Here is a 46,290-nt window from a genome sequence, read left to right as displayed (position 1 = left end):
CACCGGCTGCTCACGAACAGTGTGGTAAAAGGCGACTTTCTATACGGAAAAGAGGCGGGGATAGAGACTGCGGTTCACGTTTCCGTACCGGAAATTATTCCGGCACATCGCTTCGACATGGCGCAGAAAATTCTTCGCGGACGGAACCCAAAAAAGACACCACCCCGAGACACGACAAGCAATATTCTGCTCTCGAAGATAGCAGTTTGTGGTCATTGCGGTTCGGGCATGACGATCTCGACCGGCAAGGGTGGAAAATACCGATACTATAGTTGCTCTGGCGAGATGCGCCGCGGAAAATCCACATGCCCAGGTATGCGCGTTCCGATGGATGCTTTCGATCAGTTCATCATCGAGACGTTGAGCAACCACCTGTTCTCGAACCAACGTGTCCGGGAAATGCTCTTGGACCTGATGGAGCGCCAGGCAATCCGGCGCTACGAAAAAAATGGCCATCTGGACCAAATCCGTGCCGAACTTAACGAGGCGGAAAAAAGGTTGAGGCGCTTCTACGACGCCATGGAAACCGGCGCGATCGATCCTTCCGAACCTACGTTCAAGGAGCGCCTGGCTGCGCTCACTGAAAAACGGAACCTCGCAAAAGCGGCGGAAGAACGCGCTTTAGCCGAACTTCAGCCGATTGCCAAGCTGACAGAAAAAACGGTAAAAACGTTCGCCGCCTTCGTCAGAAAACAGCTCAGCGAGGGAACCCTCCAATTCAAACGTCAGTATCTGCGCGCCGTCCTCGATAAAATCATCATCAACGAAGATAGTGTGAAAATCCTTATAGATCAGAGAGATATAGAAAATGCTGCGCTCAATCACGCCTCAGGCAACAAGGGGCCTACAGTAGTGCCCATTTTTATTCGGGAATGGCGGAGAGGAAGGGATTCGAACCCTCGAGACGGTTCCCCGCCTACACACTTTCCAGGCGTGCGCCTTCGACCACTCGGCCACCTCTCCGCCGGCGTCTATAGTGGAGATCATGGGGGGGGTGCAACCCCCAGATTGCGAGAAAATGAATGTTTTTTGACGCTTTGTGAAATCACAGGTTCTGCACGGGGGCGAGCGCCCTTGAAAACAAGGGTTCGCCTCAATCCAGAAGGATCGAGACCCGTCGGTTGTCGCGGCCTTTTTTCTCGACCTTGCCGAGACGCAGGCGACCGATTTCCGATGTGCGCGCCACATGGGTGCCGCCACAGGGTTGCAGGTCGACCTGATCCCGCCCCTGCCCGATCCGTATCAGCCGCACAGGCCCCTGCCCCACAGGCGGCATAACCGACATGGTTTTGACGATCGACGGATTGGCCCGAAGCGCCTCCTCCGTGATCCAGTCTTCGGACACCACAAGATCACGTTCAATCAGCGCATTGAGCTGCTCTTCCACCACCAGCTTGTCGATGATCGGTTCCGGCATCCGGAAATCGAGCCGCCCGCGCTCCGCCCCGATTGAACCACCGGTCACGGGATAGGGCAGCACCACTGACAAGAGATGCAGCCCCGTATGGATCCGCATATGGCCATGCCGGCGCACCCAGTCGAGCCGCTGCGTCACAACCGTGCCCACAGGCGGCAAATGGGCCGCTTCGGCGGGCACGAGGATAATCGCACCATGATCGCCCTTGACGGTCGTCGCGATGGTCAGGCCACCGCCCTCCCAATCCAGCTGCCCGTTGTCGCCAGGCTGACCGCCGCCCGTGGGGTAAAAGACGGTGCGGTCCAGAACGATGCCGCCTTCAGGCGTATGGCGCAACACGGTGGCATCGGCCTCTTGTAGATAGGCATCCTCACGAAACAGCATCTCGGTCATGTGCTGTCTCCGTCGGCCTCGCCATCCGGGCCGAAATCACTGTCGGTCAGCATCTGCCGCTCGGCAACGGCACTGTCCGTGTGTGGCACCTCAGTGGCTTGTGTCTCAGGCTGCGCGGAGGGGGCGGAAGGCGCGACGGCGGGTGTTTGCCCCGTGAGAGCTTCCGGATTCCGCAGCCAGATATCGCGTTGTGCAAAGGGAATCTCGATACCTTCTTCGGTGAAGCGTTTCGCAATCGCGTGGTTGATGTCGTTCTTCACCGCCATGATGTAGCTCACGTCACGCAGGATGGCCCGAATTTCAAACTCCAGCGCATCCGCGCCGAAGCTGAGGAACAAAACCTGCGGCGGCGGGTTCACGGCCACCATCGGCTGCGCTTCGGCAATCTCGCGAAGGATCGTCTCGACCTTGCGCGTGTCGGTCCCGTAGGCGACCCCGACCGGCACAATCACCCGCCCGATCAGATTGCCTCGGGTGTAGTTGGTCACCTGATTGGAAATCAGATCGGCGTTGGGCACAATCAGGTCGGTCTTGTCAAACGTCTCGACCCGCGTGGAGCGCACGGAAATGTCGCGCACATAGCCCATCTGCCCGTTGCCCACATCAATCCAGTCACCTTCCGAAATCGGGCGTTCGATCAGCAGGATGATGCCGGAGACAAAGTTCTGCACAATGTTCTGGAGGCCAAAACCGATCCCGACAGAGAGTGCTCCTGCGACAATCGCCAAAGCCGACAGGTCAATTCCTGCGGCGGTCACGGCCACGAGCACCGAGAGGAAAATCCCGAGATAGCCCGCCCCCGCGACAAGTGCATTCTGGCCGCCTTTGTCGAGCTTGGTCTTGGGCAGGATCGCAGTGCGCAAGGCGGCTTTGAAAAGCCGCGTCAGGCCGAGACCGATCATAAAGACCACGATGAGCAATAGCAGATCGCCCACAGATATCTGCACACCGCCCAGAGAATAGCCCTCGCGCATCTGCGCCCAGATTTCCCACAGCGTCTCCTCACGCACGCCCCAGATCAGGGCGAAGACCGGCAAGGCCGCAATCATCAGCAGCAAAGACAAAAGCACGGGGACAAGAGGTTCGCCCTCGTCCTCTCGCTTGCGGGTCATCAAAGCATAGAGATCATGCACAAGGCGGGACAGGACCACCAGAATGCCCATCAGCGCCAGAGAGCGCACCATGGGAAACACGATCCCCAAAGCGGCGGACATATAGCCGACCGCGCCCAAAGCGAGCGCCAAGACACTGCCCATCAACACAACACGCGACACGGTGCGGATGATCAGCGACGCAAACCCCGGATCAAGGTCTATCTCCCCCGTCTCATCAACGAATTGCGGTTGGGCCGAGACCATGATCTGCGCCAGACGGAACAGCGAGGCCGCCGTCACGGCCATCAGGACAAATGAAAGAACGGCGATGGTGGCCTCGGAATAACCGTCAATCTCCGCCAGAACCGTCAGGCCGCTCCCGAGCGCCAGCATCACCCCCGCAAGGGTGGCCATGCCGGTGGCTTCAACGCGGCGCGCGGTGGGGAGTTCGAAAAGCGCACCGTTGGGGCCGGTCTGGTAGAGCAGACGACCGACCAGCCAGCGCGACACGAAATAGGCCAGCCCAATCCGCGGCAGCGTCATAAAGATCGCCTCTCCGCGCGCGCCCAGCAGACCGGAAACCATAGCCGCTTCGGTAATGGCCATAAGCCCCAGAAGCGGGACGACGATCTGGCTTAGAGAAGCAAGAAACCCCGTCACCCCCTGTCCGGCGGCCCCACGCACACGCTGGCGCACAAAGCCGGTCATTTTCTCGGACCAGTAGCGCCCGCGAAACACAAGAATAATGGCAATCACCAGATAGAACACCAGCGTCGCCGCATTGGATTTGAGCCGTGCCTGACCGGTCTCGGAAGCCGCATTGGCACTGATGCTTGCCCATGCCTCAACGCCGGTCTTGCTCAGAGATGAGAGGGCCGCAGGCCAGAGTTTAGGGTTGAGAGGCGTCGGCCCCAGGGTCATCAGGGCATCGGCCTGACGGGCGCTCAAAGTGCTGTCGATCTCGGAAATCAGACCATTCGCACGGCTATAGGCCTCTTCGGCGGTCTTGACCGGAGCTTCGAGGTTTTCAAGCTGTGTGGTCAGATCCTTGCGCCGCAGCGCGATCTCATCGCTTTCGCTTTCCCCCTCGGCGGGCGCAGGGCCGAGCGCGTCGATCTGGCCCTCAAGCGTATCAATCCGGCTGGCGTTGGTGTCTTGGGCAGACAGGAAACTCTCGCGCCAGATGACGAGCGTATCGCGCAGGTCTTCCAGATCGGCGCTGGTCGTGTCCTCGTCGGAGATTTGCGTCTCGGCCTCAGTGGCCGCGCTCTCCCATTCCGTATAGTCCGGCGTGGGCGTGTCCTGCCCCACCGCAGCAAGCGGAAGGACAAGACAGAGAATCAGGAAAATGCGGCTCAGAAGGCGTGTAATCATACACCTTCATATACGTCAGGCAGGTCGCGCGGTCCACGGGTCAGCCATTCCGGCACCGGCAGATTTTTCTCTGCCAGAAATTCGGGATTGAAGAGCTTTGACTGATAGCGCGTGCCGTAATCGCACAGCACTGTGACTATCGTATGCCCCGGCCCCATCTCACGCGCCATGCGCATGGCACCGGCCACATTGATGCCCGACGACCCGCCGACGCAAAGCCCCTCATGCTCCAGAAGGTCGAAGACAACGGGAAGCGCCTCTTCATCCGGAATCTGATAGGCGAAATCGGGTGTGAAGCCTTCGAGGTTGGCGGTGATCCGCCCCTGCCCGATCCCTTCAGTGATCGAGCCGCCCTCGGATTTCAGTTCGCCGGTCTTGTAATAGCTATACAGTGCTGCACCCATCGGGTCCGCGAGGCCGATCTTGACACCTTTCGGCTGCAAGGCCAGCCCGACACCTGCAAAAGTCCCGCCCGAGCCGACCGCACAGATAAATCCGTCCACCTTGCCGCCAGTCTGTTCCCATATCTCGGGCCCAGTGGTTTCGATATGCGCCTGACGGTTCGCCGTGTTGTCGAACTGGTTGGCCCAGATCACGCCGTTTGGTTCGGTTTGTGCAAGTTCCTTGGCCAGACGCTCGGAATAACGGACATAGTTGTTCGGATTCTTATAGGGCGCAGCAGGCACTTGAACCAGCTCCGCCCCCGCCAGACGGATCATGTCTTTCTTTTCCTGAGATTGCGTCTCGGGGATCACGATCACCGTGCGAAATCCCAGCGCCGATCCGACGAGTGCCAGACCGATGCCTGTGTTGCCTGCTGTGCCCTCGACAATCGTGCCGCCGGGTTTGAGCGTGCCCTTTTTCAAAGCGTCCTGAATGATGAACAGGGCCGCGCGGTCCTTGACCGACTGGCCGGGGTTCATAAATTCCGCCTTGCCATAAATATCACAGCCCGTCGCCACCGACGGCCCTTTGAGCCGGATAAGGGGCGTGTTGCCAATGCTGTCGATCATATCACGTTTCAGAGGGCTGGGCGCAGACATAATGGGAGTCCTTTTTATCTCGCAGTCTATGAATGTTTAGGACGCACATCCCGCAAGCTCAAGGCTGGGCCAGCAAGAGAGGGATATTGTCCCAACTTTTCACTCCACACCGGAACGTGCGTTTTGTTTGAGGGCTAGGATAATGAGTATTTCCGCCATCAGAAAACCGTGAAAACCGCTGTCTCAACCCTCTCGCGGCGTAAGGCGCAGCCATATCCCGTCCTTGGACCGCACGGTCAGATGCGCCACGGGCACCGGCGTTTTCTCTGCCACAGTCTCGATGCGGAAGGCCCGCAAGATCAGCGCAAGAAACAGCACGCCCTCAACCATAGCAAATCCCGCGCCTGTGCAGACACGCGGGCCGGAGGAAAACGGGATAAAGGCGTCGCGCAGGCATGTCCTGCCATTCTCGGTCTTGAACCGGTCGGGATCAAACGCGTCGGGCCGTTCCCAGAAAATCTCGTGCCGCCCAAGGTGCCACGGAGACAGCACGATCTGCGCGCCTTTGGGCACATCGCGCGCGCGGAACCGAACCGGACATTTGGCTTCGCGCACCATCATAGGCACGGGAGGATAGAGCCGGAGCGCCTCCCTGAACACGTCCTTGATAAAGCGAAGTTTCGAGATATCGGAGAAAGCCGGTTCTGACGGAAGTTCCAGCGCCTCTTGTGCGGCCCGCGCCTGCACCTCCGGATTGGCGGCCAGAAGCCAGAGCGCCCACCCCAGTGCCGTGGCAGAGGTTTCGTGGCCTGCTAGGAAAAAGATCGCCACCTGATCGACCATCTCCTGTGTGCTGAACCGCTCGCCGGTTTGTGGATCGGTGGTGGTCATGATCTTGGTCGCGAGATCGTCCGGCGCCCTGCCCGCCTCGATCTCGGTCATGCGTGTGGCGGTCAGATCAGTGATGAGCTTGCGAATTGCCTTGGCCCCGTCCCGCGTGCGTTTGCGGTGAAACCGCGGCAGCCATTTCGGCAGCGGGATAAAGGCGGCAATGTTGAGAATAGGCTGGGCGCGTTGATAACCTTGGAACTCCTCAAAGACTTTCGCTGCCGTGTCATGGGTGATCGGGATCGAGAAAAGCGTGCGGAAGATCACATCGGCCGCGCCTTCGGAGGCATAGGGTTCGATGTCGAAGGCACCGTCCTGTTCCGCAAGCCGCGCGACAAGCTGTTCTCCTGCGGCCCGCATCGCCGGAAAGGTATCTTTCAGCCGCCCGCCCTCAAAAGCCGGATCAATGATGCGGCGCTGTCTTTGCCAAGTCTCGCCATTGGTGAGAAACACGCTTTCGCCCAGCAAGGGCCGCAAGCCTTCGGCCACGCGGCCCGATTTGGGGAAATTCATCGGCTCTTCGTTGAGCACACGTTTCACAAGCGAGGGCTGGTTGACCAAAAAGCTGCGGAAAAACGGCGTCTTATATTCGGCCATCCACGCGCGATAGAGTTTCGCAGGTTGGGCTGAAAGGATGTCCTTGCGGAACAGCTTGACGTAGTTGCGCAGACTGGTTTTTTCGGGCCGCGGTGTCGGCTTCGGAGGGATCATAACGCCATATCCTTAAATTTATTGGCCGGAACATCGATCCGGCTCGGGCTGGGCATGTGCGTCTGATATCGGGAGGCCAGTGTTGCACCACCGGCTGTAATTTTGAAATAGTCATATTCTGCGGGTTGATCGAAGGCACAGAGATATTGGAAATGCAGCCGGAAGAACCGTCGTTTGAGCGTGGCCTGTTTTTTGGGGCTGAGCGTCTGCGTAAAGGCGGCGGAAATCACCAAGGGCCATTTCTGATCATTGGGTGCGACGCCAGACACCTTGACCGGATCGCACAATGCAAAGGAACACGGATCCCCCGGCGCGGTGACATCAAGCCAGAATAGCTCCTCTCGCGCCGACAGAAAGGCCAGATCACGGCGCAGGACTTTGGCCTCCGGCAGGAACGATACCATTGGCACGACCTGGCCAAGCGTCAAAAAAGACAAGGCCGGCCCTGTTTCCGGCACCTCCCCCGCACGGATCAAATCCGCAAGAATGGAAATGCCCAGATGCGCGCCGGAGCTGTGCCCAATGAGCAGAACCTCGTCCCAGTCCTCGCGCAGAGCCTCGGCCAATTCGGTGCGGAACTCCGCCATGCGTGTGTCGAGAACCGGAGGATTCGCCCCGCGCCAACGCGCCGAAAACCCGTAGTCATGCATCAGATAGTAGGCAAACACCTTGCCGTCTTGCGACTTGAACCAGCGCAAGAGCGCAGCGCCGGAAACAAGCCCGAGCGCCAAGCCGATCCAATGCCCCCACAATCCGAACAATCCGCCCAGAGCCGTCACAGCCCAAACCAGCAGGCAGGCAAGGAGCAATTGCAGCAGAAGCACGCCAATCGGGTAAAGCGCGGCAATCACAGGGCCGCGCCGGAGTTTCATCAAGCGAAACAGCGCACCTGTGGAGGTATAAATCCATGCGGTGCGCAAAAGGACGAGATAGGTGCGGAAAATCCCCGCCTCCATGCTCTCCTGCACAATGTCGGACCAGACCAGCACGTCAATCTCGCTATGGGTCTTGGTCCCGTCAATCTCCACCTCGACCGACCAGCCGAAATTGCGGCCCTTTTTCGGGGAAAGGCTCAGGGTGTAGCCGGATATGTCCGCCTGTGCCGCGCCTTCCTTGCGATAGAGCTCGCGGTAGCGGCGCGGCGGAATGGGATCATAGCCGGGGATGTAAAACACCCGACGCTTTTTGACCTGTCCAACACACTCGACCATGACGAAAACCTTCAACGTTTCCATCACCCTAACGCGGGTTTGAGGCAAATTTAAGCCCTAAAGCCTATGGCTCGGATGTTTCGGGAACAGATCGACTTACACACCCGATCAGCCTAGCTGGCTCAGCGCGGGGAAGGTTTCCAGCAGCCAGTAGGACAGGCGTGAAAACGCGCCTGTGACCATCAACAGGCCCACAAGCAAAAGAAGCCCGCCCATGACCTTCTCGATCAGCCCCATATGGCGTTTGAGGCGGTTCATCAGCCCCACCGCGCGGGTGATAAAGATCGCAGACAACAGGAACGGCAGGCCAAGCCCGATGGCATAGGTCGCCAAAAGCGTGGTTCCGCGCGACACGGAAGCTTCGGATGCGGCCATGGAGAGAATCGCGCCAAGCTGCGGCCCGATGCAGGGCGTCCAGCCAAAGGCAAAGGCCAGTCCGAGGACATAGGCACCCAAGGCAGTGCCCCCCTTGTCACCCGCATCAATCCGCGCCTCGCGATCAAGGATCGGAATGCGGAAGACCGACAGGAAATGCAGCCCCAGAATGATGATCACAACGCCGGAAATCCGCGAGAACAGGATCTGGTTTTTCAGAAAAAACATCCCGAAGGCCGAAGCGGTGAACCCCATAAAGAGAAACACGGTGGACAGGCCCAGCACAAACAGAAGCGCGGGCACAATGGCCTTGCGCGAAGCTTTGCCACCACCGGTCAGCTCGCCCATGGAAATCCCGGACATATAGGCCAGATAGGGCGGCACGATGGGCAGGACGCAAGGGCTAAGAAACGACACCATCCCCGCCGCAAGTGCGACAAGCATGGAGGGCAAAAGCGTGGCGTCAAAGAGATCAATTCCAAACATATTCATGCTCATGCCACAGGAAATCGTCCCTGCCTAGCGTCGAGACTGTCGCATCCCCTCACATTTGCGTTGGGCATCGTTTCAATCTCCCGCTGCCACGCCAAAACCGGCATGATGACCGGAACGAAAAACGGCCGGGGACAAACCCGGCCGCGTTTCAATCTCATGTCAAACTTATAACAAAGCGACTTAGCGGCTCCACCAGCCGCGACGTTTGGGCTTCGTAGGCGCGGGCTTTGCCTCGGCTTCCGGTTCGGATTTCACCACCGGATCATCCTCCCCGACCGATGCCGCAACCGTTTCCGCCGGAGCGGGCTCTGTTGAGGCGGCCTCTGTCGGAGCGACTTCTGTCGGAGCGGGCTCAGCCACAGGGGCAACTGCCGGTTCTGACACAGGCTCGGCGATCACCTCTGCTGGGGCTTCGGCTGGAGCCTCGGCAACCGCAGGCGCGGCCTCTTCAACCGCAGGCGCAGCCTCAGCGTTCGCCGTATCAGCCACTGCCGCTTTCTCCGCCTCAGCCGCCGCTTTATCCGCTTCGATCTGCGCCTTGGTCCGGCGTTTGCGGCGGGGCTTCGGTTTTTCGGCAGCCTCGTCCTCTTTCGGGGCTTCTTCCGTCACAGTCTCGGTTGCGCCCTCGGACGTTTCCGTGGCTTTCTTGCGACGGGTACGGGTCCGCTTGGGCTTTTCTGCCGTTTCTTCCGGCTTGGCCTCAACGACCTTCACTTCATCACTTGTCTCGGCATTTGCCTCGGTCGCGTCCGCAGCCTCGGCCTTCTTGCGGCGGGTGCGGGTGCGTTTCTTCGGCGTTTTGACTTCGCCCGTTTCAGCCGGAGCTTCTTCGGATGTCTCCGCCGACGCCTCTACAGCCGCGCCTTCAGAATCCTCGCTGCCGCTGCCTTGAGCCTCAGCATCAGCGGCCTCGGCCCCGTCCGTCTCTTTGGACTCGCCCGAAGTTTCACTGTTGGACTCGGAGCGGGATTCGCCGTTCTCGTCCCGCGACTTCCGCCGACGACGCCGACGACGGCGCTTTTTCGGCTTCTGTTCCTCTTCCGCCTCGTCCGCAACAACCGGAGCCTCGACGACCTCGGCCTGTGCTTCTTCCTCTTCTTCCGGTTCTTCGTAATCCGACATCATATCCGCAGAGGCGGAAATCACAGTCGCACTTACTTCCGGCACCACACGGGTGGCGGTTTTGAACCGTTCGATGGTGAAGTCCGGCGAGATCAGGAAGGGATCGGCCTCGACACGGATCGCCATGCCATAACGTGCTTCGATCTGGGCGATCTTTTCACGCTTCATGTTCATGAGGTAGTTCACAATGGCCACGGGCGCTTTCAAAAGCACCTCGCGGGACCGCTTGCGGGTGCCTTCTTCTTCAAGTTGGCGCAGGATCGTGAGCGCCATATTGTCGTCGGAGCGGATCAGCCCCGTGCCGTGACAATGCGGGCACGGCTGGGTCGTGGCTTCCAACATGCCCGGACGCAGACGCTGACGCGACATTTCCAGCAGACCGAAACCGGAGATGCGGCCCACCTGAATGCGCGCACGGTCGGTTTTGAGCTTGTCTTTCAGACGTTTCTCGACCGCCGTATTGTTACGACGCTCTTCCATGTCGATGAAGTCGATCACGATGAGACCGGCCAAGTCGCGCAGACGCGCCTGACGGGCCACCTCTTCGGCGGCTTCAAGGTTGGTCTTGAGCGCGGTTTCCTCGATCGAGCCTTCTTTCGTGGCGCGTCCCGAGTTCACGTCCACCGCGACGAGCGCCTCGGTCACGTCGATCACGATGTAACCGCCGGATTTAAGCTGCACAGTCGGGTTGAACATGCCGGCGAGGTAGCTTTCCACCTGATAGCGCGCGAAAAGCGGCAACTGGTCGGCGTAATGTTTCACGTTCTTGGCATGGGACGGCATGATCATTTTCATGAAGTCCTTGGCCTCGCGATACCCCGCTTCGCCTTCAACAAAGACCTCGTCGATGTCCTTGTTATACAGGTCACGGATCGAGCGTTTGATCAGATCGCCCTCTTCGTAGATCATCGCGGGGGCGACCGATTTCAGGGTCAGCTCGCGGATCTGTTCCCACATCCGTTTGAGATAGTCGTAATCGCGTTTGATCTCGGTCTTGGTGCGCTGCGCGCCCGCCGTGCGGACGATCAGGCCTGCGCCTTGCGGCACTTCAAGTTCGCCTGCGATCTCTTTGAGTTTTTTGCGGTCTGCGGCATTGGTGATCTTGCGCGAGATGCCGCCGCCACGGGCGGTATTCGGCATCAGCACACAGTAACGACCGGCCAGCGACAGGTAAGTGGTCAGAGCCGCGCCCTTGTTGCCGCGTTCTTCTTTCACAACCTGCACCAGCATGACCTGACGCACTTTCACGACTTCCTGAATCTTGTAACGACGCGGACGCGGTTTGCGTTTCGGGCGCACCTCTTCGTCCGTATCATCGTCCGCAACGCTTTCGATGCTGTCGTCGCGCTCTGACGCCGTCTCGGCATCGTCATCAGACCCTTGTTCGTCTTCATCGTCAGAAGACTCATCGGCGTCATCAGAGGAAGCATCCTCCGCGCTGTCATCAGCCTCTTCGGCAGGTGCAGCTTCAGAAACGGTTTCTTCAACCGGTGCCGCTTCGTTTGTCTCGTCTTCGGCGGGTTCTTCGACCGGTGTCTCGTGAACGGTGAAAGCGGGCGATGTGCCCTCTTCGACCTCACCTGTCGCATCACCATCAGCGATCAGCGCATCGGCGTCCGAGGCTTCCGGTTCGATCACATCCATACCGGAGACCGCGGAGGCATCGCCTTCGCCGTCCGTTTCCGGCAGAGCGACATCCTTGGTCTCCACAGCATCATCGCTCTTGACCTCTTCGGCCTTGGAGCGCGAACGCGAGCGGCGGCGACGGGAGCGTTTGGGTTTTTCTTCTTCCTCTTCCTGTGCTTTCGCATAGGCCATTTCTTCGGCCAGAAGCGCCTCGCGGTCCGCGACAGGAATCTGGTAATAATCCGGATGGATTTCGGAGAACGCAAGGAACCCGTGGCGGTTGCCGCCGTAATCAACAAAAGCCGCCTGCAGCGACGGTTCGACGCGGGTTACTTTTGCGAGATAGATGTTGCCAGCAAGCTGGCGTTTGTTTTCAGATTCAAAATCGAATTCCTCGACCTTGTTTCCGTCCACCACCACAACGCGGGTTTCCTCCGCGTGGGTGGCGTCGATGAGCATTTTCTTTGCCATTGAGTTTGTCTTTCGGCACCCGGCGTAGCCGCACCTCCCCTGAAGGGCGTGCGGGACTGGAACGGGTGATTATTGGGGCGAGCGGTCCGGCAGAGGCAACGGTCGCAAGAAAACGGTGAGCAAAAGCTCCCGTTATTGCGTTTCTTCGTGCCTGTGCGCGTTGCATCGCGTTTCTTCTCCGGCGCATCACACGGTTCTTTGCCGTATCTGCGCCCATTTAAATCCCACGAGCCTTTAGGGCATTCGGGGCGGTTCGTGCCGAGGTTTTGTCATACCATTCGGCGGTATCGGTCTGCCCTGCGGGTGGTGTCGATGCGGTTCGTCGATCATTCTCGCGATCCCCGGACGTCCAGCGCACGCATGCAGCGAATCTTTTCACGCGGTTTCCGAGGGGCGGGAATGCCGTCACACGGACCTGCGTCTTTCTATCAGTAGTGACCAAAACCCTTCAACACAACCTACTAAAGCGATTTTCGTGCAATCGGGCACAGGATTGCCCCTGTTTGCCGCAAAAATGCATGAATATCGCACAAGTGTGAAATCCTGCGTGACGCCCGTTTTTCAAGACGCCGCACCGAACCAATGGTCACTCCGGCCATAAATGCAGGCGCTTCGGGCCATATTCGACCCGAAGCCCCCGACCTTATCGGCATCATAGGCGCACAAAGGTTAAGGTTTGCTCACCACGCGCCACTCCCGACACTCAAAGATAGTCCGAGCGCTGCAAGCCGTATTTGGCCATTTTCTCGTTCAGCGTCCGGCGCGGCAGGCACAGCTCGTCCATGACATTGACGATCGAGCCTTTGTGACGCCGCATGGTGTTGTCGATCAGCATACGTTCAAAGGCTTCGACATATTCCTTCAACGGCTTGCCTTCGGTCGTCATGGTCTGCTGTTCCGGCGCATCGGATTCCGAGAGCAGAAGCGAGGTGATCGAGCCGGAGCCGCGGCGGCTTTGCAGCACGGAGCGTTCGGCCACATTGATCAACTGGCGGATATTGCCCGGCCAAGGGGCCTGCAACAGTTGCGCAGCCTCCTGTGCGGAGACTTCCGGCGCCTCACAGCCGTATTCTTCGGCGAATTGCTGGCTGAGTTGCGTGAAGAGCAAGAGGATGTCCTCGCCCCGCGCGCGCAGCGGCGGCGTGGTGATCTTCATCGCCGCAAGACGGAAGTAGAGATCGGGCCGCAGCGCGCTCTCGCAGGTCCGCCCCTGTTCTTGCAGGTTACAGATCGCGATGATGCGGGTTTCGGGCGGGGTGCCCTGTTCGTCGATCCACTTCAAGAGCCGCGCCTGCAAGGTCATCGGCATGGCCTCGATGTCTTCCAACACCAAGGTGCCGCCGCGCGCCTCTTCGATCAGCGGCTGGATTTGTCCGTCAGGATCCGGTCCGAACAGCCGCCGCGTCAGATCGGCCTCGTCACGCCCTGCGCAAGCGAAGGTGATGAATTTCTTCGATGCCCGCGTCCCCACCGCATGGAGCGCATGGGCGACAAGGGTCTTGCCCGTGCCGGTTTCTCCGTCAATCAGGACATGGCCATCGGCCTGCCCCAGATCGAGAATATCCTCCCGCAGCCGCTCCATCACAGGGCTCGCGCCGATCAGCTTGTTCATAATGCCCGTGCCATCGGACAGTTCACGACGCAAGGCACGGTTGTCGAGTGTCAGGCGTCGTGCATTGGTGGCTTTCTTCGCCAGTTCCGTCATCCGGTCGGGATTGAAGGGCTTTTCCAGAAAGTCGAAAGCACCGATCCGCATGGCCTCAACCGCCATAGGCACGTCGCCATGTCCGGTGATCATAATCACCGGCAGACCGCTGTCCGTGCTCATCAGCTTTTTGAGAAACTGCATCCCGTCCATGCCGGGCATCTTGATGTCCGTGATGACAACCCCCGGATAATCCGGCCCAAGCGATTTGACCGCCTCTTCCGCACTTGAAAAGGTTTCCGTGTCAAAGCCTGAAAGCGCCAGCCATTGACTGATCGATTGGCGCATATCCTGTTCGTCATCGACGATCGCGATTTTCATTGCCGTCGCCATGGTCATTTCCTCTTTCTCCGGCCTTATGGCCTGTATCTTACTCGTTTATGCTCGGTTTTGCACGTTCGGGACCCATGCCCCTCCGGCGGTCTCATTCCGCCGCGTGCTGTGCCTCACGCGACAATGGCAGCACCATCTCGAAAGCCGCACCGCCCGTAGGCCGGTTGCGCGCCATGAGACGCCCGCCCAATTCCGTCACAATCCCCGACGAGATCGCAAGCCCAAGCCCGACCCCGTCGCCCGGTGCCTTGGTGGTGTAGAAAGGCTCGAACAAAGTGTCGAGGTCTTCGATCCCCGTGCCGTTGTCACGCACGGTCACACTTGCTTGCGTGCCGCCCAGAACACCGCCGGTGACAAGAATTTCGATCTGCGGCTCTTCCGAAGACTTGCTCGCATCAAAGGCGTTGCGCAACAGATTCACCAGCACCTGCTCAAGGCGCACACGGTCGCCATCCACCATCACCGGCTCCGGCGGCAGGCTACGGATGATTTCCACCGAGCCTTGCCGGAATTGCGGCTCCATCATGGAGAGCGCCGAGGCCACGCAATCGCGCAGATCGATTTGCTGCAACTCGTCCGATCCTTTGCGGGCGTAGGATTTCAACTGTTTGGTGATCGCGCCCATGCGTTCGATCAGATCATCAATCCGCCCGAAAGACGCCAGCGCCTCCTCCGAGCGTTTCCGCTGGATCAAAAGCCGCGCGCCGGCGAGATAGGTCTTCATGGCGGCCAGCGGCTGGTTCAACTCATGGCTCACGGCGGCAGACATCTCCCCCAGAACCGCAAGTTTCGACGATTGCGCCAGCGTTTGCTCGGCGACCTCCAGGTTTTTCTCCACCCGTTGGCGCTCGGCAATCTCGCGCTGCAAGGCCGCGTTCAACTGACGCAGTTCCGCGCTCTCGCGCTGGAACAGGCCCGCGCGCGAGACCGCGCGGCGCGAGGTCATATAGAACGCGCCGGACAGGAGAATGGCAAAGCCCATAATCTCCAGCGCCAGAAACCCGTTCACCCGCTCACGCACAGAGGAATAGGTCGTGAAGGACGTCATGCGCCAGCCCCGAAACGGAATCCGGCTTTCCAGACGCATCACCGCCTCGCCTCCCAGATAGGTATCACCGGGATCCGGCGACCAGTCGGTCGTCAGTTGAAACGCGCGTTCGATAGCCGTGGGCGCATCGCGGGTGGCCAGGGCCTCGACCTCCGATTTCGAACGCCAGCGCGGCTCGGTCGAAAGGATGATATTGCCTTCGGAGTTCACAACGATCACCGCATCCGAAATACTGGCCCAGCTTTTCTCGAACTTGGCGAGATCGACCTTGACCACGATCACCCCCGCCAGCGCACTATTGACGTCGATCCGGCGTGAGTAGCTGAATTCATAGGCCCCGTTGTCAAGCTGAAGCGCCTTGAAAATCGTGTCGTTGGAGCGCAGTGCATCAACGAAATTCGGAGACTGGCGGTTGTTCGCCCCCAAAAGTGCGCGATCCGTGGCCGCAACCACCCGCCCTGTTTCATCCAGAAGCGTAATGCCCGCCGCGCCGATCTCGTCAACATAGGAAATCAGATGCTGCGAGGTTTGTTGGAAATCATTCGAGGTGAGCGCACCGACCAGAACCGGATCCCGCGACAACAGCGTCGGCACGATGGAATTTCGCTGCAATTCGCTCATCAGGTTGCCCGCGTAAAGCGCCTGACGCACTTCGGCGCGGTTGCGGGTCTGTGTGGTGTAGCGTTCGGTCAGAAGCAGATTGGAGACCCAGACGACGCCGAAGGCCACGAGGACAAAGCCGACAAGGGCCATACGCCCGGTCCAGCCCATGGTGCGGGATTGGCCCAATTCTTTATTGCCCCCGATAGTATCGCGATCACTCATGACAGGAGCTTATGCTTTGCCCGACACAGGCTGCAAGGGGAAGCCACGCCGACCAGACCCCATAGGGGCCTTGGCAACGGGATGTTTGAGCAAATTCTTGCCGGAAACAGGTTGTTTAGGCGGAAACCACCGCATCAAGCAGCGAGGTGAAGAAGAGCTTGCCATCTTCATTGCCATGCTGCGGTTCGGCGGCGCGTTCCGGATGCGGCATCATACCAAGCACACGGCGGTTCTTGGAAACGATGCCCGCAATGTCTCGCTTCGACCCGTTCGGATTGTCTAGATAACGAAATGCCACGCGACCTTCGCCTTCGAGCATATCGAGCGTGCTTTCATCGGCAGTATAATTGCCGTCATGGTGCGCAATCGGAATGCCGATATGCTGGCCCTGCGCATAGGCAGAGGTATAGGGGCTGTCCGTGGTCTCGACCGCCAGAGGGGTGGTTTTGCAGATGTATTTCAGACCCGCATTGCGCAAAAGCGCACCGGGCAAAAGCCGCGCTTCGGTCAGAACCTGAAACCCGTTGCAAATGCCAAAAGCATACCCGCCGCGCTCAACATGCGCCTTCAGTGCATTGGTGATCGGAGAGTTGGCCGCAATCGCACCGCAGCGCAGGTAATCCCCATAGGAAAACCCGCCGGGCACACCGACCACATCAACCCCTTGCGGCAGTTCGGCATCCTTGTGCCAGACCATGCTCACATCCGCGCCCGCATTTTTCAGCGCCATATACATATCGCGGTCGCAGTTGGAACCGGGGAATTGCAGAACGGCGGCTTTCATCGGCTGGCCTCCTTGGGAGATAGGGGTAAATGCAAGTTGCCAGCCTGATAGGCTGCAAGGCACGTTCACGCAAGCCCATTAAAGACATTCTCAAAGAAGTTGAAACACAAGTTGATTGCCATAGTGCCCTCCCTTCAACGCCTTACCCCGCGCCCCACAGCGATCTGTATTTGGAAGACACCCTCGGAAATTCCGCACCTTTCCCGCTAAAATTGCAAGGCTCACGCAGATTGCGACCTCCCCATTAATAGCGAGTTAACCACTTGTAAGCTTATGATAGGTTCAACTCAGAAGGGTGTCATTAATCACCCCGACACCAAAGAGCTGTATGGAGACACGATTTGACGGTCCAAACGCGCATTATTGATCACGGGCGCCTTATATTCCTTCGCTTTACCGGCGTGCAAACCGCCGCATCCGTGGAAACAGATATTCAGAACGTCAGAAACCTTATCGGATTTCGCCCGGACATCCCCGAACTGGTCGACCTCTCGGACATCATCGAAGACAATATCGACTACAACGGCATGCGTCGTCTTGCCCGTATCGTAAACGACCAAACCCTCGATAGCGATTTCAAAAAACGCATCGCGCTCTACGCCCCGCATGAAAGCACTTTCGGCTCGGCGCGCATGTTCTCGACCCTCACGGAACTCGAAGCGGGTAATACAGTCAGCCAAGCCTTCCACACCCCCGAAGAGGCGCTCGCTTGGCTCGGACGGTCAGAAACCCGTTTTGAAGACCTGCCGGACTACGATCTGATTGCCGCCGAATAAGCGACCGGCCTCTCAAACCGGTCCCATGAAAAAAGCCGCCCCCAAAGGAGCGGCTTCCTATCTTGTCGCAATCCGGACCGGATCAGAGAATTTCGATCCGGTAGCTTTCGATCACCGTATTGGCCAGAAGTTTTTCGCACATTTCCTTGATGGTCTCTTCCGAAGTGCCATCGGCCAGATCCAGCATGATCACCTTGCCCTGACGGACCTCGTTGACGCCCTCGAACCCGAGCGCACCGAGTGCGTGTTGCACGGCGGCGCCTTGGGGGTCCAGAACACCGGTTTTCAGCATGACGTCGATGCGGGCTTTCATGGGGCTATCCTCTCAGGGTCATCAAAAGGGAGTCGTCAATGGGTCAGTTGATCAGCGTCGGCTTGTCGCCGATGGGACCGTTGGTAGGCAGAACGCCAAGGCGGCGTGCCACTTCCGTATAGGCGTCGGTCAGAGAACCGAGATCGCGGCGGAAAACGTCTTTGTCGAGCTTCTGCCCGCTTTCGATGTCCCAGAGGCGACAGCTGTCGGGGCTGATTTCGTCGGCCACGATCAACCGCATGAAATCACCGTCCCAGACACGGCCAATCTCGATTTTGAAGTCGATGAGCTTGATCCCGACGCCATACATCACACCGGACATATAGTCGTTCACCCGCAGCGCCAGCGCCACGATGTCGTCGAGATCCTGCTGGGAAGCCCAGCCGAAAGCGATGATATATTCTTCGGGCACCAGCGGATCACCGAGCGCGTCATCCTTGTAGGAGAACTCGATGATCGGACGCGGCAGGCGCAGCCCTTCCTCAAGGCCCAGACGTTTCGCCATGGACCCTGCGGCGTAATTGCGCACGATCACTTCAAGCGGCACGATCTCGCACTGGCGGATCAACTGCTCGCGCATATTGAGGCGTTTGATGAAGTGGTTCGGAATGCCCAGCGAGGTCAGACCCGTCATGAAAAACTCGGAAAGGCGGTTGTTCAGAACACCCTTGCCTTCGATCACATCCCGTTTCTCGGCGTTGAACGCGGTGGCGTCATCTTTGAAATATTGCACCAACGTGCCCGGTTCGGGGCCCTCGTAAAGTGTCTTCGCCTTACCTTCGTAGATTTTCTTGCGGCGCGCCATGGGGCCTCCAAAAGCTAATGGGGCCGGGAATCAACACGACCGGCCACTTCAGACCCGCTCTTTAGGGCATGCGCGCCACGCCCGCAAGTTCAGAGCCTCCCTCATAGCGCCGCTTGTGCAACATACCTGTGAAATAGCCGCACAAAGCGCGGAATTTTGGCTGGAACATTGATTTACATCCTTGTCCCCCCCAAGTCTGGCGGGCATAATCCGCACAAAGGTTTTTAACTAGGAGGAGCCTGCCATGACCACCTTCGACGAACGTGAATCCGCGTTTGAAAACAAATACGCTCATGACGCTGAGGCTCAGTTCCGCATGGAAGCCCGCGCCAACAAGAAACTCGCCATCTGGGCCGCCGACAAACTCGGCAAGTCTGCGGACGAGTTGGACGGCTACATCAAAGACGTCATGCGGGCCGACATGAAAGAAGCCGGCTTTGAAGACGTACTTGCCAAAGTCTCCGACGATCTCGGCGATTCCGTGAGCCTTGCGCAACTGCGCGAGCTTTACACGGGCTTTCTGAGCGAAGCGAAAGCTGAACTGACCGAAGGCTAAAACGCTTTTCGTTCGGTCAGGCAATGGTTTGACCAAAGCCCTGCTCTGACGGATTGCTACACAGAACACATTCACAAGGCCCGCATATCATGTGCGGGCCTTCTTTTCAGGGCAGATGGCCAAATGCCGCCCCGCCCGCACAACGCTACAAGGAGCTAAGATGCGACCGAAGCGGAAGTGCTGAACACAGAGAGGACACAGATGAATATCCGCTCTCATGACAACATCCTGAGCGACTTGCTCGCCTCCCGTGAGTGGCTTTTGGCCGACGGGGCCACAGGAACAGAACTCTTCAAGATGGGGCTGAATCCCGGCACCGCGCCCGAACTCTGGAACACCGACCAGCCAGACAAAATCGCCAGGCTCTATCAAAACGCCATTGATGCCGGTTGCGATATTTTCCTCACCAACAGTTTCGGTGGCACATCCGTTCGGCTCAAACTCTGTGATGCCGCGGATCGCGTCTTCGAACTCAACCACGCCGCCGCCCGCATCGCACGTCAGGTCGCTGACGCCGCAGGGCGTCCGGTGGTGGTCGCTGGCGCAATGGGGCCTACCGGCGAAATCCTGCAACCGATCGGTCGGCTGTCCTATGACGACGCCTTCGGGATGTTTCTGGAACAGGCGCAAGGCCTCAAAGCGGGCGGTGTCGATCTCGTCTGGATCGAAACCATGTCCTCCTTCGAGGAATACACCGCCGCCGCAGACGCCGCAGTTCAGGCCGGTCTGCCTTGGGTCGGCACCATGAGTTTCGATTCGGCGGGACGCACGATGATGGGGATCACCCCGTCCCAACTGGCCCACAAGGTCGAGAGCATGGTCAACCCGCCGCTGGCCTATGGCGCGAATTGCGGTGTCGGAGCCGCCGAAATGGTTCGCAGTGTGCTCGACTTTGCCGCTCAGGGTCTGGATCGCCCCATCATTGCCAAGGCCAGCGCCGGTCTGCCGCGCGAGGTTGACGGGCAACTGCGCTACCTTCTCACCCCTGCCATGATGGCCGAATACGCCTGTCTTGCCCGTGATGCGGGGGCGCGGATTATCGGCGGGTGCTGCGGCACAACGCCTGCGCATCTCAAAGCCATGAAAAACGCGCTGGAAACCCGCCCGCGCGGCCCGCGCCCGACACTGGAACAGGTGGTCGCCGCCCTCGGCCCTTTCTCCCCCGAAGAAGAAGACTGAAACCTGAACCCCGCGCGGCTCAGAACAGGCTCAACTGGTCCCCCACCTTGGGCGGCACCGCAAACAGGTCGCAACGCAGCCGGGGCCCTGTGCGCGACAGCCCCGTGCGGTTCAGGGCAATATCGAACCGCTTGGCCATAAGCTCCGCCCATTCGCCCTCACCCTGCATCCGCGTGCCGAAATTGCTGTCATTGGCCTTGCCGCCGCGCAGCTCGCGCACACGGTTCATCACACGCGCCGCACGCTCCGGCACATGGGTTTCAAGCCAGTCCTCGAACAGAGGCGCAACCTCCAGAGGCAGGCGCAGCATAATATAGGAAGCGGTTCTGGCCCCGTGGCTGGCCGCAGCCGAAAGGATCGCCTCAAGCTCGTGGTCTGTGAGCGCGGGAATCACCGGCGCGACCATGACACGCACAGGAATCCCCGCATCACTGAGCGCCCGCATGGTTTTGAGCCGCCGCGCGGGCACAGGTGCGCGAGGCTCCAACTGACGCGAAAGCCGCGAGCCGAGCGTGGTGACGGAAACGCCCACCTGCACCAAGCCCTTGGCCGCCATCGGCCGCAAAATGTCGATGTCGCGTTCGATCAGCGTGCCCTTGGTCACGATGGTCACCGGATGGTTATGGGCAGCGAGCACCTCCAGAATGCTGCGCATGATCCGGTCGCGCGCCTCGATCGGCTGGTAGGGATCGGTGTTGGTGCCCAGTGCAATCGGCGCGACCTCGTAGCTTCGGGCCGCAAGTTCACGGCCCAAAACCTCCTCCGCGCCCAGTTTGCGGGTCAGACGGGTCTCGAAATCCAGCCCCGGAGACAGGCCGAGATAGGCATGGGTCGGGCGGGCGAAACAATAGGAACACCCGTGTTCGCAGCCTCGATAGGGGTTGATGGAGCGGTCGAACGGCACATCGGGGCTGTCATTGCGGGTGATGATCTTGCGCGGGCGTTCGTCCACTGTGGTGGTGCCAGCGACACGCTGCTCCACCTCACTGTCCCAACCGTCGATAAAGGTTTCGCGCGCCAGACGCTCGAACCGGCCCGCGGCATTGGACGTGCTCCCCCGCGCTTTGGGCAGGAGGCCAAGCGGCAGGGTTTCGGAAAAGAAAGTGGATTCGCGGCTCATGCCGCAAAACTAGAACAAAATGAGAACATTTGCCAAGGGCCTATCTGCTCACAGACAGATCAACCGATGGAAACGCCCTCTTACGCCGCCTTTTGTGCGGTCTCGCGGATGCGTTCTACCATAGCGCGCAAGCCGTTGGACCGCTGCGAGGACAAATGTTCATCAAGCCCGAGCCGTGCGAGTTCCGCAGGCGCATCCACAGCCAGAACCTCCTGCACGGTCAACCCTGCATATAGCTCGTGCAAAATGGCGATCAACCCCTGCACGATCATCGCATCCGAGGCGCCTTGAAATTCGAAACGCCCCGCCTCGATCGTCGGCACCAGCCAAACCTGAGAGGCACAGCCTTCAACCTTGGTGGCGGGCACTTTGAACGCCTCGTCCAGCGGCGGGAAGGCCTTGCCCAACTCGATCACATGGCGGTAGCGATCCTCCCAATCGTCCAGAAACTCAAAGGTTTCGACAATCTCTTCGAAATTCTCAGTCGCCATGATCCATTCCTTGGCCTGTGGGGCATTTGACGATTTCTTACGCCCTCCCCCGTCAAAGGTCCAGATGCCCGCGAGACAGCCGCCGTTTTGCGCGCCCACTTTTCACGGCTGGGCTTTTCAAGGCGGGGCTTTTCGGGTAGCCCTTGCACCACGAAAGTTTCAGGGCCGAGAACAAAGGGGTGTCCGATGCGGCGTCAGGTGATCATTTCAGGGCTGGTTTTGTCGCTTGTGGCTGGCTGTGCCTCTGTGCGCGAGTCGCGGTTCAACCCGATGAACTGGTTTGGCTCCTCCGAACCGGTTGCGGCGGCACAGGCCGGACAGCCTCAACAGGTGCGTAAAACCCTCGCCCCGCGCAAGGGCTATGCGGTTTTCGTCGACACCCGTGCCCTTGCCCCGACGATCAGCGAGATGCAGATGGTCAAATCCGCATCTGGTGCCATTGTGACCGCCACGGCGTCCCTGCCCTCCACCGGATATTATGACGCCGAACTGGTCGCGGTCCCCTCTGGCAGCGCCGACACGCTCGTGTTCGAATTCCGCCTGCGCGCGCCCACAAAGGCCTCCCCCGCAGGCACACCGGCGCAACGCAAAATCACAGCGGCGAAATCCCTCTCGAATGCCGAGATTTCAGGCATTCGCACCGTCATCGTCAAAGGCGCGGACGGCGCACGGCAAGTCCGGCGCTGAACCGCTTTACATCCGTGCCCTTCAGGACCATCTTGTGCGTCTGAAGATTGTTGAAAGGCACGCACATGTCGGATTTCCCACGCAAAATCATCATCGATACGGATCCGGGGCAAGATGACGCCATGGCCATTCTTCTGGCGCTTGGCTCACCCGAAGAGGTCGACGTTTTGGGCATCACCGCCGTGGCGGGCAATGTGCCGATCGAGCGCACGGCAGAGAACGCCCGCAAGGTTTGCGAAGTGGCCAAACGCCCCGATGTAAAGGTCTTTGCCGGCTGTGACCGCCCGATGGCCCACACGCTTGTGACTGCCGAACATATCCACGGAAAAACAGGACTCGACGGCATCGAACTGCCCGCGCCGACCATGCCCTTGCAGGAGCAACACGGGGTCGACTTCATCATCGATACGCTGAAACGCGAGCCTGCCGGCACGGTGACACTGTGCCCGATGGGACCTTTGACCAATATCGCCACGGCCTTTGAAAAAGCACCGGAAATTATCGAACGCGTGCAGGAGATCGTCCTTATGGGCGGGGCCTATTTCGAGGTCGGCAACATCACCCCCGCCGCAGAGTTCAACATCTACGTCGATCCCGAGGCCGCTGATATTGTCTTCAAATCCGGCGTGAAACTGACCGTGATGCCACTTGATGTGACGCATAAGGTGCTTGTCACCGCGCCGCGCCTTCAGGCCTTCCACGACTTGGGCAACCATCTGGGCGAGGTGGTCGCGGGCTGGCTCGATTTCTTCGAACGGTTTGATATCGAGAAATACGGCTCCCTTGGCGGCCCGCTGCACGACCCGACCGTGATCGCCTATCTCATCAAGCCGGAGCTGTTCTCCGGCCGTTTCATCAATGTGGAGATCGAGACCCAATCGAAACTCACCCGCGGCATGACGGTTGCCGATTGGTGGGGTGTGACGGATCGTGCAAAGAACGCGACCTTTATGGGGGATGTGGATGCGGACGGGTTCTTCGAGCTTTTGACCGAACGCGTCCGGCGTCTGGCCTAGGGGCATGCTGTCGATTGAGTATTTGGACAGCAAGGAAAACGGCCCTACATTCCTGTCATGACACATTTTGATAACAGCTACGCCCGCCTGCCCAAGCGGTTTCACACCAAAATCGCGCCGGAGATGTCTCCCGCGCCCGAAATGGTTTTATGGAACGAAGGGCTGGCCGAGGCTCTGGGCGTTGCCGATTGGGATGCCGAAGTCTGCGCAGGCAATGTGATCCCCGACGGGGCCGACCCTCTTGCGCAGGTCTATGCGGGGCATCAGTTTGGCGGCTGGTCACCGCAACTGGGCGACGGGCGGGCGGTTCTTCTGGGCGAAGTTGTCACGGATCAGGGCCGGTTCGACATCCATCTCAAAGGCGCGGGGCGCACGCCTTATTCGCGCAACGGCGACGGACGGGCGTGGATCGGACCGGTTCTGCGCGAATTTATCGTCAGCGAGTTCATGCATGCCGCAGGTATTCCCACCACACGCGCGCTGGCTGCGGTGTGCACCGGCGGACGGGTGCAGCGCGAGCGGTCCTATCCCGGCGCCATTCTGACCCGCGTCGCCGCCTCGCACATTCGGGTGGGCACATTCCAATATTTCACCGCTCAAGGCGATGAAGAAGCGGTTAGATTGCTGACAGAGCATGTTCGCGCAAGGCATTTTCCGCAAGCGGACAGCACGCTTGAGCTTTATGCGGAGATCGTCAAGGCGCAGGCGCGTCTGATCGCCGGATGGATGGGGCTTGGCTTTGTCCACGGGGTGATGAACACGGACAATATGGCGGTCTCCGGCGAAACCATCGACTACGGCCCTTGTGCCTTTATCGACGGGTATTCTCCGAAGGCGGTTTACAGCTCCATCGACCGTGCGGGGCGCTATGCCTATGAGCAACAGCCCTCCATGGCGCATTGGAACCTGGCGCAGCTCGGCTCCTGCTTCGTGCCGCAAATGGAGGCGGAACTGGGTGGACAGCAACAGGCGATTGAGGCGCTCACCGAGATTTTGAACAGTTTCCCCGATCTGTATCAGGCCCAGTGGCGCGCGGTCTTTGGCGCAAAGCTCGGCATTGCCGACCCGCAGGACGCGGATGTGGCGTTGATACAGGAGCTTCTCGGCTTGATGGCCAAGGACGGGGCCGATTTCACCAACACGTTCCGAGGCTTGCTGGATGGCACCGCGCGGGACTGGGTGCTGGATCGTGCGGGGTTTGATCTTTGGGCGGAGCGCTGGCAGGACCGTCGCGCGTCGAACTGGCAGGAGATCATCGCCAAGGCCAGCCCCGCCGTAATCCCGCGCACGCACCGGATTGAAGAGGCGATCCAAGCCTCTCTGGCAGGGGATGACAGCAAGGCAAAGCGTTTGGCGCGGGTGTTGACGCGGCCGTTTGATCTGGCCGAGGAGGATCGGGATTTGACGCATCCGCCGCGTGAAGACGAAGTGGTGCATCAGACCTTCTGCGGGACATAGATGTCGCTCACGCCAGCCCCTAACGGGGCGGCTCCGCGTGGGCGGGTACAGCCCCGGGCGACAATCGTCGCCTTCTCCGCTTCACCGCGTGGAGAGCTGTGACAGAACAACACCTCACTTCGAGCGATATTTCCCGAACAGGCGGCTATTGCGGGTGATAAAATCGCGCAAGAGCCCCGCAAAAGGCGCACGCCCCCAGCGCACATAGATCGCGCCAGAGATCGCGCCCACAAGCCCGCCGCCGGCATCGACAATCAAATCCCACATCGTGTCCTGAAGGCCGGATTTCTGCATATTCGTGCCAAAGATCTGGTCCATGGAATATTCGAATATCTCCCAAATCGCGCCGATCGACATGGCAAAGGCAAAGGCGAACAACCCCATAGCCCAAGGGGGGGCGGCATAGCGGTCGCCTTGGAACAGCATGAAAATCGCAACAAACCCCACGAGGCCGAAGCCCACAGCCGAGCCGCCATGCAGCACCACGTCCCACCACCAGTAACGATTGTAGAAATCCCCCACCTCGCCCAGAAACAGCGTGGCGAAGATGAACAGGACGATACCCGCCATGAAAGATCGCGGGATATAGATGTGAAACCGCCGCGCGAACAGAATCGGCATCAAGGTCAGGCCGAAGGTGCCCAGCGCGATGAAGGACGAGGTATAGCGCGCCGTCACAAGACCCGCGACGAACTCCCCCAAAAGTGCCACCCAGACAAGCTTCATCACCAAAGGTTGCTTGCGGGCTTTGGCAAGCCAATATTGCAAGGTATCTTTCAGCGGCATGGGTGAAATCCTGTCATTGCGACCTTATGTTAATCGTATGTTACCGAAAGTGGAAAGAGACGCCTTGCGTCTGGCCTCATATAATCTGCGCAAATGTAAAGGCACCGACGGGCAACGCGCGCCCGGACGTGTCATTGACGTGATCAACAGCCTTGAGGCCGATGTCGTCGCATTGCAAGAAGCCGATCTGCGACTGGGGCCACGACCTGCCGCGCTGCCCGGACGGATGATCGAGGCACATACGGATTTCATCGCTCTGCCCGTCAACACCTCTCCCGTCTCTGTCGGCTGGCACGGCAATGCAATCCTTGTGCGCAAAAGCGCAACCGTCGAGGCGAACTATCGTTTCGACCTGCCGGGACTGGAGCCACGCGGGGCGGTGGCGGTGGATCTGCCCCACCTGCGCGTGGTCGGCGTGCATCTGGGTCTGTTGCGCGCCTCACGGCAAAAACAGCTTCACGCCATACGCCAGCACCTCGCAGGTCTCGACGACCGGCCCACCGTGATCCTCGGAGATTTCAACGAATGGTCCCGCAGGCAAGGGCTTGATCCGCTCAAAGACGCCTTCGACATTCACGCGCCGGGCCGGTCTTTTCACGCCTCGCGCCCGATTGCCGCGCTGGACCGGATTGCCTTTACCCAAACCCTTGCCCTGCGCGATGCGGGCGTGGTTGAGACGGAACTTTCACGGCGGGCTTCCGACCATTTGCCGATCTGGGCCGACCTGTTGCTTGCAAAACAGTCTAACTGACGAAATTTCCACTAGGATACGCCTCCGAGCCTGAGTAAACCCGTGGCAAGACCACATGTAAGGGCTCCCGATGACACTTCTACAGATCACCTCGCTTCTGATCGTTCTGGCCGGCGCGTTCGGAGCAATCAATTACCTGTTTCTCCGCCTGCCCTCCTCCATCGGCATTCTTGTTGTCGCGCTCATAGCCTCGCTCTCCGTGATCGGGCTGGATGCCATCTACCCCGCCTCTCTGGTCGAAGAGACAATCCGCGCCGAAGTCCTCGCCATTGATTTCTCCGATGCGCTTCTGGAGGGCATGTTGGGATTGCTGCTCTTTGCGGGGGCATTGCATGTGAAGGTGTCCGATCTGAAGGCCGAATGGCGGCCTGTGTTTCTTATGGCCACCCTCGGCGTGGCGCTCTCCACCGCAGTTGTCGGCACGGGGTTCAGCTGGATGACGGGTATGCCCCTGATGATCGCGCTGACCTTCGGGGCGCTCATCTCCCCCACCGATCCGGTTGCCGTTCTGGGCGTGTTGCGGCAGGCCTCTTTGCCCAAGAGCCTCGAAACCAAGATCGCGGGAGAAAGCCTGTTCAATGACGGGGTCGGCTATGTGGTCTATCTCGTGCTCGTCGGACTGGCATTTTCCTCAAGCGGGCATGGCGATATGGCAGACGCCCATGACGCCACAAGCACCGTGGAAAGCGCGCTGATGCTCTTTGCGCAGGAGGCCTTGGGCGGCGCGGCGCTTGGCATTGTGCTCGGGTGGCTAACTTTCCGCGTGATGCGGCTGATTGACGACTATGCGCTCGAAGTGCTCATCACCTTGGGGTTGGCCTTCGGCGGCTATGAACTGGCCGTGGCGCTTCATGTCTCGGCCCCGATCATGGCTGTCTGCGCAGGGCTTCTGATCGGTGATGTCGGGTCGAAATACGGCATGTCCGAAGAAACCCGCCGCTATGTCGATGCCTTCTGGAAGATGATCGACGAGATTCTCAACGCCATTCTGTTCCTGATGATCGGGTTCGAGGTCTTTGCCGTCGCCTTCGACACCTCCTCCATCATCGCCGGTCTCATGGCCATCGTGCTTGCACTGATCGCGCGCCTGACCGCCGTGGCGATTCCTGTGTTGATGCTGCGCCCCTTCCGCAACTTCAGCAAAGGCACCATCCCGATCATGACATGGGGCGGCCTCAAGGGCGGGATTTCCGTGGCGCTGGCGCTCTCCCTACCCGATGGCGAATGGAAACCTCTGATCCTGACCGCGACCTATATCGTCGTGGTCTTCTCGATCATCGTACAAGGGCTCACGGTTGCCCCGCTGGCCAAACGTGTCGGGCGCGAACCGGGGCTTGATGTATGACGCATCCCTTCGCCTTTGACCTAAGGTCCCGACACAGACTTTTGCGAGTTGTTCGCAAAAGCGGGCTGGACCAATCCGGTGCGTTTTTCTACCTTGAAGCCGAACACGACGGCCCGGAGCCCTTATGACTGATACGATCCTATCGCGCTGCGAGGCCAAGGGCCTGCGCCTGACCGAACAACGGCGGATCATTGCCTCCGTTCTCGAAGAGGCTGTGGATCATCCTGACGCCGAAGAACTATATGCCCGCGCCTCGGCCAAGGATCCCAACATCTCTCTGGCAACGGTCTATCGCACGGTGAAGCTCTTTGAAGAGCGAGGCATTCTCGAAAAGCTGGAATTCGGCGACGGGCGGGCGCGCTACGAGGCAGCCGACAGGGAGCATCACGACCACTTGATCGACATGGACACGGGCCGTGTGATCGAATTTGTCGACCCCGAGATCGAAGCGCTTCAGGAAAAGATCGCGGACCGTCTGGGGTTTGATCTGAAAGGTCACCGGCTTGAACTTTACGGGGTGCGCAAGAAGAGCTGAGTGCTTTCGCGCTCCCCCGTCTGCGTCTTTGCTCTTGTCACAAGACTTGCCGGACCACGGCGGGCAAGGATAGGTCTGCTAAAAAACAGTGCGGACAATCCATGTACAATTTGCGCGCCATTTTCATGATCATCGGCTCCATGGCATTTTTCACCGTGGAGGATATGTTTGTCAAATATCTCTCCGGCTTCCTGCCGGTCACTCAGGTGCTTCTGGCGGTTTCCATCGGCGGCACGCTGACCTTTCTGACCTGGGCCCTTGTGCGGAGGGATGCAATCTTTGTGCCGCGCAACTGGCGGCCCGTGATCCTGTTGCGCGCCTCGACCGAAGCGGTCGCCTCGATCTCTTTTGTCACCGCGCTTTCACTGGTCGATATTTCCACGGTCGGCGCGGTGTTCCAGTCCATGCCCCTCGTCGTCACACTGGGGGCGGCCCTCTTTCTGGGTGAACGTGTCGGCTGGCGTCGCTGGAGCGCGATTGCCGTAGGATTTGTCGGCGTTCTAATGATCATCCGGCCCGGTCTCTCGGCATTTGATCCACAAGTGCTCTGGGTTCTGGTCACTGTAGCCGCCGTGGCCACCCGTGACCTGATGACGCGGGTCATGGATGCGGCGGTGCCCTCCTCTGTCGTCTCGTTTCAAGCCTTCCTGGCCATAGTCCCCGCCGCCACTCTGGCGCTTTGGCTCTCAGATAGCAGCCCCCTGCCCTTCACCCTGCCGCTACTCGCCATGACCGGCATGGCCATCGCCTCCGGTGTGCTGGGCTATACGCTCATCGTAGCCGGAATGCGTCTGGGGGATGCGTCAGCGGTCACCCCGTTCCGCTACACCCGCCTCGTCTTTACCATGATCGGCGGCATGCTGGTCTTTGGCGAACGGCCCGACCTGATGACCTATCTCGGCTCGGCCGTCATCATTGCCTCCGGCCTCTACACGTTTTTGCGCGAACGCAAGCTGGCGCGGCAATCGGTCCGGGGCTGAAACAACTGTTCTGCGCACTGTTAGCGTATGGGTTGTTGACCTGACCGCCCCGGCTGGTATCAAGCCTTTGACTGGCCCGCCAATCTAACTTTGCAAAGGGACGTAAAGCCATGAGCACCATCATCGACATCATCGGCCGTGAAATTCTCGACAGCCGCGGCAATCCGACCGTGGAAGTGGACGTCATTCTGGAAGACGGCACCATGGGCCGCGCGGCCGTGCCCTCCGGCGCATCCACCGGCGCACATGAAGCCGTCGAAAAGCGTGACGGGGACAAATCCCGCTACATGGGCAAAGGCGTGCTCGAAGCCGTCGCCGCCGTGAACGGTGAAATCTGTGAAGCCCTCGTCGGCATGGACGCCACCGAACAGGAAGCCCTCGACGCCGTGATGATCGAACTCGACGGCACCCCTAACAAAGGCCGCCTCGGCGCCAACGCCATTCTCGGCGTTTCGCTGGCCGCAGCCAAAGCCGCTGCCGATTACTCCGCCCTGCCGCTTTACCGCTATGTCGGCGGCTCCAGCGCCCGCATTCTCCCCGTGCCGATGATGAATATCATCAACGGCGGCGAACATGCCGACAACCCGATCGACTTTCAGGAATTCATGATCATGCCCGTCTCGGCATCGAATGTGAAAGAAGCGATCCGTATGGGCTCCGAAGTGTTCCATACGCTGAAAAAAGAACTCTCCGCTGCAGGCTACAACACCGGCATCGGTGACGAAGGCGGCTTTGCCCCGAACATCTCGTCCACCCGCGAGGCGCTGGACTTCGTGCTGAAATCCATCGAGAAAGCCGGTTACAAACCGGGCGAAGACATCTTCCTCGCGCTCGACTGCGCCTCGACCGAATATTTCGAAGGCGGCAAATACGAGATGAAGGGCGAAGGCAAATCGCTCACCTCCGAGGAAAACGCCGACTACCTCGTCGCCCTGTGCAACGACTACCCGATCATCTCGATCGAAGACGGCATGGCCGAAGACGACTGGGCCGGTTGGAAACTCCTGACCGAGAAACTCGGCGACAAGGTGCAGCTTGTGGGCGACGACCTCTTCGTGACCAACCCCGAGCGTCTGGCCTCCGGCATCGAGCAAGGCGTGGCCAACTCCATGCTCGTCAAGGTGAACCAGATCGGCTCGCTCTCCGAGACCCTCAAAGCCGTCGATATGGCCCACCGCGCGCGCTACACCAACGTGATGTCGCACCGCTCCGGCGAAACCGAAGACGCCACGATTGCCGATCTCGCAGTCGCCACCAACTGCGGCCAGATCAAAACCGGCTCCATGTCGCGCTCTGACCGTATGGCAAAATACAACCAGCTGATCCGCATCGAGGAACAACTGGGCGCAACGGCGGAATATGCCGGAACGTCGATCCTGAAAAAGTAAGACAGGCGGCGGCTCTGCCCGCTTGACCGAAACTGGAAAGCCCTGCCATTTTGGCGGGGCTTTTTGTTAAACCCAATATTCTCCACCAAGAACAAGTTCTTTTCTTTCCCCGACCATTCTGACTAATCTCCCGACATGACCAACACCACGCCCCTCCCCGCGCCGCTTCCTGACGGCATCCATGAGTTGCCGGCGGGCAAGCTCGCCGCTGTTGTCACCTATCTCGAAATGTTCACCCGCCCCGCCCCGCGTCCTGCGCCGGAGCAGCCGGAGTTGACGCTGGTTCGTCACGAGGCCCCTGATCTCGACTGGTATCGGGCGCTCTATCGTCGTGTGGGCGAGGACTGGCTCTGGTTTTCACGGCTCTACATGGAGGAGGCCGCGCTTGCAGCGATCCTCACCCATCCGGATGTGGAGGTCTATTCGGTGCGCAAAGGCGGTGTTGATCTCGGGATTCTGGAACTGGATTTCCGCGATGCCGAGAACACGGAACTGGCGTTTTTCGGGCTGCATGAGAGCCTGATCGGCGGCGGCACCGGGCGGTGGTTGATGGAACAGGCGCTGGACAAGGCCTTTGCGCATGACATCAAACGCCTGTTCGTGCACACCTGCACGCTGGACAGCCCGCAGGCGCTGCCCTTCTATATCCGGTCGGGTTTCACCCCCTACGGGCGCGCCATCGAGGTGATGGATGATCCGCGCGTGGCCGGTGCCCTCCCCAAAAGCGCCGCGCCGCATATCCCGTTGATCGGGTAATCGCCCGCCCGCATGTCGCGCAAAAGAGGAGACCATAATGAGCCGGATCACCCCCGCAGAGCAGCGTGTCGGTCTTTTCACCGCCGCCTATGTCATCGGCTTTGCCCTGTGGTTCTTTGCCATCGGGAATTTCGAATTTATCTTCTATGTCGCAACCCTGCTCGTTCTGGTGGGGCTCATCGCCATCAGCCTGCGCAAAGCGGAGTACCCGCCGCGCCTGTTATGGGCGCTCTCGCTTTGGGGGCTGATGCATATGGCGGGTGGCGGCGTGCCTGTGAACGGGTCGGTGCTCTACACGTTGCAACTGGTCCCGATCCTCAGCGACGGGGAGATGAGCCTTCTGAAATACGACCAAGTGGTGCATTTCTACGGCTTCGGCGTCTCGGCATGGCTGTTGTGGCACATCATGACCCACAGCTTTCCCGTTCTGAAAGGCACGAAAACCGCTTTTGTCCTGCCGGTTCTGGGCGCGATGGGCTTGGGCGCGCTCAACGAGGTCATCGAATTCACCGCCGTGCTGATGCTCCCAGACACGAATGTCGGCGGCTATATCAACACCGGTCTTGATCTGGTGTTCAACGCGGCGGGGGCGCTTTGTGCCATGTGGCTTGTCACCTCGCGCGAAAAGGAGACCTCATGACCGATATGACCGCAGACGAAATCATCGCCCATCTGAACCTCGCGCCCCATCCAGAAGGCGGGCATTACCGCCAGACATGGGTGGCAGACGCCTCCGGCGACCAGCGTCCTGCGGGCACCTGCATCTACTTCCTGCTCAAAGCCGGAGAGCGCAGCCACTGGCATCGCGTTGATGCGACCGAAATCTGGCACTACTACGCTGGCGCGCCGCTGGTGCTTTCCATTGCCGAAACAGACAAGGGGCCTGCCCGCGCCGTGACCCTCGGACCCGATCTGCAAGCCGGAGAGAACCCGCAAGCGATTGCCCCCACAGGCCATTGGCAGGCGGCCCGCAGCACCGGAGACTGGACTTTGGTCGGCTGCACAGTGTCTCCGGGGTTCCGGTTCGAGGGATTCGAACTGGCTCCTGCAGGGTTCGAGATTCCGTCTGAGAGCTGACTTTCTGCCCCGAAAAGTGAAAAACTCGCTATTTCTGCGCATTTACGGGGAAAACTCTCGCGCCTTTCCCCGTAAAGCGGGGCCAATGGTAAGGTTTTCCGCACTAGCGCCAAACTGACGTTAGGTTAAGCTGGGGGTGTTAATCAGTATCGGGGGGGGAATGCTGTCAGCATATGTTCCCGTTTTACCGAGTGAGAAGAGACCGGGGGTCCTGCATCACGCACTCTCCCGGTTTCGGTTCCTCTCCCACTTTGCCAGTCGCCATTGATCTGCCATCCGCTTTGACGCCCGAACGTCCCTTGCGGATTGCCAGCAAATCTTCCGGACAAACCACTTACCACAAATGGCGAAAGGTCAGCTTCAGGCTGTCGGACGAGACACACGCCCGCCGCCAATGGCCGCACGCACACCGGTGGTGGACGGAGACGAGGTCGGCAGTCCCCGCAGGACACGCACAGCGAGATAGGCAAAGGCCTGCGCCTCCAGCATATCGCCATCCAGACCCACCTCTTCGACAGGCGCGACGGGGCAATCCACGCCTGCGGCAATCATGGCCATGAGCGTTGCATTATGTCGCCCGCCCCCTGTGACATAGAGCGCAACGGGTGCGGTGGGGCAATGTTCCATCGCACGCGCCACCGAGGCGGCAGCAAAAGCGGTCAGCGTCGCGGCAGCATCGGCGTCGGACAGGCCTGACACCGCGTCCAGAACATCATGAAAATCGTTTCTGTCCAGTGATTTGGGCGGCATTTTGTAGAAAAATGAATGATCCAGCCCCTTGGCGACAACCTCCATATCCGGCTGACCTGCGGCGGCCAGAGCGCCATCCCGATCATAGCTCTCCCCCCGCCGTGCGCGCATCAGGTCATTGACCGGCGCATTGGCAGGCCCCGTGTCGAAGGCCAGCAAGGCATCCGGCGCGGCAGGGTCTGCAACACGCGGGTCCACCCATGTGAGATTGCCCACGCCGCCAAGGTTGAGAAAGGCAACTGGCCCCGTAGCTCCGATATAGCGCGCAAGCGCATGGTGATAGAACGGCGCCAAGGGGGCACCCTGCCCGCCCATTTCCACATCCGTCGAGCGGAAATCCCAGACCACGGGCACAGATGTCACTTCGGCCAGAACCGACCCGTCGCCGGCCTGATAGGTCCGTCGTTCATGTGGCGCATGGGCCAGAGTCTGACCGTGAAAGCCGATCAACTCGAACCCGTCCAGTTCAGACAAGGCCTCGGCATGGGCGGTCTCGATAAGTTCCGTCAAAGGCTCGGAGGCCTGCCATGTCCCAAGCTCGGCGCGAAACATGGCCTGTTCAGCCTCGCTATAGGCCCGAAACGCCGTATCGCCAAAACCGCAGACACTCACGCCGTCGGTTTTCAACAGCGCCACATCCACCCCGTCCAGAGATGTTCCGGACATACATCCAGCGACCCAAATCGGCGCTGTCTTACTCTTACCGCTCATCACACTCTTTCCCTTTGGTGCTCGCCCCGATATATCAGGCTGCGCTGACCCTTTGAACGGAAAATGTGACAGATGACATACCATCCCAAATCGGACTTTCTCCGCGTGATCATCGAACGCGGTTTCCTTGCGGATTGCACCAATCTGCAAGAGCTCGACGAAGCCCTGAACAAAGGGATGGTCACCGCCTATATCGGCTATGATGCCACGGCAAAATCCCTGCATGTCGGGCATTTGCTCAACATCATGCTGCTGCGCTGGTTCCAGAAAACCGGCAACAAGCCGATTACCCTCATGGGCGGCGGCACCACGAAAGTGGGCGATCCGTCCTTCCGCTCCGACGAGCGCCCGCTTTTGTCGCCCGCGCAAATCGACGACAACATAGACGGGATGCAAAAGGTCTTTGCCCGCTATCTCGACTACAAGGACGACGCCAACGGCGCGTTGATGCGCAACAATGCCGAATGGCTCGACGAATTGAACTACCTCGATTTCCTGCGCGACATCGGGCGGTATTTCTCCGTCAACCGGATGCTGTCCTTTGAATCCGTGAAATCACGGCTGGATCGCGAGCAATCGCTCTCCTTCCTCGAATTCAACTACATGATTCTTCAGGCCTATGACTTTTTGGAACTGAACCGCCGCTACGGCTGTCTGTTGCAGATGGGCGGCTCAGATCAGTGGGGCAATATCGTCAACGGGATCGACCTGACGCGCCGCGTGCTGGACAATGAAATCTACGGGCTGACAACGCCGCTGCTGACCACATCGGACGGGCGCAAGATGGGCAAAAGTCAGGGCGGAGCCATCTGGCTCAATGCGGACATGCTTAGCCCTTACGAATTCTGGCAGTTCTGGCGCAACACCACGGATGCCGACACAGGCCGTTTCCTCAAGCTCTACACAGAGCTTCCGGTGGAGGAATGCGACCGTCTGGGCGCGCTGGAAGGCTCCGAGATCAACGAAGCAAAGATCATTCTCGCCAATGAAGTCACCACGCTGCTGCATGGGGCCGAAGCGGCCAAAGCCGCCGAAGCCACAGCGCGCGAGGTCTTCGAGAAAGGCGGCGTGGGCGATGACCTTCCGACCGTTGAACTCTCCGCCTCCGACATTGGTGACGGCATCTCTATCGTTCAGCTGTTCGTCAAATCCGGTCTCGCCGACAGCGGCAAGGCAGCAAAACGCCTCTTTGCCGATGGCGGGGCCAAGGTGAATGACGCGGACCACAAGGATGCGGGCCTGCTGGTCACGCCGGAGATGCTCAAAGAGCCGATGAAGCTCTCGGCGGGCAAAAAACGCCATGCCTTGGTGGTCTGTAAAGACTGATCCTGATCCGAGATGAAACAAAGTCGCGCATTAAAGCGTTTCTCAAAAACTTGAGGCACTCAATTTTTGAGAAGCGCAGCAACATCAATGCAGTGTGGAAACGCTTTTCGCTCAATCTGATTCGGATTAAACGAGAAACGCTTTAACTGCGCGGTTTTGTGATATTTGTGTCATGGATTTTTTCCCGACTTTTCTGCAAAATACGCTGATATGAAACGACTCGCCCTCCTCACACTCCTTTTGACAGGAACCGCCCCCGCCCTGCACGCCGAGCCATGGCTCACCGGCGACGGCTGGATTGCGCTTGGCACCTCGACGGTTGAGAGCGAAGACCTCTGGTTTGGTGGCGACGGCACATGGCGGACCAACTGGGACGGTTTGGGCCTCAGCTTCGGGGCTTTCGGCACCTTGGGGCGGGAGCATGAAACCTATGCCGCGCTAAGCTACAGCCTTGGCTCTACACGCTATGAAATCGGCAATCCCCGCCCCGCCTACGACCAGTTCGCGCGCCCGCTCCTGTCCGATGTGATGCTGACCGAAGCCTTACAGCGCACCGATACCGGTTACAGCCGCCTGACAGACGGGACCATCACACAGGACAACTACCTGCCCGCAGGTGCCAGCTATCAGCGCAGCGACATGGCCACCTCCCTCCATTACGTCGATGACTATGACACGGCGGTTCTGGGGCTTGGCGGCGGTTGGCACATGGGAGACTGGCGCGTGGAAGCCGCACTTGAATATGTCGATGGTGACAGTTCCGATGCCAATGCCAAGCTGCAAGGCCGTTACATGCTCGGGGCCGGCGAAATGTCCGGCACGCTGTCTTACAACGAGGCCAATGACGCCCCTGCCGCGATGGAACTGGCCTATCGCCATCCGCTCACGAACACGATTTCCATGACAGAGCTGGTCTCCGTGCCCTTCGAGGAACCGGAAGACGGGCTGGCCCTTGTGGGCGCGAATATCTATCTGCGCGGGGAGACCTCTCTGGATGTCTCCGGCGGATATGGCGCAGGGGACGGGCTGGCCTCCGCCGCGCTGCGCTTTGAATTCTAAAACGCACACAATGCGTTAGACGGACAGCAAAAAGGGCGCTCCAAAGCGCCCTTTCTTTATGAATAGCCTCAAGCCTCGTGCGAAGCTCAGTCCGTGACAGAAACTTTCGCCATCACATCCGGCTCACCGATCACAGCGCCATTGGGCCCCGTGCCGCGTTTGATCGCATTGACCACATCCATGCCCTCGGTGACCTTGCCGACGACCGTATACTGGCCGTTCAGATGCGGTGCGGGGGCAAACATGATGAAGAACTGGCTGTTGGCCGAATCCGGATTCTGGCTCCGCGCCATACCGACGACACCGGCATCAAAGGGCTGATCGGAAAACTCGGCTTTCAGATCCGGCTCGGAAGAGCCGCCGCGTCCGGCCATCTGCATGGAGAACTCCGCCGCGCCCATCTTGCCATATTGCACATCACCCGTCTGGGCCATGAACCCGTCAATCACACGGTGAAAGACGACATTGTCATAAGCGCCTTCACTTGCGAGTTTGGTGATCTGCTCAACATGGCCCGGGGCCACGTCCTCGAAAAGGTCGATATGCACGGTGCCATTGGCCTCGCCTTTGACCTCGATATCAAGCCCCGCGGCAAAGGCCGGAGCCGCCGCCAGCGCAGCAATCAGTGTCAGCGTTTTACGCAACATCGGCAGCCACCTTCATGGAGATCATCGCATCAGGATACATCGGCGGTTCACCGCGGGTGATCTTGTCCACATGCTCCATTCCGGAGATCACACGCCCGTAGACCGTATACTGGCGGTTCAGGAAATGGTTGTCGGAGAAGTTGATGAAGAACTGCGAATTGGCGGAATCGGGGTTTTGCGACCGCGCCGCGCCGATGGTGCCGCGATCATGCGGGATGCCCGAAAATTCCGCCGGAACATTCGGCAGGTCGGAGCCGCCCGTGCCTGCACGACGCAATTCGAAGTCCTTGTTCTGGTTGCCGAATTTCACATCACCGGTCTGCGCCATGAACCCGTCGATCACGCGGTGGAATACAACCCCGTCATAGGCACCTGCGCGGGCCAGTTCCTTCATCCGCTCGCAATGTTTCGGCGCGATGTCGGGCATGAGTTCGATCACAACTTCGCCGCTTTCCAGCGTGAGGATGATTGTGTTTTCGGGATCTTTGATGTCGGCCATGACTGCCTCCTCGGGGTCATAAAAAGGGTCGAAATTTTGCCCAGTTTAATGTGCCCCACCGGTAAGGGAAAGGGCGATCTCGCAGCATCCGCGCGGATTGGCCCTGATGCGTCCTCACGCCTGTTGACGAAGCGGTGAGGAGAGGTCAAACAAGGGTAAGATGCCAAACCCTCCCTGAAAGGACCGATTGCTATGGCTTGGAAAACCCTCGATGATATGGAGCTCTCCGGCAAAGTGGTGCTGACCCGTGTGGACATCAACGTGCCCGTGGCCGATGGCAAAGTGACCGACGCCACCCGGATCGAACGGATCAAGCCCACGATCGACGACATTCTTGCCAAAGGCGGCAAGCCGGTTCTTCTGGCGCATTTCGGGCGTCCCAAGGGACAGGTTGTGCCGGAGATGAGCCTCGGACTGATCAAGGACACCGTGGCCGAGGTTCTCGGCGTGCCGGTCAAATTTGCGACCGATTGTATCGGCAGCCCCGCGAAAGAGGCCGTGGCAGCTTTGCAACCGGGCGAGGTTCTGCTTTTGGAAAACACCCGTTTCCACAAGGGCGAGACCGACAATGACGGGCAATTCGCCGCCTCACTGGCCGCGCTTGGCGATGTCTATGTCAATGACGCCTTCTCCGCCGCGCACCGTGCCCACGGCTCGACCGAGGGCGTGGCCAAGCTCCTGCCCTCCTGCGCAGGGCGTTTGATGCAGGCCGAGCTTTCCGCGCTTGAAGCTGCGCTTTCCACCCCCACCCGTCCGGTCGTGGCCGTTGTGGGCGGTGCGAAAGTCTCGACCAAGCTTGATCTGCTGGGCAATCTCGTGCGCAAGGTCGATTACCTTGTCATCGGTGGCGGCATGGCCAACACATTCCTCGCCGCAGAGGGCGTGGATGTGGGCAAATCCCTGTGCGAACACGATCTGGCCGACACGGCACGCGAGATCATCAAGAAAGCCGACGAGGCCGGTTGCGAGATCGTTCTGCCCATCGATGTGGTCGTGGCGCGCGAATTCAAAGCCAATGCTGCCAATGAAGTCCTTCCGGTGATCGAATGTCCCGAAGACGCGATGATCTTTGATGCCGGCCCGAAATCCGTGGCGCGGATCAACGAGATTCTGGACGACGCCAAAACCGTCATCATGAACGGACCTTTGGGGGTCTTCGAACTGGAACCTTTCGGCGCGGGCACCTTTGCCATGCTCGAAAAAATTGCGGAACAGACCAATGCAGGCGCCTTGGTCTCCGTCGCGGGCGGTGGCGACACGGTCTCGGCGATCAATGCCTCCGGCCATGCCAAGGATTTCACCTATATCTCGACGGCGGGCGGAGCCTTCCTCGAATGGATGGAAGGCAAGGAATTGCCCGGCGTGGTCGCCCTCGGCTAACGCCTTTCGCACGCGCGGTTCAACGCACACACACAAACACTTACAGGAAAACACTCACAGGCCCGCTCCTCCGGCGGGCCTTTTCTTTGCCACCCTCACGCCCCCCCTGTCGCGTATACCGGATATGCGCGGCCCCCTTGCTCTGGATCAATCCTTTGCCTGCATAAGTCGCGTAATCTGAACTCATTGCAACCCGTGAGCGCTACCAAGATTGCGAGCACGCGCCGGGCAAGGTAACTCGGTTGTGAAATCCCCAAAGCCCTCGCTGCCGAGGGACGATTTGAGCCAAAAGAGGAATGAGATGTCTATTCAGGAAATGACCGCCAAAATGGGCGAAGGCCAAGGCTTTATCGCAGCACTAGACCAATCGGGCGGCTCGACGCCCAAGGCGCTCAAACTCTACGGCGTGGATGAGAGCGAATATTCGGGCGAGGCCGAAATGTTCGACATGGTCCACGCCATGCGCTCGCGCATCATGCAGTCGCCCGCTTTCACCGGCGACAAGGTCATTGGCGCAATCCTTTTCGAAATGACCATGGACCGCGAAGTGGGCGGCAAGCCGACCTCCCTGTTTTTGTGGGAAGAAAAAGGCATCGTGCCGTTCCTCAAAATCGACAAGGGTCTGGACGCCGAAGCCAATGGCGTTCAACTGATGAAACCGATCCCCGGTCTCGACGACCTTCTGGCCCGTGCCGCCAAGCTCAAGGTTTTCGGCACCAAGGAGCGCTCGGTCATCAATGCCGCCAATGCGCAAGGCATCAAAGCCATTGTGGACCAGCAATTCGAAATCGGTGAACAGGTGATCAAGGCCGGTCTCATGCCGATCCTTGAGCCGGAAGTGACCATCACCATCGCGGACAAGGCCGAGGCCGAAGCCATCCTGCGCGACGAGATCCTCAAACATCTCGATGCGATGGACGACAGCAAACAGGTGATGCTGAAGCTCTCCCTGCCGAGCGAGCCGAATTTCTACAAGCCGCTGGTCGATCACCCGCGTGTGTTGAAAGTCGTGGCGCTGTCCGGTGGCTACCGCCGCGATGAAGCCAATGCGCTTTTGTCGAAAAACACCGGCATCATCGCCTCTTTCTCCCGCGCACTGTCCGAAGGGCTGAACGCCAAACAGTCAGACGCGGAATTTGACGCCACCCTGCAAGCCGCCGTGGACAGCATCCACGCCGCCTCGATCGCAGGCTGATCCGATCCGGAACCAAAGCAACGGGGGCATCCTTTCGGGTGCCCCTTTGTCGTAGACGCCAAACAACCTCCCCCGCCGCTTCACCGCAACAGACCTCAGGTCGTCGCAACGATCCAGTCGGGTCGGATTCCACTTCGGGAAATATAGAGCGCCACGTCATGACCACGGAACAACCCGTGGTCGGTGATCAGAATCGTGCCAATCCCCGCACTTGCCCCGCCCAGAACATCCGTATGCAACGTATCGCCCACCATCGCGATACGGTGACGGGGCACGTCCTTGAGCCGCGCTAAAGCCGTGTCAAACGCATTGCCGAAGGGCTTGCCAAAAAACGCCGCCTTTTGACCGGTCCGCTCGGTGACATCATGGGCAACCAACCCCGGCTCGAAGGACAAGCCCTCCTCACGCGGGGCGACAAGATCGGGATTGGCCACAACCAACGGCCTTGGCCGCGCCAGAAGCGCCTGTGTCAAAGCCTCCGTATCCGATTGGGACCAGCGCGCACTGGACAGCAGGAGAAATCCCCCTGCGCTGTGCAAAAGCTCCGGATGCTCCGCCAGATGCTCGATCCGCGCCGCGTCATCCGCATCGTTGAAATCGTCACCTTCAGCGGCGGCGGCGGCCCAGACCTTTCCGCCCGCCAACTGCGGCAGAGCCGCGAAAGCCACGTCACGGCTCGACACCACCTCAGAGGCGGAAAAGTCAAAGCCCAGCCGATGATATTTCGCCAAGACCGCCTGACGAGTATAGCTGGCCGCGTTGGTGAGAACCACCAGTCGCTTGCCCGCCGCCCGTAGATCGGCCATGCGCTCGACCGCACCGGCTATGGCAGTTTCGCCGCGATTGAGCACCCCGAAAGCATCCAGAATATAGGCGTCGAAATCCTCGACCGTATCGGCCAGACTGTGCCCCGCACGCGATTGCTGTGCAAACTCCGCCTCCGGCAAGACCGCCCGAACGCTTTCATACCGGTGAAATGCCCAATCCGTATCAATCATCCGCGCTCGCCCCGCTCAACTCGCCTGCTCATTTGGTTTCGCCCCCGCCGTACTCACAAGATCGCAGACGGCAGGCGCACGAGGGCCGACATATGCGGCCATCCCCTGTGTTCAAAGGGATTTCTTGTGCAAGCGTTAAGAAATCGCCTCTCCAACTGCCGCAAACTCGGGCATTCTCTGCCACGAGGTCACGGGTTTTCTGCCGGTTCACAGACAATTATGCCACCCAACTCTTGCCCCCGAACACAGGCGCGTTAAACCCGTCTCATGATTACAATTCGCGCATTCGACTTCCCGCTCTCGCAAGCCCTCACCCATGCCACAAGCGCCGCCCAATCAGACAGGCCCGCCTGTGTGCTGGCCATGATCGGGGGGGCCGCCGGACCGTCCTTCCGTCCGGTCGGGGCGAGCATGTTTGTCATGGAGGACGGCACCTGTTTCGGCGGGCTGTCGTCCGGCTGTATCGACGGGGATGTCGCGCATCATGCGGCGCAGGTGCTCAAGGACCGCAAGCCGCGCAAACTGCGTTACGGTCAGGGATCACCCTTTATGGATATTCAACTGCCCTGCGGCGGGTCGTTGGATATTTTCCTCCTGCCCATTGACGACATCACCCGCTTACGCGCCGTGTCCCGAAGCATCTCAGAGCGGCAACCCGTCACACTGTCCCTCGATATGGAGCACGGCGGGATCGAAACCGTAGAAAGCGAAGAAGATCAAAGTGTTGCGCTGCATGTCCTGCCGGACACCCGTTTCGTCGTTCTGGGCGCAGGCACGGAAGCCTCCGCCTTTGCCGCTATGGCAACCTCCGCCAGATATGATGCGGTTCTGGTCTCCCCCGACAGCGACACGCTGGACGCGGCGCGGCATGCCATTCCGAGCCTGCACACGCGACACATCACCCAAGCCACCCTGCCCCCTGACGTTGCAATTGATGCGCATACGGCGGTGACGCTGTTTTTTCACAACCATAGCTGGGAGCCGGATATTCTCTTGAATATCCTTGCCTCTCCGGCTTTCTACATCGGCGCACAAGGCAGTTTGCGCACCGCGAATGCACGGATTGAAACGCTGCGCGCGGCAGGTGTGGGTGAGGCCGAACTGGCGCGGATCAAAGGGCCCATCGGCCTGATCCGCTCGACCCGAGATCCGCGCACCTTGGCCGTGTCGGTGCTGGCCGAAGTTCTATCTTGTGAAACCCCACAAGGACAGAACTGATGCGAGTCGGGCTTGTTCTGGCCGCCGGACAGTCGCGGCGTTTCGGGGCCGAGGACAAGCTATTGGCCCCCCTGCATGGACGGCCCTTGTGTTCCTATGCCTTCGAGACCGTGGCCTCGCTTGATCTGGATCGGTGCTTTGCCTGTGTGCGCAGCGATGCTGTCGCGGAGATTGCTCAGGCGTCGGGGCTGGACGTGCTGCGCGTGGAGGGTCAACCGCAGCAGAGCGACAGCCTGCGCGGGGGGCTGAAGGCGGCACAGGACTGTGGTGCGACGCAGGTGCTTGTCACGCTCGCGGACATGCCCTTTGTGCCCGCGACACATATGGCCGACCTGTTCGACATGGCAGGACATGACGCGGCGGCGAGCAGCTTCGACACCCAAAGATTGCCCCCTGCGGTATTTCCCGCATCCCGTTTTGCAGAGCTTTTGGCCTTAACCGGCGATAAGGGCGCATGGCGTGTGATCCAAACCTTGCCCGAGCCGCAAATCCTGACTTTGCCCGCACAGGCCTTTTTGGACATAGACACGGTTGCTGATCTGGAGAGGTTTGATCGGGAAATGAAAGACCTAAAAACAACGCCCTAATAATGCGTTACATGGTATTATTAATGTAAAGCTTGATGCCGGAAATCCGGCAATATCAATACACGTTCTGATAACGTCAGTATACAACCCCAGTCAAATCCGGAGCATCCCGAAGAGACGCTGCACGCGCCCCTTCGGGAAAGTCATTTACGCCTTGAGGCCAGCCAGAACGGCCTCGGGCGTGATCGGCAGGTGACGCAGGCGCGCACCAACAGCGTTGTAGATCGCATTGCCGATGGCAGGCGCGACCACGGTCGTGGCAGGCTCCCCTAGCCCGACAGGCACTTCGCTGCTTTCGATGAACTCCACATCCATATCCGGCGTATCGATCATGCGCAGCGGCGTATAGGTGTCGAGGTTGCGGTCACGCACGTTTCCGGCCTCGATTTCGGTGCCCTCGTAGAGCGCCATAGAGAGGCCCCAAAGCGCGGCCCCCTGAGTTTGCGCCAAGGCACCGTCCGGATCGACGATGATGCCGGCATCCACCACGAGATGAAGCTTTTCGACCGTGACCTGTCCGGTTGCGCGATCCACTTTGACCCGCGCGGCACAGGCTCCCCATGTGGGCATGTCGCGCTCCTGACCGAAGCTGGTCGCAAGCCCGATGCCGGTGTTCTCCGGAAGATCGCTCCCCCAGCCCGCCAGTTCTGCGGCACGTTGCAGCACAGCGGCCTGACGCTTTGCGCCACCGACTGCGTTGGGGGCAGAGCCCGCATTGCGGCCTTCTGCGGTCAACAGGCTCAGACGGAAGTCCAGCGGATCACGGCCCAGCTTGTGCGCCGCTTCATCCATGAAGCTTTCCAGCGCCCAGTTCGTCCAGCCCGGTCCGACCGAGCGCAACCAACCGGGACGGAAGGTCGTGTTCGCCAGATCATTGGAAATCGCCCGCACCTTTTGCGCACCAACCGCATACCAGTGATCCGCACCGGCAATGGCGAAGGGATCATAGGGTTCACCATTGGTCCCCTTCGGCATGAAGGACGGCACCATGACCTCGGTCGGCCAACCCGCCGTGGCGTGATGCTCCATCCCGATCACGGTGTTATCCGCATCAAAAGCCATTTTCAAAGCCTGCACCGACGAAGACCGCGGGCTGTCAAACAGCACGTCTTCGGGGCGCATCATCACCATTTTGACGGGTTTGCCGCCCAGTGCTTTGGACGCAAGTGCCACAGGCACGGCGTAATCCCCGTTCAGACGCCGGCCGAAACCGCCGCCCAACATATAGGTGCGCATGACGATCTCGTCCGCAGACACACCAAGCGCCGCTTGCAAACTCGGCAGGATCAGGGATTGCCACTGGTTGCCCGTGTGGATTTCCCAGACCCCATCCTCGTTTTGAAACGCCGTGGCGTTAAGCGGCTCAAGCTGGAAGTGCAGCACGGTAGAGGTGGTGTATTCCGCCGAAATCTGGTCGACCGCCGCCTCGAAAACCGGCGCGGTGTCGCTGTTACCTGTGTCCAGAATCGAGCCTTTGCTCTCATCGGCAATCAAGGCACGCCCGTGGTCCTGAATTTGCGCCTCGTCCACATCAGCCGTCGGTCCGGCTTTCCATGTGACTTTGACCTTATCAGCGGCCCGTTGTGCCGCCATGAAGGTTTCGCCAATGACCATCACCCAGCCGGGCACCGTGCCGGACGGATCATCCAGCGTCAGCGTCTGGAGATAACCTTTCACGGATTTCGCCGCGCTGTCATCCACCGAAACCACCGTGGAGCCGATCCGCGTCGGCGGCAGAAGCGGTGCGGCATAGACCATGCCGTCGATCTTTGCATCAATGCCATATACGGTCTTGCCCGTGGTTTTGTTGGCAATATCGAGCGCGGTGACATCCTTGCCCACCAGACGCAATTCGGAGGCGGGCTTGAGCGGGAGCGCCTTGAGTTCGTCTTCGGTGAAGCTGCGGGTGATACCTTCGGAGACAAGCTCGGCATAGCTGACGGAGCGGTCGCCGGAGATCACGCGACTGTCCTGCGTCGTGCATTCGGAGGGGGACACACCCCATTTGGCCGCAGCCGCTTCGATCAGAGCCATGCGCCCCGCTGCGCCCGCCTGACGATAGACCGGCCAGCTTTGCCACACGGACCAGCTTCCGCCCGTGACCATCAGGCCCCATTTGGCGGCACTGTCGACATGGGTGATCGAGACATCTTCCCACGCCACATCCAGTTCGTCGGCCAGAATACGGGCAATAGCGGTCCCGACATGCTGCCCCATTTCGGCGCGGATGATGTTGACGTTCACCTTGCCCTCGGCATCAATCGCATACCAGAGCGAGGGTTCATAAACGGCACCAGCAGGAGACGCAGGCACGCCATCGGGCGCTGCCGGATCCATCGCGGCCAGACCGGCACGCGGAAAGCCGAAAGCGGCACCGGCTGCGGTCATGGACACAAGAAACCCGCGACGGGTCATCTCGGCTGTGGCTTCACCACGCGGCGGGAGTTTGAGCTTAGCCATTGGATGCGGCCTCCTTCATAGCGGTTGCCGCGTCACGGACAGCTTCGCGAATACGGGTATAGGTCATGCAGCGGCACAGGTTGCCGGTCATCACCGCGTCGATGTCATCATCCGTCGGCTCGGGAATATCCTGCAAAAGCGCTGCGGCCTGCATGATCTGCCCTGACTGGCAATAGCCACATTGCGGAACACGCAGCTCGCGCCATGCGGTTTGCACGGGATGCGCGCCTTCAGGATCAAGCCCTTCGATCGTAGTGATCTCGGCCCCTGCGACAGCGGAAACCGGCGTCACACAAGAGCGCGTCGCACGTCCCCCGACATGCACGGTGCAAGCCCCGCACATCCCGATGCCGCAGCCGAATTTCGTCCCTTGCAGGCCGATTTCATCGCGGATCACCCACAGAAGCGGCGTGTCGTCTTCGACATCCACCTCGATCACTTTGCCGTTTATTGTAAAACTTGTCATTCTATCTCTCCTGATCCCGTCAATGCGCCAGAGCGCCTTGGGCGCGGATCTCGGTTACTGTCTGTTCCAAATCCACCCACGGGGCTTTGTCCGTCCGGCTGTCACGCAGATAGGCGGCAA

The 46,290-nt window shown here is 59.7% G+C and carries 43 protein-coding genes, 1 tRNA gene and 1 pseudogene (1 of these 45 cut by a window edge); 21 read left to right on the top strand and 24 right to left on the bottom strand.

The window, feature by feature from the left end:
* Nucleotides 1-117: 117 nt before the first annotated feature.
* Nucleotides 118-351 (top strand): annotated as a pseudogene (locus KO492_RS18875) (zinc ribbon domain-containing protein); the annotation flags it as partial.
* Between the two features lie 270 nt (nucleotides 352-621).
* Here KO492_RS18875 and KO492_RS07295 read toward each other — a convergent pair.
* The 12 genes from KO492_RS07295 to purQ form a co-directional block, all read right to left on the bottom strand.
* A complete protein-coding gene (locus KO492_RS07295; protein WP_216044360.1) occupies nucleotides 622-825 on the bottom strand; it encodes a hypothetical protein in 204 nt (67 codons plus the stop codon).
* A gap of 48 nt (nucleotides 826-873) precedes the next feature.
* Nucleotides 874-963: transfer RNA gene (locus tag KO492_RS07290), tRNA-Ser, on the bottom strand.
* A 130-nt stretch (nucleotides 964-1,093) separates the two neighbouring features.
* The gene (locus KO492_RS07285) at nucleotides 1,094-1,810 is read right to left on the bottom strand and encodes an alanyl-tRNA editing protein (protein WP_216044326.1); all 717 of its coding nucleotides are present in this window, start codon (nucleotides 1,808-1,810) and stop codon (nucleotides 1,094-1,096) included.
* Nucleotides 1,807-4,278 (bottom strand): DUF3772 domain-containing protein, encoded by a 2,472-nt coding sequence (locus KO492_RS07280; RefSeq protein WP_216044325.1) that lies wholly within the window; start codon nucleotides 4,276-4,278, stop codon nucleotides 1,807-1,809. The genes KO492_RS07285 and KO492_RS07280 overlap by 4 nt, the downstream gene beginning before the upstream one ends.
* Nucleotides 4,275-5,321: a cysteine synthase A gene (locus tag KO492_RS07275; RefSeq protein WP_216044323.1), complete on the bottom strand. Its 1,047-nt coding sequence runs from the start codon at nucleotides 5,319-5,321 to the stop codon at nucleotides 4,275-4,277. Before KO492_RS07275 ends, KO492_RS07280 begins: the two co-directional genes overlap by 4 nt.
* Nucleotides 5,322-5,504: 183 nt before the next feature.
* Nucleotides 5,505-6,860, bottom strand: a complete 1,356-nt coding sequence (locus KO492_RS07270; RefSeq protein ID WP_216044322.1) for a cytochrome P450 — start codon at nucleotides 6,858-6,860, stop codon at nucleotides 5,505-5,507.
* Nucleotides 6,857-8,071: a hypothetical protein gene (locus tag KO492_RS07265; protein WP_216044321.1), complete on the bottom strand. Its 1,215-nt coding sequence runs from the start codon at nucleotides 8,069-8,071 to the stop codon at nucleotides 6,857-6,859. Before KO492_RS07265 ends, KO492_RS07270 begins: the two co-directional genes overlap by 4 nt.
* 108 nt (nucleotides 8,072-8,179) lie before the next feature.
* Entirely contained in the window at nucleotides 8,180-8,932 is a 753-nt protein-coding gene (locus KO492_RS07260) for a cytochrome c biogenesis CcdA family protein (RefSeq protein WP_066605029.1), read from the bottom strand.
* Between the two features lie 189 nt (nucleotides 8,933-9,121).
* Nucleotides 9,122-12,160 carry an Rne/Rng family ribonuclease gene (locus KO492_RS07255; protein ID WP_216044320.1) on the bottom strand — a complete coding sequence of 1,013 codons (3,039 nt, stop codon included), beginning with the start codon at nucleotides 12,158-12,160 and terminating at the stop codon, nucleotides 9,122-9,124.
* A gap of 703 nt (nucleotides 12,161-12,863) precedes the next feature.
* The gene (locus KO492_RS07250; protein WP_066604776.1) at nucleotides 12,864-14,198 is read right to left on the bottom strand and encodes a sigma-54-dependent transcriptional regulator; all 1,335 of its coding nucleotides are present in this window, start codon (nucleotides 14,196-14,198) and stop codon (nucleotides 12,864-12,866) included.
* A 91-nt stretch (nucleotides 14,199-14,289) separates the two neighbouring features.
* On the bottom strand, nucleotides 14,290-16,071 hold the full coding sequence (locus tag KO492_RS07245; protein WP_252735386.1) for a sensor histidine kinase: 1,782 nt from the start codon (nucleotides 16,069-16,071) through the stop codon (nucleotides 14,290-14,292).
* Between the two features lie 115 nt (nucleotides 16,072-16,186).
* Nucleotides 16,187-16,855 carry a phosphoribosylformylglycinamidine synthase subunit PurQ gene (purQ, locus tag KO492_RS07240; RefSeq protein ID WP_216044319.1) on the bottom strand — a complete coding sequence of 223 codons (669 nt, stop codon included), beginning with the start codon at nucleotides 16,853-16,855 and terminating at the stop codon, nucleotides 16,187-16,189.
* 341 nt (nucleotides 16,856-17,196) lie between these two features.
* On the opposite strand from purQ, the gene KO492_RS07235 reads away from it, so the two are divergent.
* Complete coding sequence (locus KO492_RS07235) at nucleotides 17,197-17,631, top strand: hypothetical protein (RefSeq protein WP_216044318.1); 435 nt, start codon at nucleotides 17,197-17,199, stop codon at nucleotides 17,629-17,631.
* Nucleotides 17,632-17,713: 82 nt separating this feature from the next.
* On the opposite strand, the gene purS is transcribed toward KO492_RS07235, so the two are convergent.
* Both purS and purC read right to left on the bottom strand, forming a co-directional pair.
* Nucleotides 17,714-17,944, bottom strand: a complete 231-nt coding sequence (gene purS / locus KO492_RS07230; RefSeq protein ID WP_216044317.1) for a phosphoribosylformylglycinamidine synthase subunit PurS — start codon at nucleotides 17,942-17,944, stop codon at nucleotides 17,714-17,716.
* A 43-nt stretch (nucleotides 17,945-17,987) separates the two neighbouring features.
* A complete protein-coding gene (gene purC / locus KO492_RS07225; protein WP_066604788.1) occupies nucleotides 17,988-18,749 on the bottom strand; it encodes a phosphoribosylaminoimidazolesuccinocarboxamide synthase in 762 nt (253 codons plus the stop codon).
* A 244-nt stretch (nucleotides 18,750-18,993) separates the two neighbouring features.
* Here purC and KO492_RS07220 point away from each other — a divergent pair, with 244 nt between their 5' ends.
* Together KO492_RS07220 and bmt are read left to right on the top strand one after the other, a co-directional pair.
* The gene (locus KO492_RS07220; RefSeq protein ID WP_216044316.1) at nucleotides 18,994-19,305 is read left to right on the top strand and encodes a DUF1476 domain-containing protein; all 312 of its coding nucleotides are present in this window, start codon (nucleotides 18,994-18,996) and stop codon (nucleotides 19,303-19,305) included.
* 201 nt (nucleotides 19,306-19,506) lie between these two features.
* On the top strand, nucleotides 19,507-20,484 hold the full coding sequence (gene bmt / locus KO492_RS07215) for a betaine--homocysteine S-methyltransferase (protein ID WP_216044314.1): 978 nt from the start codon (nucleotides 19,507-19,509) through the stop codon (nucleotides 20,482-20,484).
* Between the two features lie 19 nt (nucleotides 20,485-20,503).
* On the opposite strand, the gene KO492_RS07210 is transcribed toward bmt, so the two are convergent.
* Complete coding sequence (locus KO492_RS07210; RefSeq protein WP_216044313.1) at nucleotides 20,504-21,604, bottom strand: PA0069 family radical SAM protein; 1,101 nt, start codon at nucleotides 21,602-21,604, stop codon at nucleotides 20,504-20,506.
* Nucleotides 21,605-21,684: 80 nt separating this feature from the next.
* Nucleotides 21,685-22,095, bottom strand: a complete 411-nt coding sequence (locus tag KO492_RS07205; RefSeq protein ID WP_066604798.1) for a SufE family protein — start codon at nucleotides 22,093-22,095, stop codon at nucleotides 21,685-21,687.
* A 186-nt stretch (nucleotides 22,096-22,281) separates the two neighbouring features.
* On the opposite strand from KO492_RS07205, the gene KO492_RS07200 reads away from it, so the two are divergent.
* The 3 genes from KO492_RS07200 (at nucleotide 22,282) to KO492_RS07190 (ending at nucleotide 25,256) form a co-directional block, all read left to right on the top strand.
* Complete coding sequence (locus tag KO492_RS07200; protein WP_216044312.1) at nucleotides 22,282-22,782, top strand: hypothetical protein; 501 nt, start codon at nucleotides 22,282-22,284, stop codon at nucleotides 22,780-22,782.
* 65 nt (nucleotides 22,783-22,847) lie between these two features.
* Nucleotides 22,848-23,798, top strand: a complete 951-nt coding sequence (locus KO492_RS07195; protein ID WP_216044311.1) for a nucleoside hydrolase — start codon at nucleotides 22,848-22,850, stop codon at nucleotides 23,796-23,798.
* A 57-nt stretch (nucleotides 23,799-23,855) separates the two neighbouring features.
* Complete coding sequence (locus KO492_RS07190) at nucleotides 23,856-25,256, top strand: protein adenylyltransferase SelO (protein ID WP_216044310.1); 1,401 nt, start codon at nucleotides 23,856-23,858, stop codon at nucleotides 25,254-25,256.
* 114 nt (nucleotides 25,257-25,370) lie between these two features.
* On the opposite strand, the gene KO492_RS07185 is transcribed toward KO492_RS07190, so the two are convergent.
* Nucleotides 25,371-26,042 (bottom strand): hypothetical protein, encoded by a 672-nt coding sequence (locus KO492_RS07185; protein WP_216044309.1) that lies wholly within the window; start codon nucleotides 26,040-26,042, stop codon nucleotides 25,371-25,373.
* A 64-nt stretch (nucleotides 26,043-26,106) separates the two neighbouring features.
* Between KO492_RS07185 and KO492_RS07180 the strand changes: the two genes are divergently transcribed.
* The 8 genes from KO492_RS07180 to KO492_RS07145 all read left to right on the top strand — a co-directional run bounded on the left by KO492_RS07180 (nucleotide 26,107) and on the right by KO492_RS07145 (nucleotide 32,874).
* A complete protein-coding gene (locus tag KO492_RS07180) occupies nucleotides 26,107-26,793 on the top strand; it encodes an endonuclease/exonuclease/phosphatase family protein (protein WP_252735369.1) in 687 nt (228 codons plus the stop codon).
* Nucleotides 26,794-26,863: 70 nt separating this feature from the next.
* On the top strand, nucleotides 26,864-28,138 hold the full coding sequence (locus tag KO492_RS07175) for a cation:proton antiporter (protein WP_216044306.1): 1,275 nt from the start codon (nucleotides 26,864-26,866) through the stop codon (nucleotides 28,136-28,138).
* A 124-nt stretch (nucleotides 28,139-28,262) separates the two neighbouring features.
* Nucleotides 28,263-28,673 carry a Fur family transcriptional regulator gene (locus KO492_RS07170; protein WP_216044305.1) on the top strand — a complete coding sequence of 137 codons (411 nt, stop codon included), beginning with the start codon at nucleotides 28,263-28,265 and terminating at the stop codon, nucleotides 28,671-28,673.
* A 101-nt stretch (nucleotides 28,674-28,774) separates the two neighbouring features.
* Entirely contained in the window at nucleotides 28,775-29,653 is an 879-nt protein-coding gene (locus KO492_RS07165) for a DMT family transporter (RefSeq protein WP_216044304.1), read from the top strand.
* A 110-nt stretch (nucleotides 29,654-29,763) separates the two neighbouring features.
* The gene (eno, locus tag KO492_RS07160) at nucleotides 29,764-31,041 is read left to right on the top strand and encodes a phosphopyruvate hydratase (protein ID WP_066604821.1); all 1,278 of its coding nucleotides are present in this window, start codon (nucleotides 29,764-29,766) and stop codon (nucleotides 31,039-31,041) included.
* A gap of 135 nt (nucleotides 31,042-31,176) precedes the next feature.
* The gene (locus tag KO492_RS07155; protein ID WP_216044303.1) at nucleotides 31,177-31,797 is read left to right on the top strand and encodes a GNAT family N-acetyltransferase; all 621 of its coding nucleotides are present in this window, start codon (nucleotides 31,177-31,179) and stop codon (nucleotides 31,795-31,797) included.
* 37 nt (nucleotides 31,798-31,834) lie between these two features.
* The gene (locus KO492_RS07150; protein ID WP_216044302.1) at nucleotides 31,835-32,437 is read left to right on the top strand and encodes a DUF2238 domain-containing protein; all 603 of its coding nucleotides are present in this window, start codon (nucleotides 31,835-31,837) and stop codon (nucleotides 32,435-32,437) included.
* Between the two features lie 5 nt (nucleotides 32,438-32,442).
* Complete coding sequence (locus KO492_RS07145; RefSeq protein WP_216044358.1) at nucleotides 32,443-32,874, top strand: cupin domain-containing protein; 432 nt, start codon at nucleotides 32,443-32,445, stop codon at nucleotides 32,872-32,874.
* A 360-nt stretch (nucleotides 32,875-33,234) separates the two neighbouring features.
* Here KO492_RS07145 and KO492_RS07140 read toward each other — a convergent pair whose 3' ends face one another.
* Nucleotides 33,235-34,335, bottom strand: a complete 1,101-nt coding sequence (locus KO492_RS07140) for an anhydro-N-acetylmuramic acid kinase (protein WP_252735363.1) — start codon at nucleotides 34,333-34,335, stop codon at nucleotides 33,235-33,237.
* Nucleotides 34,336-34,407: 72 nt separating this feature from the next.
* Here KO492_RS07140 and tyrS point away from each other — a divergent pair, with 72 nt between their 5' ends.
* Entirely contained in the window at nucleotides 34,408-35,661 is a 1,254-nt protein-coding gene (gene tyrS / locus KO492_RS07135; RefSeq protein WP_252735361.1) for a tyrosine--tRNA ligase, read from the top strand.
* 210 nt (nucleotides 35,662-35,871) lie between these two features.
* A complete protein-coding gene (locus KO492_RS07130) occupies nucleotides 35,872-36,720 on the top strand; it encodes a hypothetical protein (protein ID WP_216044300.1) in 849 nt (282 codons plus the stop codon).
* Between the two features lie 86 nt (nucleotides 36,721-36,806).
* Here the strand turns inward: KO492_RS07130 and KO492_RS07125 are convergent, their stop codons facing one another.
* Nucleotides 36,807-37,367, bottom strand: coding sequence for a peptidylprolyl isomerase (locus tag KO492_RS07125; RefSeq protein WP_216044299.1), 561 nt, complete (start codon nucleotides 37,365-37,367; stop codon nucleotides 36,807-36,809).
* Nucleotides 37,357-37,866, bottom strand: a complete 510-nt coding sequence (locus tag KO492_RS07120) for a peptidylprolyl isomerase (RefSeq protein WP_216044298.1) — start codon at nucleotides 37,864-37,866, stop codon at nucleotides 37,357-37,359. Before KO492_RS07120 ends, KO492_RS07125 begins: the two co-directional genes overlap by 11 nt.
* A 192-nt stretch (nucleotides 37,867-38,058) precedes the next feature.
* On the opposite strand from KO492_RS07120, the gene KO492_RS07115 reads away from it, so the two are divergent.
* Together KO492_RS07115 and KO492_RS07110 are read left to right on the top strand one after the other, a co-directional pair.
* Complete coding sequence (locus KO492_RS07115; protein WP_216044297.1) at nucleotides 38,059-39,246, top strand: phosphoglycerate kinase; 1,188 nt, start codon at nucleotides 38,059-38,061, stop codon at nucleotides 39,244-39,246.
* A gap of 301 nt (nucleotides 39,247-39,547) precedes the next feature.
* Nucleotides 39,548-40,441 (top strand): fructose bisphosphate aldolase, encoded by an 894-nt coding sequence (locus KO492_RS07110; protein WP_216044296.1) that lies wholly within the window; start codon nucleotides 39,548-39,550, stop codon nucleotides 40,439-40,441.
* A 95-nt stretch (nucleotides 40,442-40,536) separates the two neighbouring features.
* Here the strand turns inward: KO492_RS07110 and KO492_RS07105 are convergent, their stop codons facing one another.
* Complete coding sequence (locus KO492_RS07105) at nucleotides 40,537-41,439, bottom strand: TIGR01459 family HAD-type hydrolase (protein ID WP_216044295.1); 903 nt, start codon at nucleotides 41,437-41,439, stop codon at nucleotides 40,537-40,539.
* A 267-nt stretch (nucleotides 41,440-41,706) separates the two neighbouring features.
* On the opposite strand from KO492_RS07105, the gene KO492_RS07100 reads away from it, so the two are divergent.
* Both KO492_RS07100 and KO492_RS07095 read left to right on the top strand, forming a co-directional pair.
* Nucleotides 41,707-42,657: an XdhC family protein gene (locus KO492_RS07100; protein WP_216044294.1), complete on the top strand. Its 951-nt coding sequence runs from the start codon at nucleotides 41,707-41,709 to the stop codon at nucleotides 42,655-42,657.
* Entirely contained in the window at nucleotides 42,657-43,244 is a 588-nt protein-coding gene (locus KO492_RS07095; protein ID WP_216044293.1) for a nucleotidyltransferase family protein, read from the top strand. Before KO492_RS07100 ends, KO492_RS07095 begins: the two co-directional genes overlap by 1 nt.
* Nucleotides 43,245-43,391: 147 nt before the next feature.
* Here the strand turns inward: KO492_RS07095 and KO492_RS07090 are convergent, their stop codons facing one another.
* The 3 genes in view from KO492_RS07090 to KO492_RS07080 are tightly spaced (at most 19 nt apart) and all read right to left on the bottom strand, a layout consistent with a single transcriptional unit that may run on beyond the window.
* Nucleotides 43,392-45,704, bottom strand: coding sequence for a xanthine dehydrogenase family protein molybdopterin-binding subunit (locus KO492_RS07090; RefSeq protein ID WP_252735359.1), 2,313 nt, complete (start codon nucleotides 45,702-45,704; stop codon nucleotides 43,392-43,394).
* Nucleotides 45,697-46,170 carry a (2Fe-2S)-binding protein gene (locus tag KO492_RS07085; protein WP_066604851.1) on the bottom strand — a complete coding sequence of 158 codons (474 nt, stop codon included), beginning with the start codon at nucleotides 46,168-46,170 and terminating at the stop codon, nucleotides 45,697-45,699. The genes KO492_RS07090 and KO492_RS07085 overlap by 8 nt, the downstream gene beginning before the upstream one ends.
* Nucleotides 46,171-46,189: 19 nt before the next feature.
* A protein-coding gene (locus KO492_RS07080) for a cytochrome c (protein WP_216044292.1) crosses the window boundary here: on the bottom strand, nucleotides 46,190-46,290 show its end. The gene runs 1,201 nt beyond the window's last position; 101 of the gene's 1,302 nt are visible here — the last part of the coding sequence; its start codon lies off the right edge, out of view; it ends in the stop codon at nucleotides 46,190-46,192.

Origin of the sequence: Celeribacter halophilus (assembly GCF_018860305.1) — a bacterium.
GTDB lineage: Bacteria > Pseudomonadota > Alphaproteobacteria > Rhodobacterales > Rhodobacteraceae > Celeribacter > Celeribacter halophilus_A.
Note: the sequence above shows the minus strand (reverse complement) of the source record. Positions and strands in the feature narration are given on the sequence as shown.

Bases quoted from the DNA above. Each gene is read 5' to 3' on its own strand.
- KO492_RS07285 (WP_216044326.1), bottom strand. From the start codon at position 1,810: ATGACCGAGATGCTGTTTCGTGAGGATGCCTATCTACAAGAGGCCGAT.
- KO492_RS07280 (WP_216044325.1), bottom strand. From the start codon at position 4,278: ATGATTACACGCCTTCTGAGCCGCATTTTCCTGATTCTCTGTCTTGTC.
- KO492_RS07275 (WP_216044323.1), bottom strand. From the start codon at position 5,321: ATGTCTGCGCCCAGCCCTCTGAAACGTGATATGATCGACAGCATTGGC.
- KO492_RS07270 (WP_216044322.1), bottom strand. From the start codon at position 6,860: ATGATCCCTCCGAAGCCGACACCGCGGCCCGAAAAAACCAGTCTGCGC.
- KO492_RS07265 (WP_216044321.1), bottom strand. From the start codon at position 8,071: ATGGTCGAGTGTGTTGGACAGGTCAAAAAGCGTCGGGTGTTTTACATC.
- KO492_RS07260 (WP_066605029.1), bottom strand. From the start codon at position 8,932: ATGTTTGGAATTGATCTCTTTGACGCCACGCTTTTGCCCTCCATGCTT.
- KO492_RS07255 (WP_216044320.1), bottom strand. From the start codon at position 12,160: ATGGCAAAGAAAATGCTCATCGACGCCACCCACGCGGAGGAAACCCGC.
- KO492_RS07250 (WP_066604776.1), bottom strand. From the start codon at position 14,198: ATGGCGACGGCAATGAAAATCGCGATCGTCGATGACGAACAGGATATG.
- KO492_RS07245 (WP_252735386.1), bottom strand. From the start codon at position 16,071: ATGAGTGATCGCGATACTATCGGGGGCAATAAAGAATTGGGCCAATCC.
- purQ (WP_216044319.1), bottom strand. From the start codon at position 16,855: ATGAAAGCCGCCGTTCTGCAATTCCCCGGTTCCAACTGCGACCGCGAT.
- purS (WP_216044317.1), bottom strand. From the start codon at position 17,944: ATGAAAGCCCGCATCGACGTCATGCTGAAAACCGGTGTTCTGGACCCC.
- purC (WP_066604788.1), bottom strand. From the start codon at position 18,749: ATGGCGCGCCGCAAGAAAATCTACGAAGGTAAGGCGAAGACACTTTAC.
- KO492_RS07220 (WP_216044316.1), top strand. From the start codon at position 18,994: ATGACCACCTTCGACGAACGTGAATCCGCGTTTGAAAACAAATACGCT.
- bmt (WP_216044314.1), top strand. From the start codon at position 19,507: ATGAATATCCGCTCTCATGACAACATCCTGAGCGACTTGCTCGCCTCC.
- KO492_RS07210 (WP_216044313.1), bottom strand. From the start codon at position 21,604: ATGAGCCGCGAATCCACTTTCTTTTCCGAAACCCTGCCGCTTGGCCTC.
- KO492_RS07205 (WP_066604798.1), bottom strand. From the start codon at position 22,095: ATGGCGACTGAGAATTTCGAAGAGATTGTCGAAACCTTTGAGTTTCTG.
- KO492_RS07200 (WP_216044312.1), top strand. From the start codon at position 22,282: ATGCGGCGTCAGGTGATCATTTCAGGGCTGGTTTTGTCGCTTGTGGCT.
- KO492_RS07195 (WP_216044311.1), top strand. From the start codon at position 22,848: ATGTCGGATTTCCCACGCAAAATCATCATCGATACGGATCCGGGGCAA.
- KO492_RS07190 (WP_216044310.1), top strand. From the start codon at position 23,856: ATGACACATTTTGATAACAGCTACGCCCGCCTGCCCAAGCGGTTTCAC.
- KO492_RS07185 (WP_216044309.1), bottom strand. From the start codon at position 26,042: ATGCCGCTGAAAGATACCTTGCAATATTGGCTTGCCAAAGCCCGCAAG.
- KO492_RS07175 (WP_216044306.1), top strand. From the start codon at position 26,864: ATGACACTTCTACAGATCACCTCGCTTCTGATCGTTCTGGCCGGCGCG.
- KO492_RS07170 (WP_216044305.1), top strand. From the start codon at position 28,263: ATGACTGATACGATCCTATCGCGCTGCGAGGCCAAGGGCCTGCGCCTG.
- KO492_RS07165 (WP_216044304.1), top strand. From the start codon at position 28,775: ATGTACAATTTGCGCGCCATTTTCATGATCATCGGCTCCATGGCATTT.
- eno (WP_066604821.1), top strand. From the start codon at position 29,764: ATGAGCACCATCATCGACATCATCGGCCGTGAAATTCTCGACAGCCGC.
- KO492_RS07155 (WP_216044303.1), top strand. From the start codon at position 31,177: ATGACCAACACCACGCCCCTCCCCGCGCCGCTTCCTGACGGCATCCAT.
- KO492_RS07150 (WP_216044302.1), top strand. From the start codon at position 31,835: ATGAGCCGGATCACCCCCGCAGAGCAGCGTGTCGGTCTTTTCACCGCC.
- KO492_RS07145 (WP_216044358.1), top strand. From the start codon at position 32,443: ATGACCGCAGACGAAATCATCGCCCATCTGAACCTCGCGCCCCATCCA.
- KO492_RS07140 (WP_252735363.1), bottom strand. From the start codon at position 34,335: ATGAGCGGTAAGAGTAAGACAGCGCCGATTTGGGTCGCTGGATGTATG.
- tyrS (WP_252735361.1), top strand. From the start codon at position 34,408: ATGACATACCATCCCAAATCGGACTTTCTCCGCGTGATCATCGAACGC.
- KO492_RS07130 (WP_216044300.1), top strand. From the start codon at position 35,872: ATGAAACGACTCGCCCTCCTCACACTCCTTTTGACAGGAACCGCCCCC.
- KO492_RS07125 (WP_216044299.1), bottom strand. From the start codon at position 37,367: ATGTTGCGTAAAACGCTGACACTGATTGCTGCGCTGGCGGCGGCTCCG.
- KO492_RS07120 (WP_216044298.1), bottom strand. From the start codon at position 37,866: ATGGCCGACATCAAAGATCCCGAAAACACAATCATCCTCACGCTGGAA.
- KO492_RS07115 (WP_216044297.1), top strand. From the start codon at position 38,059: ATGGCTTGGAAAACCCTCGATGATATGGAGCTCTCCGGCAAAGTGGTG.
- KO492_RS07110 (WP_216044296.1), top strand. From the start codon at position 39,548: ATGTCTATTCAGGAAATGACCGCCAAAATGGGCGAAGGCCAAGGCTTT.
- KO492_RS07105 (WP_216044295.1), bottom strand. From the start codon at position 41,439: ATGATTGATACGGATTGGGCATTTCACCGGTATGAAAGCGTTCGGGCG.
- KO492_RS07100 (WP_216044294.1), top strand. From the start codon at position 41,707: ATGATTACAATTCGCGCATTCGACTTCCCGCTCTCGCAAGCCCTCACC.
- KO492_RS07095 (WP_216044293.1), top strand. From the start codon at position 42,657: ATGCGAGTCGGGCTTGTTCTGGCCGCCGGACAGTCGCGGCGTTTCGGG.
- KO492_RS07090 (WP_252735359.1), bottom strand. From the start codon at position 45,704: ATGGCTAAGCTCAAACTCCCGCCGCGTGGTGAAGCCACAGCCGAGATG.
- KO492_RS07085 (WP_066604851.1), bottom strand. From the start codon at position 46,170: ATGACAAGTTTTACAATAAACGGCAAAGTGATCGAGGTGGATGTCGAA.